The 55,490-nt window shown below is 73.8% G+C and carries 50 protein-coding genes and 1 pseudogene (2 of these 51 cut by a window edge); 29 read left to right on the top strand and 22 right to left on the bottom strand.

Annotated features, from left to right (window positions below; all coding sequences use genetic code 11):
* Positions 1-4 carry the 5' end (the start) of an aspartate-semialdehyde dehydrogenase gene (locus H297_RS0112780; protein ID WP_027737372.1) on the bottom strand. The gene continues 1,025 nt to the left of window position 1, outside the view, so only the first 4 of its 1,029 coding nucleotides appear in the window; its start codon is at positions 2-4; its stop codon lies off the left edge, out of view.
* Between the two features lie 218 nt (positions 5-222).
* Positions 223-876: a TetR/AcrR family transcriptional regulator gene (locus H297_RS0112775; RefSeq protein ID WP_037793800.1), complete on the bottom strand. Its 654-nt coding sequence runs from the start codon at positions 874-876 to the stop codon at positions 223-225.
* Between the two features lie 142 nt (positions 877-1,018).
* Here H297_RS0112775 and H297_RS0112770 point away from each other — a divergent pair, with 142 nt between their 5' ends.
* The 3 genes from H297_RS0112770 (at position 1,019) to H297_RS0112760 (ending at position 6,625) form a co-directional block, all read left to right on the top strand.
* The gene (locus H297_RS0112770; protein WP_027737370.1) at positions 1,019-1,783 is read left to right on the top strand and encodes an SDR family oxidoreductase; all 765 of its coding nucleotides are present in this window, start codon (positions 1,019-1,021) and stop codon (positions 1,781-1,783) included.
* A gap of 301 nt (positions 1,784-2,084) precedes the next feature.
* Complete coding sequence (locus H297_RS0112765; RefSeq protein ID WP_027737369.1) at positions 2,085-5,591, top strand: DNA polymerase III subunit alpha; 3,507 nt, start codon at positions 2,085-2,087, stop codon at positions 5,589-5,591.
* Entirely contained in the window at positions 5,588-6,625 is a 1,038-nt protein-coding gene (locus H297_RS0112760; RefSeq protein WP_037793799.1) for a DinB/UmuC family translesion DNA polymerase, read from the top strand. The genes H297_RS0112765 and H297_RS0112760 overlap by 4 nt, the downstream gene beginning before the upstream one ends.
* Positions 6,626-6,667: 42 nt before the next feature.
* On the opposite strand, the gene H297_RS0112755 is transcribed toward H297_RS0112760, so the two are convergent.
* Complete coding sequence (locus H297_RS0112755; protein WP_027737367.1) at positions 6,668-7,255, bottom strand: TetR family transcriptional regulator; 588 nt, start codon at positions 7,253-7,255, stop codon at positions 6,668-6,670.
* A 95-nt stretch (positions 7,256-7,350) separates the two neighbouring features.
* Between H297_RS0112755 and H297_RS0112750 the strand changes: the two genes are divergently transcribed.
* Positions 7,351-8,448 carry an NAD(P)-dependent alcohol dehydrogenase gene (locus H297_RS0112750; protein ID WP_027737366.1) on the top strand — a complete coding sequence of 366 codons (1,098 nt, stop codon included), beginning with the start codon at positions 7,351-7,353 and terminating at the stop codon, positions 8,446-8,448.
* A gap of 117 nt (positions 8,449-8,565) precedes the next feature.
* Here H297_RS0112750 and H297_RS36065 read toward each other — a convergent pair whose 3' ends face one another.
* Positions 8,566-11,028 carry a heavy metal translocating P-type ATPase gene (locus H297_RS36065; protein ID WP_078513943.1) on the bottom strand — a complete coding sequence of 821 codons (2,463 nt, stop codon included), beginning with the start codon at positions 11,026-11,028 and terminating at the stop codon, positions 8,566-8,568.
* Positions 11,029-11,568: 540 nt separating this feature from the next.
* Between H297_RS36065 and H297_RS0112740 the strand changes: the two genes are divergently transcribed.
* The gene (locus H297_RS0112740) at positions 11,569-12,408 is read left to right on the top strand and encodes an alpha/beta fold hydrolase (RefSeq protein ID WP_078513989.1); all 840 of its coding nucleotides are present in this window, start codon (positions 11,569-11,571) and stop codon (positions 12,406-12,408) included.
* 52 nt (positions 12,409-12,460) lie between these two features.
* Here the strand turns inward: H297_RS0112740 and H297_RS36060 are convergent.
* From H297_RS36060 to H297_RS0112725, 3 genes and pseudogenes are all read right to left on the bottom strand, one after another.
* Positions 12,461-13,080, bottom strand: a pseudogene (locus H297_RS36060) (pyridoxamine 5'-phosphate oxidase family protein).
* Between the two features lie 180 nt (positions 13,081-13,260).
* Positions 13,261-14,265 (bottom strand): lytic polysaccharide monooxygenase, encoded by a 1,005-nt coding sequence (locus H297_RS0112730; RefSeq protein WP_027737364.1) that lies wholly within the window; start codon positions 14,263-14,265, stop codon positions 13,261-13,263.
* 334 nt (positions 14,266-14,599) lie between these two features.
* Positions 14,600-15,184 carry a DoxX family protein gene (locus H297_RS0112725; protein ID WP_027737363.1) on the bottom strand — a complete coding sequence of 195 codons (585 nt, stop codon included), beginning with the start codon at positions 15,182-15,184 and terminating at the stop codon, positions 14,600-14,602.
* A gap of 306 nt (positions 15,185-15,490) precedes the next feature.
* Between H297_RS0112725 and H297_RS0112720 the strand changes: the two genes are divergently transcribed.
* On the top strand, positions 15,491-16,687 hold the full coding sequence (locus H297_RS0112720) for a MarP family serine protease (RefSeq protein WP_027737362.1): 1,197 nt from the start codon (positions 15,491-15,493) through the stop codon (positions 16,685-16,687).
* 4 nt (positions 16,688-16,691) lie between these two features.
* Here the strand turns inward: H297_RS0112720 and H297_RS36055 are convergent, their stop codons facing one another.
* Positions 16,692-17,687: a GNAT family N-acetyltransferase gene (locus tag H297_RS36055; protein WP_064744813.1), complete on the bottom strand. Its 996-nt coding sequence runs from the start codon at positions 17,685-17,687 to the stop codon at positions 16,692-16,694.
* 95 nt (positions 17,688-17,782) lie between these two features.
* On the opposite strand from H297_RS36055, the gene H297_RS0112710 reads away from it, so the two are divergent.
* Positions 17,783-18,175, top strand: a complete 393-nt coding sequence (locus tag H297_RS0112710; protein WP_027737361.1) for a GntR family transcriptional regulator — start codon at positions 17,783-17,785, stop codon at positions 18,173-18,175.
* A gap of 140 nt (positions 18,176-18,315) precedes the next feature.
* Here the strand turns inward: H297_RS0112710 and H297_RS0112705 are convergent, their stop codons facing one another.
* Positions 18,316-18,921 (bottom strand): hypothetical protein, encoded by a 606-nt coding sequence (locus H297_RS0112705; RefSeq protein ID WP_027737360.1) that lies wholly within the window; start codon positions 18,919-18,921, stop codon positions 18,316-18,318.
* A 143-nt stretch (positions 18,922-19,064) separates the two neighbouring features.
* Positions 19,065-20,192: a DUF5925 domain-containing protein gene (locus H297_RS0112700; RefSeq protein WP_051351795.1), complete on the bottom strand. Its 1,128-nt coding sequence runs from the start codon at positions 20,190-20,192 to the stop codon at positions 19,065-19,067.
* Positions 20,193-20,488: 296 nt separating this feature from the next.
* Between H297_RS0112700 and H297_RS0112695 the strand changes: the two genes are divergently transcribed.
* Complete coding sequence (locus H297_RS0112695; RefSeq protein WP_037793797.1) at positions 20,489-20,755, top strand: hypothetical protein; 267 nt, start codon at positions 20,489-20,491, stop codon at positions 20,753-20,755.
* 84 nt (positions 20,756-20,839) lie between these two features.
* On the opposite strand, the gene H297_RS0112690 is transcribed toward H297_RS0112695, so the two are convergent.
* Together H297_RS0112690 and hmgA are read right to left on the bottom strand one after the other, a co-directional pair.
* Positions 20,840-21,601 carry a GntR family transcriptional regulator gene (locus H297_RS0112690; RefSeq protein WP_027737357.1) on the bottom strand — a complete coding sequence of 254 codons (762 nt, stop codon included), beginning with the start codon at positions 21,599-21,601 and terminating at the stop codon, positions 20,840-20,842.
* A gap of 72 nt (positions 21,602-21,673) precedes the next feature.
* Positions 21,674-23,035, bottom strand: a complete 1,362-nt coding sequence (gene hmgA, locus H297_RS0112685; RefSeq protein ID WP_037793796.1) for a homogentisate 1,2-dioxygenase — start codon at positions 23,033-23,035, stop codon at positions 21,674-21,676.
* Positions 23,036-23,200: 165 nt separating this feature from the next.
* Between hmgA and H297_RS0112675 the strand changes: the two genes are divergently transcribed.
* From H297_RS0112675 to H297_RS0112665, 3 genes are all read left to right on the top strand, one after another.
* On the top strand, positions 23,201-24,625 hold the full coding sequence (locus H297_RS0112675; protein ID WP_027737355.1) for an aldehyde dehydrogenase family protein: 1,425 nt from the start codon (positions 23,201-23,203) through the stop codon (positions 24,623-24,625).
* Positions 24,626-24,708: 83 nt separating this feature from the next.
* Positions 24,709-25,800 (top strand): zinc-binding dehydrogenase, encoded by a 1,092-nt coding sequence (locus H297_RS0112670; RefSeq protein ID WP_027737354.1) that lies wholly within the window; start codon positions 24,709-24,711, stop codon positions 25,798-25,800.
* Between the two features lie 327 nt (positions 25,801-26,127).
* Entirely contained in the window at positions 26,128-26,766 is a 639-nt protein-coding gene (locus H297_RS0112665; protein WP_027737353.1) for a TetR-type transcription factor C-terminal domain-containing protein, read from the top strand.
* Here the strand turns inward: H297_RS0112665 and H297_RS0112660 are convergent.
* Positions 26,757-27,221, bottom strand: coding sequence for a MaoC family dehydratase (locus tag H297_RS0112660; RefSeq protein WP_027737352.1), 465 nt, complete (start codon positions 27,219-27,221; stop codon positions 26,757-26,759). The two genes, H297_RS0112665 and H297_RS0112660, sit on opposite strands and share 10 nt — an antisense overlap.
* A gap of 181 nt (positions 27,222-27,402) precedes the next feature.
* Entirely contained in the window at positions 27,403-27,984 is a 582-nt protein-coding gene (locus H297_RS36050; RefSeq protein ID WP_027737351.1) for a hypothetical protein, read from the bottom strand.
* 428 nt (positions 27,985-28,412) lie between these two features.
* Between H297_RS36050 and H297_RS0112650 the strand changes: the two genes are divergently transcribed.
* From H297_RS0112650 to H297_RS0112635, 4 genes are all read left to right on the top strand, one after another.
* Complete coding sequence (locus H297_RS0112650) at positions 28,413-29,213, top strand: SDR family oxidoreductase (RefSeq protein WP_027737350.1); 801 nt, start codon at positions 28,413-28,415, stop codon at positions 29,211-29,213.
* Positions 29,210-30,883, top strand: a complete 1,674-nt coding sequence (locus H297_RS0112645; protein ID WP_027737349.1) for an AMP-binding protein — start codon at positions 29,210-29,212, stop codon at positions 30,881-30,883. Before H297_RS0112650 ends, H297_RS0112645 begins: the two co-directional genes overlap by 4 nt.
* Positions 30,884-31,006: 123 nt before the next feature.
* On the top strand, positions 31,007-31,645 hold the full coding sequence (locus H297_RS0112640) for a TetR/AcrR family transcriptional regulator (protein ID WP_078513987.1): 639 nt from the start codon (positions 31,007-31,009) through the stop codon (positions 31,643-31,645).
* Between the two features lie 46 nt (positions 31,646-31,691).
* Positions 31,692-32,660: an NADPH:quinone oxidoreductase family protein gene (locus H297_RS0112635; protein WP_027737347.1), complete on the top strand. Its 969-nt coding sequence runs from the start codon at positions 31,692-31,694 to the stop codon at positions 32,658-32,660.
* A gap of 109 nt (positions 32,661-32,769) precedes the next feature.
* Here the strand turns inward: H297_RS0112635 and H297_RS0112630 are convergent, their stop codons facing one another.
* The gene (locus tag H297_RS0112630; RefSeq protein ID WP_027737346.1) at positions 32,770-34,425 is read right to left on the bottom strand and encodes an FAD-binding dehydrogenase; all 1,656 of its coding nucleotides are present in this window, start codon (positions 34,423-34,425) and stop codon (positions 32,770-32,772) included.
* 119 nt (positions 34,426-34,544) lie between these two features.
* On the opposite strand from H297_RS0112630, the gene H297_RS0112625 reads away from it, so the two are divergent.
* The 5 genes from H297_RS0112625 to H297_RS43720 all read left to right on the top strand — a co-directional run bounded on the left by H297_RS0112625 (position 34,545) and on the right by H297_RS43720 (position 36,744).
* Entirely contained in the window at positions 34,545-35,084 is a 540-nt protein-coding gene (locus tag H297_RS0112625; protein WP_027737345.1) for an NUDIX domain-containing protein, read from the top strand.
* A 56-nt stretch (positions 35,085-35,140) separates the two neighbouring features.
* Positions 35,141-35,539 carry a DUF202 domain-containing protein gene (locus tag H297_RS0112620; RefSeq protein WP_027737344.1) on the top strand — a complete coding sequence of 133 codons (399 nt, stop codon included), beginning with the start codon at positions 35,141-35,143 and terminating at the stop codon, positions 35,537-35,539.
* Positions 35,536-35,898, top strand: coding sequence for a DUF202 domain-containing protein (locus H297_RS0112615; protein WP_486589491.1), 363 nt, complete (start codon positions 35,536-35,538; stop codon positions 35,896-35,898). The genes H297_RS0112620 and H297_RS0112615 overlap by 4 nt, the downstream gene beginning before the upstream one ends.
* Positions 35,899-35,957: 59 nt before the next feature.
* Positions 35,958-36,443, top strand: a complete 486-nt coding sequence (locus H297_RS0112610; protein WP_037793979.1) for a gluconokinase — start codon at positions 35,958-35,960, stop codon at positions 36,441-36,443.
* 151 nt (positions 36,444-36,594) lie between these two features.
* Positions 36,595-36,744, top strand: coding sequence for a hypothetical protein (locus tag H297_RS43720; protein ID WP_199787185.1), 150 nt, complete (start codon positions 36,595-36,597; stop codon positions 36,742-36,744).
* A gap of 6 nt (positions 36,745-36,750) precedes the next feature.
* Here the strand turns inward: H297_RS43720 and H297_RS43715 are convergent, their stop codons facing one another.
* Positions 36,751-37,707, bottom strand: a complete 957-nt coding sequence (locus H297_RS43715) for a hypothetical protein (RefSeq protein WP_199787184.1) — start codon at positions 37,705-37,707, stop codon at positions 36,751-36,753.
* Between the two features lie 169 nt (positions 37,708-37,876).
* Between H297_RS43715 and H297_RS0112595 the strand changes: the two genes are divergently transcribed.
* From H297_RS0112595 to H297_RS36045, 4 genes are all read left to right on the top strand, one after another.
* A complete protein-coding gene (locus H297_RS0112595; RefSeq protein WP_027737340.1) occupies positions 37,877-38,899 on the top strand; it encodes a phosphotransferase family protein in 1,023 nt (340 codons plus the stop codon).
* An 8-nt stretch (positions 38,900-38,907) separates the two neighbouring features.
* Positions 38,908-40,140 (top strand): acyl-CoA dehydrogenase family protein, encoded by a 1,233-nt coding sequence (locus tag H297_RS0112590; RefSeq protein WP_027737339.1) that lies wholly within the window; start codon positions 38,908-38,910, stop codon positions 40,138-40,140.
* 129 nt (positions 40,141-40,269) lie between these two features.
* Positions 40,270-41,199, top strand: coding sequence for a hypothetical protein (locus H297_RS0112585; RefSeq protein WP_027737338.1), 930 nt, complete (start codon positions 40,270-40,272; stop codon positions 41,197-41,199).
* A 124-nt stretch (positions 41,200-41,323) separates the two neighbouring features.
* Entirely contained in the window at positions 41,324-42,907 is a 1,584-nt protein-coding gene (locus tag H297_RS36045) for an APC family permease (RefSeq protein ID WP_051351774.1), read from the top strand.
* Positions 42,908-42,962: 55 nt separating this feature from the next.
* On the opposite strand, the gene H297_RS0112575 is transcribed toward H297_RS36045, so the two are convergent.
* From H297_RS0112575 to H297_RS36040, 4 genes are all read right to left on the bottom strand, one after another.
* Entirely contained in the window at positions 42,963-45,311 is a 2,349-nt protein-coding gene (locus H297_RS0112575; RefSeq protein WP_027737337.1) for a glycosyl hydrolase family 65 domain-containing protein, read from the bottom strand.
* Positions 45,308-46,078: a beta-phosphoglucomutase family hydrolase gene (locus tag H297_RS0112570; protein ID WP_027737336.1), complete on the bottom strand. Its 771-nt coding sequence runs from the start codon at positions 46,076-46,078 to the stop codon at positions 45,308-45,310. The genes H297_RS0112575 and H297_RS0112570 overlap by 4 nt, the downstream gene beginning before the upstream one ends.
* An 88-nt stretch (positions 46,079-46,166) precedes the next feature.
* Positions 46,167-47,933 (bottom strand): GAF domain-containing sensor histidine kinase, encoded by a 1,767-nt coding sequence (locus H297_RS0112565; RefSeq protein ID WP_027737335.1) that lies wholly within the window; start codon positions 47,931-47,933, stop codon positions 46,167-46,169.
* 63 nt (positions 47,934-47,996) lie between these two features.
* Complete coding sequence (locus H297_RS36040; protein ID WP_078513941.1) at positions 47,997-49,448, bottom strand: MFS transporter; 1,452 nt, start codon at positions 49,446-49,448, stop codon at positions 47,997-47,999.
* A gap of 174 nt (positions 49,449-49,622) precedes the next feature.
* Here H297_RS36040 and H297_RS0112555 point away from each other — a divergent pair, with 174 nt between their 5' ends.
* A complete protein-coding gene (locus H297_RS0112555) occupies positions 49,623-50,372 on the top strand; it encodes a response regulator transcription factor (RefSeq protein ID WP_051351773.1) in 750 nt (249 codons plus the stop codon).
* Between the two features lie 25 nt (positions 50,373-50,397).
* Here the strand turns inward: H297_RS0112555 and H297_RS0112550 are convergent, their stop codons facing one another.
* The gene (locus H297_RS0112550; protein ID WP_027737333.1) at positions 50,398-50,775 is read right to left on the bottom strand and encodes an RNA-binding S4 domain-containing protein; all 378 of its coding nucleotides are present in this window, start codon (positions 50,773-50,775) and stop codon (positions 50,398-50,400) included.
* Positions 50,776-50,877: 102 nt separating this feature from the next.
* Here H297_RS0112550 and H297_RS0112545 point away from each other — a divergent pair, with 102 nt between their 5' ends.
* Complete coding sequence (locus H297_RS0112545; RefSeq protein WP_027737332.1) at positions 50,878-52,749, top strand: PP2C family protein-serine/threonine phosphatase; 1,872 nt, start codon at positions 50,878-50,880, stop codon at positions 52,747-52,749.
* Between the two features lie 79 nt (positions 52,750-52,828).
* Here H297_RS0112545 and H297_RS44210 read toward each other — a convergent pair whose 3' ends face one another.
* Positions 52,829-53,407: a gas vesicle protein GvpO gene (locus tag H297_RS44210; RefSeq protein WP_486589490.1), complete on the bottom strand. Its 579-nt coding sequence runs from the start codon at positions 53,405-53,407 to the stop codon at positions 52,829-52,831.
* A gap of 496 nt (positions 53,408-53,903) precedes the next feature.
* Here H297_RS44210 and H297_RS43710 point away from each other — a divergent pair, with 496 nt between their 5' ends.
* From H297_RS43710 to H297_RS0112525, 3 genes are all read left to right on the top strand, one after another.
* On the top strand, positions 53,904-54,362 hold the full coding sequence (locus H297_RS43710; RefSeq protein ID WP_027737330.1) for a hypothetical protein: 459 nt from the start codon (positions 53,904-53,906) through the stop codon (positions 54,360-54,362).
* 150 nt (positions 54,363-54,512) lie between these two features.
* Positions 54,513-54,926, top strand: coding sequence for a gas vesicle structural protein GvpA (locus H297_RS0112530; protein ID WP_027737329.1), 414 nt, complete (start codon positions 54,513-54,515; stop codon positions 54,924-54,926).
* Positions 54,923-55,490 carry the 5' portion of a GvpL/GvpF family gas vesicle protein gene (locus H297_RS0112525; RefSeq protein WP_027737328.1) on the top strand. Its footprint extends 206 nt past the window's final position, so the window shows 568 of its 774 coding nt (coding positions 1-568); it begins with the start codon at positions 54,923-54,925; its stop codon lies off the right edge, out of view. Before H297_RS0112530 ends, H297_RS0112525 begins: the two co-directional genes overlap by 4 nt.

Below are 55,490 nucleotides of genomic sequence, written 5' to 3'. Positions count from 1 at the left end.
TCATGGGGCTCCTTCTGCTGGGCGTGCGGCCCCGGCGCCCGGGTGGCCCCTCGGCTGCGACCGCACTGGCTTGTGTCCGTATCCGGTTCTGTCCGTATCCGGCGTCTCCCTACCCTGCACCGGGCCGGGTACGGGGGCCAGCGCTTTGATTTCGGTCACACGGCCGCGACCTGGGCCTGCCCTCCCGGGAGTCCGCTCCCGGTGGGCGCGTGCGGGGTGCGGCTACGCGCGGGGCGTCCGCACCCCTGCGGTCAGCCCCCGCAGACAGCGTACGGCGAGCGCGGCCGGACCCCGTTCGGAGTCGTCGGGCTCCGCGTCGCCGGCCGCCCAGGTCTCCATCGCGATCCGCATGGCGGTGTTGGCCGCCGCCGCGGTCAGCCGCAGCTCCAGCGGGTCGGTGTCCGCGCGGGCGAGCTGCGTCAGCACCGGCACCAGTGCCTCCTCGGTCTCGGCGTGCACCCGCAGCCACACCGAGTGCAGCGCGGGGTCGCCGCCCGCGGCACGCAGCAGCCCCCGCGTGCCTTCCAGTGCCGACTCGACCCCGGCGTGCGGTCCGCCCGGCGTGAGGGCGCCGCGTACGGCCTGCTCCAGCGCCTCGGCCACCGACAGCTCGGCGGGCGCGGCCGCCAGGTCGGCGAGCCACTGCCTCACCCCGCCGGTCAGCAGCGGGGTGACCGCTTCCTCCTTGGTGCGGAAGTAGCGGTAGAAGGTGCGCAGCGAGACCCCCGCCGCCTGGGCGATGCCCTCCGCGGTGACGCCTGCCGCGCCGTGTGCGGAGAACAGCTCGGCGGCGTGCCGGGCGATCTCCCGTTCGGTCTCGGCCTTGCGGCGCTCGGTGAGGGAGGGGCGAGTGGCGCCGTCGGGGCGGGTGGTCATGGCTTGCAGCGTACGGCAGCGAGGGAGACGTACTGCACGATGCGCCTTTCTGGCACGCCATGCCATCCAGGCGTACCGTGGCAAGGCGAGCGCCGCGCCGAGGGCGGCGCCACAACAGAAGAGCAGCGAAGAAGGAGCAGCCATGAACCGCTTCGACGGCCGCAAGGTCCTCATCACCGGCGCCGGCTCCGGCATCGGTCAGGCCACCGTGGTCCGCGTACTGCAGGAGGGCGGCCGGGTCGTCGCCGGCGACATCTCCGAGAAAGGGCTGGAGAAGACCCGCGCCCTGGCCGCCGAGGCGGACGCGGACGCCCGCCTGACCCTGGTCACCGCCGACATCTCCGACGAGGAGTCCGTACGGCAGCACATCGGTGGTGCCGTCGCGGGGCTGGGCGGGCTGGACGTCCTGGTCAACGCCGCCGGCATCCTCGACTCCCGGCGCACCGAGACCATGACCCTGGAGTTCTGGAACCGGATCATCGGTGTCAACCTCACCGGTACCTTCCTGGTGACCCGGCAGGCGCTGCCCGCGCTGCTGGCCGGCGGCAAGGGCGTCGTGGTCAACTTCAGCTCCACCTCGGCGGGCTTCGCCCACCCCTACATGGCCGCCTACGCGGCGACCAAGGGCGGCATCCAGTCCTTCACCCACGCCATCGCGTGCGAGTTCAGCAAGCAGGGGCTGCGCGCCGTCTGCGTCGCGCCGGGCTCCATCGCCTCCGGCATGACCCGTGACCCGGGCCTTCCCGAGGACACCGACTACAGCCTGCTGGCGAAGCTGTCCCCGGCCCTCGGTGAGGGTTTCGCCGGACCGGAGACCGTCGCCGGTGCCGTCGCCATGCTGGCCAGCGACGACGGCGCCTTCATCACCGGCACCGAGCTGCGCATCGACGGCGGCACCCACATGTGACTACCCGCGGCCCCCGCCCGGACGCACGCGAACCGCTGAGGGCGTGCCGGTGCGCCGCGACGGCCACCTGGTCCCGCCGTCGCATTCCGGCCAGGCGTACGTCCATGTCGCGGGGGCCGCCCCGCGCCTGCGCCGCTCGGGCCGCATCCGTGGCGGGGCCGTCACCTCGCCGATCGACGTCGGCGCGACCGCCGGGTCGGCGGGGAGACCCGTTCGACCCCACTATTCGAATAAAGATTCGATGGCTGGTTTATGGTGGTGGCTCGGACCGAGGGGGTGCTGAAGGCGGGAGGTGCAGACGATGCCGGGCTTCACGCATCTGCATGTGGCCTCCGGCTTCTCCATGCGGTACGGCGCCTCCCACCCGGAAACCCTCGCCGAGCGCGCCGCCGAGCGCGGGATGGCGGCGGTCGCCCTGACCGACCGGGACACCCTCGCGGGGGCCGTCCGCTTCGCGCGGGCGTGCGCCGGGGCCGGGGTGCGCCCGGTGTACGGCGTCGAACTGGCCGTCGCGGAGGCGGCGGAGGAGGCGGGTGCGGGCGGCTGCCCGGAGGGCTCCCGGCGTCGCCGTACGCCCGTCAAGGGCGGCAGCTTCGTCGATGAACCGGCACACCGGGCCGTCTTCCTCGCCCGGGACGGCGCCCACGGCTGGGCCGAGCTGTGCCGCATGGTGACCGAGGCCCACGCCGCTGGGCACGACAAGCCACTGCTGCCCCGCGAGGCCCTCCGCGGTGAGGCCGTGACCGTCCTGCTGGGCGCCGACTCCGACGTGGGCCATGCCCTCGCCGCCGGGCGCCCCGACCGGGCCGCCGCCCTCCTCGCCCGCTGGCGCGAGATCCACGGCGACGCGCTCCGGCTGGCCGTCACCGCCTCGGGCCCCCGGCGCGAGGCCGCGCGGGCGCTGGGTCTGGCCGCGCAGGAAGGCGTCAAACCCGTTCTGACCAACGCCGTGCGCTACGCCGACCCGGCCCCGGCCGACGAGGTGAACGTCGCCGACGTCCTGGACGCGGCCCGCCGGCTCGTCCCCGTGGACCCGGACAAGGGCCTCGACGGCGGCGAGCGCTGGCTGAAAGGGCCCGCGGAGATGGCCGAGGCGGCCGAGCGGATCGCCGAGGCCGCCGGGTACGGGACCGCCACCGCGCACCGTCTCCTCACCCTCACCGAGGAGACCGCACAGGCCTGTCGCGTCGACCCGGAGGCCGACCTGGGGATCGGCCGGGTGCACTTTCCCGAACCCCGCCTGGCCGGTACCGGCGGCCGCACCGCGGTCCGCGCCCTGCGCTCCCGCTGCGCCGCCGGGATGGTCGCCCGCCGCTACGAGAAGGACCCCGCGCGCTGGCGGCGGCTGGACCACGAGCTGGCCGTGATCGAGTCGCTGGGCTACTCCTCGTACTTCCTGACCGTGGCACGCATCGTCGAGGACGCCCGCGAACTGGGTGTCCGGGTCACCGCGCGCGGCTCCGGCGCCGGCTCGTTCGTCAACCACCTGCTGGGTATCGCGCATGCCGACCCCGTCGAGCACGGGCTGCTGATGGAACGGTTCCTCTCCCCGCGCCGGGCCGAGCTGCCCGACATCGACATCGACGTGGAGTCCGCCCGCCGGCTGGAGGTCTACCGCGCCATCTTCGACCGGTTCGGCGAGGAGCGGGTGGCCACCGTCGCCATGCCCGAGACCTACCGGGTGCGGCACGCCATCCGGGACGTGGGGGCGGCCCTGGCCATGGACCCGGCCGAGGTGGACCGGATCGCCAAGGCGTTCCCGCACATCAGGGCCAGGGACGCCCGCGCCGCCCTGGCCGAGCTGCCGGAGCTCGGCGCGCTGGCACGGGAGGACCACGGCGACCACTTCTGGGACCTGGTCGAGGCGCTGGACGGGCTGCCCCGCGGTGTGGCCATGCACCCGTGCGGGGTGCTGCTCTCGGACGCGTCGCTGCGGGCCCGTACGCCCGTGGTGCCCACCAGCAGCGAGATCCCGCACCGCGACGCGGACGAGGGGAGCTCACCCCTGCCGATGGCGCAGTTCGACAAGGACGACGTGGAGGACCTCGGGCTGCTCAAGCTGGACGTGCTGGGGGTGCGGCTCCAGTCGGCGATGGCGCACGCGGTGGCCGAGGTCGCCCGCGCGGCGGGGGAGTGGATCGACCTGGACGCGCTCCCGGAGGGCGACAGCGCCACCTACGAGCTGATCCGCGCCTCCGACACGCTGGGCTGCTTCCAGATCGAGTCGCCCGGCCAGCGCGACCTGATCGGGCGGCTCCAGCCGGAGACCTTCCACGACCTGGTCGTGGACATCTCCCTCTTCCGCCCGGGCCCCGTCGGTGCCGACATGGTCCACCCCTTCATCGAGGCCCGGCACGGGCGCCGCCGCATCGACCACCCGCACTCCGCACTGGCCGGACCGCTGGCCGAGACGTACGGGGTGGCGATCTTCCACGAGCAGATCATCCGCGTCCTGGCCCGGATGACCGGCTGCGACCGCGGGCGCGCCGACGAGGTGCGCCGCGTCCTCAAGGACGACGAGCAGCGGCCCGCCGCGAAGCTCTGGTTCACCCGCGCCGCCACCCGCCGGGGGATCGCACCCGAGGTGATCGCGCACGCCTGGACGATCGTGGAGTCCTTCGGCTCGTACGGCTTCTGCAAGGCGCACGCGGTGGCGTTCGCCGTACCGACCTACCAGTCGGCCTGGCTGAAGGCGCACCGGCCCGCCGCCTTCTACGCCGGGCTCCTGGAGCACGACCCGGGCATGTACCCCAAGCGGCTGCTGCTGGCGGACGCGCGGCGCCGCGGGGTGCCGGTGCTGCCGCTGGACGTGAACCGCTCCTCGGTCTCCTACCGAATCGAACTGGAGTCTGAATCTGGGCGGTGGGGGCTGCGCCTCGCCCTCGCCGAGGTGCAGGGCATCAGCGAGGCCGACGCCGCCCGCATCGAAGCCGGAGCGCCCTACGACTCCCTCGCCGACTTCTGGCGCCGCGCCCGCCCCTCCCGTCCCGTGGCCGAACGCCTCGCCCAAGTCGGTGCGCTGGATGCCTTCGCGCCCGGCGGCAACCGCCGCGACCTGCTGCTCCACCTCGCCGAACTGCACCGCGCCCAGCGCGCCGTCGGGGCGCGCGAGGGTCAGCTCGCGCTGGGGGAGGCCCCGCACGGAACCGAACGGGGGACGGGCCCGCGCCAGGCCGCCCCCGTCCACCTGCCAGACCTGGACAGCGGCGAGCGCCTCGGCGCCGAACTCGACGTCCTCGGCATGGACACCTCCCGCCACCTGATGGCCGACCACCTCGCCTTCCTGCGCGAACTGGGCGCCCACTCGGCCCGCACCCTGCGCTCGGCGCGGCACGGCGAGACCGTCCTGATCGCCGGCGCCAAGGCCGCCACCCAGACCCCACCGCTCGCCTCCGGCAAACGCGTCATCTTCACCACCCTCGACGACGGCACCGGCCTCTCGGACCTCGCCTTCTTCGAGGACTCGCACGCCGCCTGCGCCCACACCGTCTTCCACTCCTGGCTGCTGCTGGTACGCGGCACGGTCCAGCGGCGCGGCCCGCGCAGCCTCAGCGTCGTCGGCACCGCGGCCTGGGACCTGGCCGAACTGGTCGAGCTGCGCCGCGAAGGCGGCCTGGAGGCGGTCACCGCCCAACTCGCCGAGCCGGCCCGGGACGCCCCGGGGCCCGCCGAACCGGGCCGTACCCTCCAGGTCGCCCCCGGCTACGAGATGCACCCCTGGGCCGACCTCCGCCCGGCCGGCGAGACGGCGGGCTCGCCCAAGGCGCTGCGCAAGATGTGGCACTCCAGCCCGGGGAGCGCGGGATGACGACCGACCGCACAGCCCGCACGGCACCGGGCGCCCCGCGCGAACCGCACGTCCTCTACGTCCACTTCGCCGACGTGGCGGGCGCCGCTGCCTCCCCCGAGCGGTACGAGGCGCTCCTTGCCCTGCTCGCCGACATCACCCCCCTCGTCCAGGCACTCCCGCCCGACGCCGCGCTCGCCGACGTACGGGGCGCCCTGCGCTACTTCGGCCGGAACGCCACCGAACTGGCCCAGCTCGTCAGGCTGCGGGCGCTCGCCCTGCACGGCACCGACTGCACCGTCGGAGTCGCCACCACGACGCTGCTCGCCAGGATGGCCGCGCAGGCAGGGGAGCGGGGACAGATCCGCCAGGTGCGCCCGGAGGAAGCCGCCGGCTTCCTCGACCGCAGGCCGGTCGCCGCCCTGCCCGGGGTCGGCCCCGCCACCGCCCGCACCCTGTGCGCCTACGGGCTCGACAGCGTCGGACGGCTCGCCGCCGCACCACCCGCCACCCTCCAGCGCATCCTCGGTGCCGCACAGGGACGGCAGGTGCACGAGAGGGCGCGGGGCATCGACCCCACGCCCGTCACCCCCACCTCCCCCGCCCGCTCGGCAAGCGCGGAGCACCGCTTCGCGCGCGACGAACTGGACGCCGCACGCCGCCGCGGCGCGCTGCTCACCCTCGCCGACGAGCTGGGCTTCCGGCTGCGCACCGAGGAGCAGGTGGCGCGGGCGCTGACACTCACCGTCCGGTACGCCGACCGCTCGGCCACCACCCGCACCCGCGCCCTGGCCGAACCCACCGCCCACACCCCGGCCCTGGCCGCCGCGGCCTACGCCCTGCACGACGCGCTCGGCCTGCAACGCGCCCGCGTCCGCGGTGTCACCCTGCGCGCCGAGGAGCTGACCGCCGCCGAACTCGCCTCCCGGCAGCTCTCCTTCGACGTACGGGACGACAAGGCGCGCCGCGCCGAGGCGGCTGCCGACCGCGCCCGCCGCCGCTTCGGCCTGTCCGCCGCCCGCCCGGCGGGCTCCTCCCCGCCGCGCGCCGCCTAGGTGAAGCGCAGTCTGCGGCCGAGGCGCGGGGGCACGCTTCCGTCAGTCGGCGGCGACAGCACGCCGGACGCTTTCGCGGAGCAGGGTGCGGCGCTGTTCGTGGACGTCGGAGGCTTCCTGCTCGGTCGCCGCGTAGACGTTGCTGACCGGCGACCAGGCCATGGACATGGCGATGACCATGGCCATCACGTCGAACGGCTTTCCCCGGCGGACTTGGCCGGCGGCTTGAGCTTCGGCGATGGCCCGCAGCTTGTGGTCGTCGTGGCGGTCGTGGTCCTCCACGAGGTGCCCCGCCGACCGGCGCTCCAGACGGGCCCAGGTGGCCAGCCTGATGAGGTCGGGGCGGCGGAGGTACTCGTCGTAGAGGCGTACGGCCCATCCCGCGAGGTCGGCGGCGTCGATCGGGACGACGTTCGTGATCCGTTCCAACGAGCCGGAGAAGATCGCGTCGAAGAGCTTCTCCTTGTTGCCGAAGTAGGCGTAGAGCTGGGCCTTGTTGGTGCGCGCGGTGGCCACGATCCGCTCGATGCGCGCCCCGGCGATGCCGTGCTCGGCGAACTCCCGGGTCGCCGCATCGAGAATGCGCTGGTAGGTCGCGGCTCCGCGCGAGCTCAGGGGCTGTTCCGCCATCCCTCGACCGTAGCAGACAGAACAGTTGGTTTGCCTATTGCGCCGGCAGTGTCTACGCTGCGACAGACCGAACAGTCTGTTTATGGAGGTGCGCTGTGCGGACAACGACCGGATGGCAGGTGAACGGTTCGACGGCGACGCTGCGGCGCACCCGACTGGACCGCCGCGACCTGCGCCCCGACGACATCGCGGTACGGATCGACTACTGCGGCGTCTGCCACACCGACCTGCACGCTGTCTGCGGACACGACGGTGCGGCGGGTCCTCCCCTGGTGCCGGGACACGAGTTCACGGGCGTGGTGACCGCAACAGGGCCCGACGCCACCCGCTTCGCCGTCGGCGACCGCGTCGCAGTGGGCAACATCGTCGACGCGTGCGGCGAGTGCCCCATGTGCCGGGCCGGTCAGGACAACTTCTGTCACGCATTCCCGACCCTGACCTACGGCGGCACCGACCGGCAGGACGGATCGACCACTCTGGGCGGATACTCCCGGGAGTACGTCCTGCGTGACCGGTTCGCCTACCCGCTCCCTCCCGGCCTGGACCCGGCCGCCGCCGCTCCGCTGCTCTGTGCGGGGGTCACCGTCTGGGAACCGCTGCACGCTCTGGGGGTCGGTCCCGGCAGTCGCGTCGGCGTGGCGGGGCTGGGCGGCCTGGGGCATCTCGCGGTCAGGATGGCTGTGGCGCTCGGCGCCACGACGTCGGTCATCAGCCGTTCGCCCGACAAGGCCGACGACGCACGGGAGCTCGGGGCCCACGAGCTCATCGTGTCCACGGACCCGGAACAGATGGCCCGGGCCCGGGACCGGTTCGACGTGGTCATCGACACCGTCTCCGCGCCGCACGACCTCGGCCCGTATCTGCGACTGGTCGCTATGGACGGCACCCTCAGCCACCTCGGCCACCTCGGACCGGTCACCGTCGAGACCATGGACCTGCTCGTGGGGCGCAAGAGACTCAGCTCGGCGGGCAGCGGCGGCCGTCCCGCGACCGCCGCCATGCTGGACTTCTGCGCCGAGAAGGGCATCGCCGCCACGATCGAGCTCCTTCCCTCGGCGCGGGTGAACGAGGCCCTCGACCGTCTCCGGCGCAACGACGTCCGCTACCGCTTCGTGCTCGACATGTCCGACCTCGAACAGACCGTGCCCGGCCTCGGGCAGGCAGAGGCAGAGCCGCGTCCGACGCACCCGTGACCCTGCTCGGCCGTCGAACCGTGGCCGCCCGGCGGCGGGCCCGAACGGCGGGACGGCGTGGACGGTGCGGGCGTCGTCGAGGTCCGGAGGCCCCGGCCGGAGACCGGGGCCGCTCCCTCAGTCCATGGCGCGGAAACCCCGCAGGCGCAGGCTGTTGCCCACCACGAACACCGACGAGAAGGCCATCGCCGCACCGGCGATCATGGGGTTCAGCAGGCCCGCCGCGGCCAGCGGCAGCGCCGCCACGTTGTAGGCGAAGGCCCAGAAGAGGTTGGACCGGATGGTGCCCAGCGTGCGGCGGGAGAGCCGGATGGCGTCGGCCGCGGCACGCAGGTCGCCCCGCACCAGGGTGAGGTCGCCCGCCTCGATGGCCGCGTCGGTGCCGGTACCCATCGCCAGGCCCAGGTCGGCCTGGGCGAGCGCCGCCGCGTCGTTGACGCCGTCGCCCACCATGGCGACCGAACGGCCCTCACCCTGGAGCCGCTCGACGACGCTCACCTTGTCCTCGGGCATGACCTCCGCGACGACGTCCTCGGCGGCGATGCCGACCTCGGCGGCCACCGACTCGGCGACGGCGCGGTTGTCACCGGTCAGCAGCACCGGACGCAGCCCCAGTCCGCGCAGCCGCCGGACGGCCTCCGCGCTGGTGGGCTTGACCGCGTCGGCCACCTCCAGGACGGCGCGGACCGCACCGTCCCAGGCCACCGCGACGGCGGTGCGTCCGGCCCGCTCGGCCTCCTCCTTCGCGGCCGCCAGGGCGGCGGGCAGTTCCGGTGCCTCCTCCCGGGAACCGTCGGCCGGCTCCGGCCGGCCCGAGGGCGCCCCTGTGGCCAGCAACTGCGCCCGTCCCACGAGAACCGCACGGCCCTCGACGACGCCCCGTACACCGAGCCCCGGAACGTTGGTGAAGTCCTCGGGCACCGGGAGGGTGCCGAGCTCCGCCTCCGCGCCCTGGGCGACGGCGCGGGCGAGGGGGTGCTCGGAGGCGTTCTCCAGTGCGCCCGCGAGCCGCAGGACCTCCCTCGCCGTGGTGCCTTCGGCCACGTGCACCGCCAGCAGCGTCATCTCGCCGGTGGTGACGGTGCCGGTCTTGTCGAGGACGACGGTGTCGGCGCGGCGGGTGGTCTCCAGCACCTCGGGCCCCTTGATCAGAATGCCGAGCTGCGCGCCGCGTCCCGTACCGACCATCAGCGCGGTCGGGGTGGCGAGGCCGAGGGCGCACGGGCAGGCGATGATCAGTACGGCGACGGCGGCGGTGAAGGCCGCGGCCGGTCCGGCGCCGCTCACCAGCCAGCCGACGAGCGTGGCCAGGGCGAGCACCAGGACGACGGGGACGAAGACGGCGGAGATGCGGTCGGCGAGCCGCTGGGCCGCGGCCTTCCCGTTCTGCGCGTCCTCCACCAGCCTGGCCATCCGGGCCAGTTGGGTGTCGGCGCCGACGCGGGTGGCCTCGACGACGAGGCGGCCGCCCGCGTTGAGGGTGGCTCCGGTGACGGCGTCGCCGGTGCCGACCTCGACGGGCACGGACTCGCCGGTGAGCATCGAGGCGTCCACCGCGGAGCTGCCCTCGACCACGGTGCCGTCGGTGGCGATCTTCTCGCCGGGCCGGACGACGAACCGGTCGCCGACGGCCAGTTCGCCGGTGCCGACGCGCACCTCGCGCCCGTCCCGCAGGACGGTGACCTCCTTGGCGCCCAGCTCCAGGAGGGTGCGCAGCGCGGCACCGGCCTTCCGCTTGGAGCGGGCCTCGAAGTACCGCCCGGCGAGGATGAAGGCGGTGACCCCGGCGGCGGCCTCCAGATAGATGTTGCCGGAGCCGTCGCCGTGCCCGACCGCCAGCTCGAAGGGGTGCGTCATGCCCGGCTCGCCCGCCGTCCCGAAGAACAGCGCCCACAGCGACCAGAGCGTCGCCGCCGACGTGCCGACCGAGATCAGCGTGTCCATGGTGGCCGCGCCGTGCCGGAGGTTGACCCAGGCGGCGCGGTGGAAGGGCCAGGCGCCCCAGACGACGACGGGTGCGGCGAGGGCGAGGGAGAGCCACTGCCAGTAGGTGAACTGGAGGGCGGGCACCATCGCCATGGCGATCACCGGTACGGCGAGGACCACCGAACCGATCAGCCGGCGGCGCAGCGGCCGTAGTTCGTCGTCGTCGGCGCCTCCGCCTCCGCCGGGCGTGCCGGTGCTGTCGCCTTCGCCGCGCGCGTCGCCCGGGCGGCCGACTGCCGTACGACCGACTGCCGCGCGGTCGGCAGCCGTGCCGGCGGGAGCCGGATGCACGGGGGCCGGGTGGGCGGACTTCGGCTCGGCCGCCGTGTAGCCGGTGGCCTGGACGGTGGCGATCAGATCCGCGACCTCGACGCCCTCGCCGAAGCTGACCTTGGCCTTCTCCGTGGCGTAGTTGACGCTCGCGCTGACGCCGTCCATGCGGTTGAGCTTCTTCTCGACCCGCGCGGCGCAGGAGGCGCAGGTCATCCCGCCGATCGTCAGTTCGACGTCGGTGGGAGGCGCTGCGGGCCCCGTGGGCTCGGCGTGCCCCGCGGCTGCGGCGCCTGCGGCGCCTGCGTGGCGGGTGGTGGTCATCGCTCCTCCTCGGCGTTCCGGCCCTCGCGGTCGCCCCCGGCGGCGCCGGCGGCCGTGCCGTTCCTCCCGGGCGCCTCGTGGAGGGCGGGCGCAGGATGCGTCGCGGAAACCCGGTCGGCCTGCGGCTCGTGGCGGTTTCCCCCTGGCGTGCAGCAGATACGTGGGGCGACATGGGGGGCGATACGGGGGGCGGGGGTGTCCGGCATGCTTCCTCCACGTCGCAGTGTCGCGCGCCCTACTCTGCCATACCCGTTGGGGGTATCGGTAACGCTCCACTCCTGTATACCCCCGCGGGGTATGGATCGCAAGTGAGGCGGAGGGGGGCGGGAGCGGGGGAGGGGTGCGTGGGTGGAGCGGCACACGGAATTCGTCCTGTCCGACTACTGGTCAGTCTCGTTACCCGCGCGTAAGTTACCTGCGGTTCAACAGCTCCGCTCCCCCCATCCCTCACAGCACGAGGAGCCGGACATGAAGCGCACCCAGCGGCACACCAGGCGGCAGCCGTCGCCCTCCCTGGCACGGTTCACCCGCCGCACCCTGATGACCGCCGTGGCCACAGCCGTCGCAGTGGTGGCCCTCCCCCTCACCGCGACAGCGGCCGCACCGCAGACCGCCGGCGACACGGCCCGCGACAGCGGCTGGAACGACTGGTCCTGCAAGCCGTCCGCGGAACACCCCCGCCCCGTCGTCCTCGTCCACGGCACCTTCGGCAACTCCGTGGACAACTGGCTGGGGCTGGCCCCCTACCTGGTCGGGCGCGGCTACTGCGTCTTCTCCCTCGACTACGGGGAACTGCCGGGCAAGCCGGTCCTCCACGGGCTCGGGCCCATCGAGGACTCCGCCGAGCAGCTGTCCGCCTACGTCGACAAGGTCCTCGCCGCCACCGGCACCGGCAAGGTCGACCTCGTCGGCCACTCGCAGGGCGGCATGATGCCCCGCCAGTACCTCAAGTCCGGCGGCGGCGCCGACAAGGTGAACGCCCTGATCGGCATCGCCCCCAGCAATCACGGCACCACGCTGAGCGGGCTGGCGAAGCTGGCCGACCAGTACCCGCCGGTCGGCGACGTGGTCGACGAGATCGGCCCGGCCCTGCTCCAGCAGAAGGAGGGCTCCGACTTCCTCAAGCAGCTCAACGAGGGCGGCGACACGGTGCCCGGCGTCAAGTACACCGTGATCGCCAGCAAGTACGACGAGGTCGTCACGCCCTACCGGACGCAGTTCCTGGACGGCCCCGACGTGCACAACGTGACCGTCCAGGACCTGTGCCCGCTCGACGTCTCCGAACACCTGGCCATCGGGCTCACCGACCGGGTGGCCTGGCACGAGGCGGCGAACGCGCTCGATCCCGCTCACGCCACCCCGACGACGTGCCTGTCATGACGCCCGGCGGGCCGCACCGCAGCGCGCACCCGGGCCCTCCGGGCAGCGGGCCTCAGCCCTCCGTGCGGATCTTCTCGGCGTACGAGGGGCCGTAGTACTCCTCCAGGAAGTCCAGGGAGTCGTCGGGACGGTCGAGGGCCTTGGCCAGCCGGGCGCGGTGGGGCACCGCGTCCGGCTGCCAGGTCTCCGGATCCCAGGTCCGCGAGCGCAGGAACGCCTTGGCGCAGTGGTGGAACACCTCGTCGATCTGCACCACCAGCGCCAGCTTCGGGCGGTTGCCGCGGGCCACCATGCGGTCGAAGAACGCGCCTCGCGCACGATCCGCGCCCGGCCGTTGATGCGCAGGGTGTCACCGCGTCCCGGCAGGAAGAAGAGGAGGCCGAGGTGCGGGTTGGTCAGCAGGTTGCGCAGCCCGTCGATGCGTTTGTTGCCCGGACGGTCGGGGAGCGCGAGCGTACGGTCGTCCAGTACCAGGGCGAAGCCCGGCGGGTCCCCCTTGGGGGAGACGTCGCAGCTCCCGTCCGCCGCCGAGGTGGCGACCAGGCAGAACGGCGAATGAGCGAGCCAGTCGCGGTCGAGCTGGTGCAGCGCGGTGCGGACCTTCTTCCGGGTGTGCGCGGCCGGCTCCCCCACCAGAGCGCGCAGTTCCTCCTCGCTGGTGACCTCGACCATGGGTTCCGATGCCGTCATGGGCGCTCCGCTCCGTCGCTCCGGAACACCGAGGGTACGACCGCGACCGGGCAACACGCGCGCAGTTTCGTCGGGTGACGGACCCGCGCGGCCTCCCCCGGTGACGGAAGGGGAGGCTGCGCGGTCGTGCCGTACGGCGGACAGCCGCGCCGAACCAGCCGGTCAGCCGCGGGCCCTGGCGGCGCGGCGGCGGGCGGTGGCGAACAGGACCCCGGCTCCGGCCGCCACGACGGCGGCGCCTCCGATGGCCAGCGGGGCGGTGTGCTCGTCGCCGCCGGTCTCGGCGAGGTCCGCCTTCCGGGCGCCCCCGTCGGGTGCGGGCGCGTTGCCGTGCGCGGCGCTCCCGTTCCCGGCGGTCTCCTGATGCGCGGCGCCACCGTGGGCGCCGTGGTCCCCGGTGGGGTGCTTCTGCTCACTGCCGTCACCACCGTGACCGCTGTGGTCCACGGTCGACTTGTCCATGCCGGCCCGGATCTGCTGGTCGTCCGGCGTCGCGGGAGCGTCCTTCGACGCGGTGGAAGCCTGGGACGCCTCGCCGCCGAACGTCACGTCCGAGCAGGTGTAGAAGGCCTCGGGGCTGTCGGAGCGCTGCCAGACGCTGTAGATCAGGTGCCGGCCCGACCGCTTGGGCACGGTGGCGTCGAGGACGTAACTGCCGTTCTCCAGCTTCGGGTTCGTGACCTTCGCGAACGGCTCGGACTCCAGGTCGGACCACTTCAGCGGCTCGGCGGGGTCGTAGCCGTCCTTGGTGATGTACAGCGCGAAGGTGCCCTTGTGGGGGGCTGTCGCCTTGTACTCGAAGGTGTGTTTTCCGGCCGTCATCGCCGTGGCCGGCCAGTCGGCGCGTGCCAGGTCCAGGCCCTTGTACTTCGCGCGTCCTGCGCTGCACAGCTTTCCGTCGGGGATGATCTGGCGGTGCTTGCCCGCGGCGTCGGGGATGTTGACCTCGTTCCAGTCGTAGAACGCCTGCGGCCCGCCGGCCGCGACGGCTGCCTTGCACGCTGCCGACTCGGGGCTCTCCGGGCCCTCGGCGAAGCAGGTCGAGACCCGGCTGACGGGATCGGCCATGGACCCGTGCGCGGCGGCGGGGCCCGCCGAGACCATGGTGAGGACCAGCGGGGCGCATCCCACTGCGGCGATTCCTGCTGCCTTGCGGCGAACGGTCATGATGAGTGGCTCCTTGCGGGGCGGGGGTACCGGGGGCGTCCCGGACGCACGGCGACGTCCGGGACAGGTCCCGGACGCACGGGGGACGTACGGGGAGTCGTCCGGGGACGTGGTGGCCGGAGCGGGCCCGCCGCCTGCCGCCTCCCCTGCGGAGGAGCGGACCCGCCCCGGCGACCAGCACGTTAGCCACCGCAGTGGCGCCCGAGCGGGGTTCACCGGCCTTTCCCGCGATCTTTAGTCCTCACTTAAGGAACCGCTAAGCGCCCCGTCAGACAGCGCCCTCGGGTCCCCGTTCCGCGCCGGCCCGGCCGAACCAGGCGTCCATGGCGTCCGGTCAGGAGCGGGTGAGGAGTACGGCACCGGCCGTGACAAGGGCCAGCAGTACAGCCGCGACGCCGTGGCTGAGGCGGTGGTCCCGCAGGACGGGGAGCAGCCGGTCGGCGGCGTAGCGTCCCGGGCCGGCCAGGGCGAGCGTGGCCGCGCCCGCCCCCAGCACCACCGCGTACTCCACGCCCTCGGGGGCGAAGAAACCGTCGCTCCAGGTGACGGCAATGGCGTTGAGCATGGTGCCGAGTACGGCGGCACCCGCGAGCGGGGTGCACAGCCCGAGGGCGAGGCCGAGACCGCCGAAACCTTCGGTGACCCCTGCGACCAGGGCCATCGTGCGGCCCGCCGGATAGCCGACCGAGCTGAAGAACTGTCCTGTGGCGTCGAGCCCGTTGCCGTCGAACCAGCCGAAGAGTTTCTGACTGCCGTGCGCGGCTGTCGCCAGACCGAGCACCAGCCGCAGGACCAGCAGTCCCGCGTCGTACCCGGACCGCGCAGCGGCGGAGGGGTGCTGCGCGGCGGAGGCGCCCGCGGCGGACGGGGCGGGGGAGAAGGGCGGGGGATCGTCGAGCGTGCCGTGGGGGGTGGGCATGGGAGCGACTCCCTACGTCGGTTCCTGTGTCGTTTCGGACCGCGCGGTGAGACAGGTACGGGGTGCAGGCAGGCACGCGTACAGGAGGCGTACGCGCACAGGCGCTGCCGAGGCTCGAGCCGTTCTCGACCGTAGCCATTGGTCTGGACCTGCACAACGGTCCGCGTGCGATCTGTCACACACGGAACCGAAAGCCGGGCTTGTGCGTTTTCCCGTCGAATACCGCCGACGTCAACCGGGGGCTGACGTCGGGCACCGCGAACCAGCAAGACCGCCGGACCGGGAGGGCGGGAAAGGGGGGCAGCCGTGAACCTGCTGGACCTGCTCCTGATCGTCGCCGCGCTCGGTTACGCCGGATCGGGGTTTCGCAGAGGGCTGGTGGCCGGGCTCGTCTCGCTGGCCGGCTTCGTCGGCGGAGCCGTCGTCGGCGTCTGGCTGCTGCCGTATGTCCTCGACCTCACCGAACGGGGGACGACCACCGCGACGCTCCTCGCCCTGCTGACCGTGCTGGCACCCGCGCTGGCCGGGCACGCCCTGCTCGCCCCGCTCGGCTTCCGGCTCCGCGAGGCGCTCAGCCGGACCCCGGCACGCTGGGTGGACGGCGCGGGCGGCGCACTCGTCAACATCGTCGCCGTGCTCGTCGTCGGCTGGATGGCCGGCAGCGCGCTCGCCGCCTCGCCCTCCCCCGCGCTCAACCAGGCGATACGGGGCTCCGCCCTGCTGGAGGGCGTGCACGAGCGGATGCCGGACACCGCGGCCACCTGGTTCAACCGCGCCACCGGAGCGCTCACCACGGCTGGCTTCCCACCGGTCTTCAACCCCTTCGAGCAGGAGCCGGGCGCCTCGGTTCCGCAGCCATCCGGCGACGCGGTCACCCGGGCTGCGACGGACGCGGCCCGGGACAGCACCGTCAAGGTCGAGGGCGTCGCCGACGTGGACGGCGGACAGCAGGGCCAGGAGGGCAGCGGCTTCGTCTACGCCCGCGGCCACGTCATGACCAACGCCCACGTCGTCGCGGGGGTCGACGCCCCCACCGTGCGCGTCGGCGGCACCTCACGCCCCTACCGGGCCGAGGTCGTCCTCTTCGACCCGGACAAGGACATCGCCGTCCTCGACGTGCCCGGACTGACCGCCCCCGCCCTCCGCTTCGCGGGCGAGGCCACCCGCGGCGACCCGGCCGTGGTCGCCGGCTACCCCGAGAACGGCGGCCTCGACCTGCGCGCCGCCGCCGTGGCCGCCCGCACGCCCGCACGCGGCCAGGACATCTACGGCGAGGCGCTGACCACCCGGGACATCTACGCGCTGCGCTCCCAGGTGCGGCCCGGCAACTCCGGCGGGCCGCTGCTGACGCCGGGGGGCCGCGTCTACGGCGTCGTCTTCGCCCGCTCCACCACCGACGCGGGTACGGGCTACGCGCTCACCGCGGAGCAGGTGGCGGCGGCCGCACGCCAGGCCGCGCACGCCACCCGCCCGGTGGACACCGGGGACCGCTCGGCGCTGTGACGGTTCAGCGAGGCGCCGCCGGCCCGGGTGAGGGCGTCGCGGGGGCGGCCGTCTTCGCGGGGGCGGTCCCGAGTGTTGTGACGTACCGCCACTCCGAGGCCACCACCCGGTAGCCGAGGCGCCGGTTGACGGCCAGCATCGGGGCGTTCGTGGCGTCGTTGCCGGTGTGCGCGTGGACGTAGCCGGCATCGCGGGCCCGCCGCAGCGCCGCCAGCTTGGCGAGCCTCGCCAGCCCGCGGCCGCGGAAGGCGCGACGGGTGCCCGTCATCCCCGACCAGTACCGGTCGAGGCCGTCCGTCTGCGCGACGCTGTACGCCGCGACCTGCCCGTGCACCAGCACGACACCGCTCAGCGCCGCGTCCCAGTCCGGCCGCCCCCAGTTGAGCGGCAGCCACTCCTCGTACGGCGCCGGCTCCACCTCGACGTCGCCGGGCTCGTCCGCCGCGCACTCCGTGTCGGCCTCGTGCAGCGGTCGCCAGTCATCGGCGAAGTCGGCCGCCGAACCGATCGTGACCCCCTCCGGCAGTGTCGCGGGCAATGCGGGCAGGGCGGCGCGGCGGAGGTCGAGCCCGAGGAAACGGGCCTGCCGGGAGCGCGTGTACCCGGCACGTTCGGCGAAGTGCTGCGCGCGCTCCTCGTCGGCCACCCAACTGTGCACCCGACGAGCCCCCAGCCCGGCCAGATATGCCTCGCCGGCCGCCACCAGCGCCGTGCCCGCGCCCTCGCCCGCCGCGTGTGCGGGCACCGCCGTGTGCAGGAACCCCTGCACCGGACCGGCACCGCCCGCCAGCAGTCCGGTGTCGGCGCAGCCCGCCACGGAGCCGTCCGCCCGGACGGCGACCAGCCAACGCAGCCGCCGGTCCGGCGGGGCGTGCTCCGCCTCCCAGAGCAGGCCCGCCGCCGTGCAGACGAGGTACGGAACGGTCGCCCGGCGGACCGCGGCGACGGCCTCGGCCTCCGCGAGGTCACCCGGGCGCAGTGGGCGGACGGTCAGGCTCATGCGCGGGAGACTACGGCGACGGCCCGGCGCGGCGCCTCCTGTTCAGGAGCGGTGGGGCAGAATCGCGGGGACGACAGCCCGCTCCCGGAGGTCCCGTGCCGCAGAACCCGCCGAACGCCCTGCACCTGGCCATCGACACCGACGCGCCGGAAGCGCCGTACGAGCAGGTGCGCGCCCGCATCGCCGAGCTGGCGCGCGGCGGTGACCTCCCCACGGGGTACAAACTCCCCACCGTGCGCGGGCTCGCCGAGGAGCTCGGCCTGGCGGCGAACACCGTTGCCAAGGCCTACCGTGCGCTGGAGGCCGACGGTGTCATCGAGACCCGCGGCCGCAACGGCACGTTCGTCGCCGCCGCGGGCGGCGTCGCCGAGCGCGAGATCGCCGACGCGGCGCAGGCGTTCGCGGCCCGCGCCCGGCGTCTCGGCCTCACCCGGGACGCCGCGCTGGCCGCCGCCCACGAGGCCCTGCGGGCCGCCTACCGGTCCTAGGTGATTCCTTGCCAGTACCGCCCCCGGGCCCGGAGAGGCGGGCGAGCCGGACGCCGACCACCGGCACCTGTCGGGCGCAGCACCCGTACGGCGTCCTCCGGCGCGCAGCACCGGCGCCTGGCCGCCGAGGGCGCGGCGGCTCACAGGCGGGCCGCCGCCTTGGTGGCCGTCATCCGGAACGCGTCGAGCGGAGCGTCCCCGAAGGTGCCGATCTGTGCCCAGCGCACCACGGTGACCTTGGCTCCCTTGCGGACCACCGCGAACAGGTTGACGCCGTGCTCCGACTCGGGTGGCGCCGTGTGCACGCCCAGGACGTGGGCGCTGTCGCCCGCGTCGACCGTGCCGTAGTCGTCCCAGGACGCCGAGCTGCCGGGGTTGTCCCGCAGCCAGTCGGCCGCGCAGTTCGCCACGCGGTCCTCCAGCCTGCCGGCGAGCGCTGCCGCCGACCTCGCGGAGCGGGCCGTGACGCTCACCTGCGTGGCGTGGGTGTCGAGCTCGGTGCCGTAGGAGCGGTGGTAGGCCGCTCCGTCGTCCGGCAACGCCCCCTCGACGCAGAACGGTTCGGGGTCGGGCAGCCCCTTGGTGACCTGGCCCGCGTGCCAGGGGGACGAGGCGTGCGGTGGCAGATCGTCCGCCACCAGGAATCCGGGTGCGGCGGCCGCGGCGGCGGGGGCCGTCGCGGTGGCCAGCAGGGCAGCGGCCGCGGCGGTGGCCGCGCCGGCGAGCGTGCGGGTGCGGGTGTGCATGGTGGGTCCTCCCCCGAAGGCGAGCAGGTGTGTCCAGGCAGACCACCGGGGAGGCTGGATGGTTGTCCGGACCCGCCCGACCGCACCCGCACGAGTGGTGCCCTGCACGTCCGCTGGTGCGTCCACCGCGATCGCGAGGTGCCCTACAGGTACAGGCCCGAGCCCTCCCGTTCCTGGCCGGGCACGTGGGCGGGGGACCTGCCCTTCTTCAGGGCGTACAGCTCGGCCAGGGTGGCGCCGTCGCGCCCGATGCCCTGCTCGGTACCGAGCCAGGTGACGGCCTCCTGGCGGGTGAGGGAGCCGACCTCGATGCGGGCCAGACACCGTCCGGGCCGCACCACGGCCGGGTGCAGCCGCTCCAGGTCCTCGTTGGTGGTGACCCCGACCAGGACGTTGCGGCCCTGTCCCAGCAGCCCGTCGGTGAGGTTCAGGAGGCGTGAGAGGGCCTGCCCTGCGGCGTACTTGGCCTCGCCGCGGATCAACTCGTCGCAGTCCTCCAGGAGCAGCAGCCGCCACCGCCCGGACTCGGGGTCGGAGTCGTCGGCGCCGATGGCGATGTCCATCAGGTAGCCGATGTTGTTGAACAGGTGCTCGGGGTCGAGGACGCAGTCGACCTGGCACCAGTCGCTCCAGGAGCGGGCCAGGGTCCGCAGCGCCGAGGTCTTGCCGGTACCCGGCGGCCCGTGCAGCAGCAGGAGGCGGCCGGAGATGTCGTCCGGCTTGACCTTCATCAGGTCGTCCATGGCGGTGGCGACGCGACCGGTGTAGTTCTCCCGCACGTCGCTCCAGGAACCGGCGCTGATGGTGCGGGAGGTGCGGCGCGGGCCGCGCATGGGGGAGTGGTACCAAAAGCCCATCGAGACCTGGTCGTCCTGGGGTTCGGGCTCGTCCTCCGCGTCGGCCACGGCCTCCTTGAGCTGCTGCTCGGCGAGTGCGTCGGTGACCGCGGTGACGGTCACCTCCGCGCCGCGCTGCCAGCGTGCGACACGTACCGTCCAGCCGTCCCCCTCGGCGAGCACCGAACCGGAGGTGTCGTCCTTGGCCTCGCGCAGCACCTGCGCGCCCGGCGGCAGCAGGGTGCACCCCTTTCTCACGCGGTCGACGGTGTGGCTGCGCGAGTAGGGCTGCTCCCCGAGTGTGAAGCGGCCCAGGAAGAGGGCGTCGATGATGTCGCCGGTGGAGTCGCTGTCGTCGATCTGGAGCCGGGAGACCAGCGCCGCCTCCGGCGCGGTCGGCGGCGGGACCGCGGCCTGCTTCCGGTCGGTACTCATGACGACCATGATCCGGCATGGCGGCCCGGCCCGCACGTGGGTTTCGCGGCGCGCCACCCGCGCGCCAGGGCGGTTCCGACAGCCCCCGAGCACAGCCGGAACCACCCGGACTCGGGCGCATGTGTCCGGTTTTCCTCCCTTTCGCGGGGTGTCCCCGGGCGGCTCGAACGGCGTACCGTGTTCGTCAACCGCCTTGTGGGGCAGGTGAATGCTGTGACCGGGATGCACGCATGTCGTAGTCGGGAGATAGGGTTACTCTGCCCGGGCCGGGTGCCCTCGTACGGGTGGGGAGTGACATGGAACAGATAACAATCGGCAGCAGGGCGCGAGTGCCTGCCATCACATGCGGGACGGGTGCGACGAGTTCGCGCCTGGACCGGCACCTCTCCGTGCTCGCAGGACCCGCCGTCCCCCAGGGTGAGGCGGAGGAGGCCACGACGCTGATGCGTGAAATCACGCAGCGCGACGCGGCCCGGAGCCGGACGAGGAACCGCGGCGCGCGGGTCTCGCTCTTCGCCCCGCTGCGCAAGCTGCGCCGGACCATCTTCGGCGGGCGCAACTGACGACGGCCGCCGGGCTGTTCACACGGACAGGACCGGCGGCCGCCTCCTCCGGGCACCCCGCGGGGCCGCCCGGAGCGATCGGCGTCAGTCCGTCACGTTCTCCAGCGTGACGGAGAAGGCGAACCGGTCCCCCCGGTAGTGGATCCGCACGACGTCCACCACCCGGCCCTCCCCGTCGTAGGTCACCCCCGTGTAGTGCAGGATCGGGCTCAGCAGCGGCACCTGGAGCAGCCTGGAGGTCTCCGGGTCGGCCAGCCGGGCCTCCACCGTGTCCGTGATCCGGCTGATACGCACCCCCACGCCGTCCCGCAGCACCTTGGTCATCGGCCAGCCGCGCCGCAGGTCCTCCGGGTCGATCCGCTCCGCCACGTCCGCCCGGATCAGATTGACCGCCCAGTTGGTCGGCCCGCCGCCGTCCCGGTCCCTGCGCAGCCTGCGGTACGCCACCACCTCCCGCTGCCCGGGAAAGTGCTCGCCCAGCTCCACCGGAACCGGCTCGGGGCCGTGGCCGAGGAGGGTGGTGGGCTCCCCCGACTGCTGGGCCACGATGGTGTCCACGGAGCCCAGCAGCCGCACCGGGCGGGCCTGTCGCGCCGCCGGTTCGATGAAGGTGCCGCGCCGCCGGTGCCGGCTGATCAGCCCTTCCGTCTCCAGCTCCTTGAGGGCCTGCCGCATGGTCAGGACGCTGACGCCGTAGTGCCCGGCGAGCTGGTCCTCGGGCGGCAGCCGGTCGGGGGCCTGCGGCGGGCGGCCCAGTATGGAGGCGCGCAGCGACTGCGACACCTGGTACCAGAGCGGCAGCTTCCGGTTCAGCTCGACGGAGTCCGGGGTGAACAGCGGCGTCATGGGCGTGCCTCCGCGGGTGAGGGCGGCTCCCTCCCGGACCCCGCGCGGCCCGGAGGGAGCCGTCAAAAGCCGTCAGGGGGCGGTGAAATGACGCTCAAGACCCTGCCACACCGCGTCGTAACCCAACTGGAGGTGCCCGGCCTCGGCCGCCTGCCGGGTGAGCGTGAGGGGCCAGCGCGTCTCGAACATGAAGGCCAGTCCGTCGTCGACCTTCTGCGGCGTCAGCTCGGCGGCCGCGGCGCGCTCGTAGGTCTCCCGGTCGGGGCCGTGGGCCGACATCATGTTGTGCAGCGAGCCGCCGCCGGGGACGAACCCCTCCGCCTTGGCGTCGTAGGCGCCCTCGACCAGGCCCATGTACTCGCTCATCACGTTCCGGTGGAAGTACGGCGGCCGGAAGGTGTCCTCACCCACCAGCCAGCGAGGCGCGAAGACGACGAAGTCGACGCCCGCGAGCCCGGGGGTGTCGGACGGCGAGGTCAGCACGGTGAAGATCGAGGGGTCCGGGTGGTCGTAGCTGATGCTGCCCAGGACGTTGAACCGGTGCAGGTCGTAGACGTACGGCACATGGGTGCCGTGCCAGGCGACCACGTCCAGCGGCGAGTGGTCGAGGACGGCCCGCCACAGGTTGCCGCAGAACTTCGTGACGGCCTCGACCGGGCCCTCGGTGTCCTCGTAGGCCGCGGTGGGGGCGAGGAAGTCCCGTGGATTGGCCAGGCCGTTGGCGCCGATCGGGCCGAGGTCGGGCAGGGCGAAGGGGCGGCCGTGGTTCTCGCACACGTACCCGCGCGCGCTCCCGTCCGTCAGCTCCACCCGGAAGCGCACCCCGCGGGGGATCAGCGCCACGCAGCCCGGGGTGGCGTGCAGCGCTCCGAACTCGGTCCGCAGCAGCAGTCCGCCGCTCTCCGGGACGATCAGCAGCTCGCCGTCGGCGTCGCTGAAGACCCGGTCGGTCATGGAGGAGTTCGCGGCGTACAGGTGGACGGCCATGCCGCTGCGCTGCCGCGCGTCGCCGTTGCCGCCCAGCGTCCACAGCCCGGCCAGGAAGTCGGTGCCCGCGGGCGGCTGGGGCAGCGGGCCCCAGCGCAGCCTGTTGGGGTCGGGGACGGTCTCCTCGAAGGGGGCGCCGCGCAGTCCGCCCGGGTCGGCGCGCTCGAAGCGCGGGTGGGCTGCCGAGGGGCGGATCCGGTAGAACCACGAGCGGCGGTTGTGTGCGCGCGGCTCGGTGAAGGCGGTGCCGCTCAGCTGCTCCGCGTACAGCCCGAGCGGGGCGCGCTGGGGTGAGTTGCGGCCGGTGGGCAGCGCGCCCGGCACCGCCTCGCTGCTGTGTTCGTTGCCGAACCCCGGCAGGTAGGTGAGGCCCGCAGCCTCCTTCCGCGCCCGCTCCTGTGCCGCTGTGGACGTGGTGCTGGTACTGCTGTCGGTGCCCTGGCCCATCGCCAACTCCCGCCGCAAGAAGGAATCCTGCACAAGACCATAGGAATGGTGCGGGTCCCCGTCAACGCACCGTGCACCGGCGCCGTGCCGCGCCGTCCGGCCGGTGATCCACCGCACGGCACCGCTCTGCTGACACCGGGCTGACTCGACAGTAGGTTTGCCCTCATGAAGGCAGCGGCGCACGACGGCATCTACCTCGACGGTTCCTGGCGGCCCGCGGCCGCCACCGGCACGATCGAGGTCACCAACCCCGCCGACGGCACCGTCCTGGCCACCGTGCCGGCGGGTGGCCCCGAGGACGTGGACGCCGCCGTCCGGGCAGCCCGCGCCGCGCTGCCCGGCTGGGCGGCGACCCCGCCGGCCGAGCGCGCGGCCCTGCTGGAGGCGCTCGGGCAGGTGCTGACCGCCCGGCGCGAGGAGATCGCCGAGACGGTCACCGCCGAACTCGGCTCGCCGCTCGCCCTCTCGCAGAAGGTGCACGCCGCCGTGCCGATCGCGGTGTGCGGCAGCTACGCGAAGCTCGCCGCCGAGTACGCCTTCGAGGAGCGGATCGGCAACTCCCGGGTGCTGCGCGAGCCGGTCGGCGTCGTCGGTGCCATCACCCCGTGGAACTATCCGCTCCACCAGATCGTCGCCAAGGCGGCCCCCGCCCTCGCCGCGGGCTGCACCATGGTGCTCAAGCCCGCCGAGGACACCCCGCTGGTCGCCCAGCTGTTCGCCGAGGCGGTGCACGAGGCGGGCCTTCCCGCGGGGGTCTTCAACCTGGTCACCGGCCTCGGCCCGGTCGCCGGGCAGGCACTGGCCGAGCACGACGGCATCGACCTGCTCTCCTTCACCGGTTCCACCGCCGTCGGCCGTCAGGTGGGCGCCGCCGCGGCGCGCGGCGTCAAGCGGGTGGCCCTGGAACTCGGCGGCAAGTCCGCCAACGTCGTCCTGCCCGGCGCCGACCTGGCCAAGGCCGTCAAGGTGGGCGTCGCCAACGTCATGTCCAACTCCGGGCAGACCTGCAGCGCCTGGACCCGGATGCTGGTGGACGCCGACCGCTACGACGAGGCCGTGCGGCTCGCCGCCGACGCCGTCGCGAAGTACGTCACGGGTGACCCGCTGGACGAGGCCACCCGCGTCGGACCCGTCGTCAACGCCAAGCAGCACGAGCGCGTCACCGGCTACATCCGGCGCGGCGAGCAGGAGGGCGCCCGGGTGGTGGCGGGCGGCGCCGAGCCTCCCGAGGGCCAGGAGCGTGGCCACTACGTGCGGCCCACCGTCTTCGCCGACGTCACTCCCGAGATGACCATCGCACAGGAGGAGATCTTCGGCCCGGTCCTCTCCCTCATCCGCTACGAGGACACCGAGGACGCGCTGCGCATCGCCAACGGCACCGTCTACGGGCTGGCCGGCGCGGTGTGGTCCGAGGACGAGGAGGAGGCCGTCGCCTTCGCCCGCCGTATGGAGACCGGGCAGGTGGACATCAACGGCGGACGGTTCAACCCCCTCGCCCCCTTCGGCGGCTACAAGCAGTCCGGCGTCGGACGGGAGCTGGGGCCGCACGGTCTGGAGGAGTACCTGCAGACCAAGTCCCTCCAGTTCTGACCGTGCGTCCGCCGCCTGGGTCGAGTTCCTCCTGTTCCGGACGGCACCACCCTTCCGCCCTCGCCGACCTGTCTGGAGCCCCCATGGTTCGCGCCGCCGTGCTGTCCGCCGTCTCGGCCCCGCTGGACGTCACCGCGATCGAGCTGCCCGACCCCGGCCCGGGGCAGGTGCGGATACGGTTGGCCGCCGCGGGCGTCTGCCACTCCGACCTCTCCCTCGCCAACGGCACCCTGCGCCAGCCCGTACCGGCCGTCCTCGGACACGAGGGCGCGGGCACGGTCCTGGCCGTCGGTGACGACGTGACGGACCTGGCCCCCGGTGCGCGCGTCGTCCTCAACTGGGCGCCCAGCTGCGGGGCGTGCCACTTCTGCGCCCGGCTGGCCGAGCCGTGGCTGTGCACCCGCGCCAACGAGGCCACCACCAGCCCCTACGCCCGCGCCGCCGACGGCCGGGACCTCTACCCCGGGCTGAGCGTGGCGGCGTTCGCCGAGGAGACCGTCGTACCCCGGCGGGCCGTCCTCCCGCTGCCCGACGGCGTACCGCTGACGGACGCGGCCCTGCTGGGCTGCGCCATGCTCACCGGCTACGGCGCCGTCCACCACAGCGCCCGGGTGCGGGCCGGGGAATCGGTCGTCGTGTACGGCGTCGGGGGCGTCGGGCTGGCCACCTTGCAGGCGGCGCGGCTGGCCGGGGCCGGGCGGATCATCGCGGTGGACGTCTCGGCCGGGAAGGAGGAGCTGGCCCGGGCCGCCGGCGCGACGGACTTCGTGCCCGCCTCCGAGAAGACCGCGAAGGCGGTACGCGGGCTGACCGAGGGCGGGTTCGGCGCGGACGTCGCCGTGGAGTGCGTGGGCCGCGCCGAGACCATCCGCGCGGCCTGGGACTCCACCCGGCGCGGCGGGCGCACCACGGTCGTCGGGATCGGCGGCAAGGACGAGCGCCTCACCCTCTCGGCGCTGGAGATCTTCCATTTCGCGCGCGAGCTGCGGGGCTGTGTCTACGGCGACTCCGACCCGGCGCGGGACGTCCCCGTGCTGGCCGAGCACGTGCGGGAAGGGCGGCTCGACCTGGGTGCGCTGGTGACGGACCGGGTGTCCCTGGACGAGGTGGGGTCCGCCTTCGACGCCATGCGCTCCGGTCGCGGCGGCCGCACCGTGGTCGTGTTCCCGTCCTAGTGCGTCGCCGTGGAAGTTCCGGCGGCGGACCGGCAGCAGCCGCCAGGGGAAGGCGCGTTCGATGACGAGATCGCCGAAGCGGCGCCCGCGTTCCGTGCCGCGGCGGCATCCCGGGGAACGCGGGCCGAAGACGTGGAGGCCTGGAGACGCGCGGTCCGCCCGGCGGCGTATCTGAACGGCGTCGGCGCGCTGCCTCTGGTGCACCGGCTGCCGACCCGAGCAGGGTGCCGTACCGTGCCCCTCGGTCCGACGGTCTCGCCGGCCACCGCGGCGGAGCACCGCGACCGAGCACTAAGCGAGCGCTCACCGCCGGGGTAAGCTGGCCGGATGACGACGGTCGAGACCGATGAATCCTTCGGTGGCGTGACCCCCGACGCCGCCCGCAGACTGCTGCTGGGCGCCGTCCAGGCCTTCGCCGAACGCGGATTCCACGCCACCACGACCCGCGACATCGCCGGCCGTGCGGGGATGAGCCCCGCCGCGCTCTACATCCACTACAAGACCAAGGAAGAACTGCTCTTCCACATCAGCAGGGTGGGTCACGAACGCTCGGTCGCCGTACTGGAGGAGGCGGTCGAGGACGCGGACGGCAGCGCGGAGTGTCTGGCGCGCGCCGTGCGGGCCTTCGTGCGCTGGCACGCCGAGCACCACACCACCGCGCGGGTCGTGCAGTACGAACTCGCGGCGCTCGGCGCGGAGCACTACGAGCAGATCGTGGTGCTCCGTCGGCGCAGCGAGGAGATCCTGCGCGGCGTCCTCGCGGACGGCGTCGCCGCAGGGGAGTTCGACATCGCGGACATCCGCGGCACGGCGCTGGCGGTGATGTCGCTGTGCATCGACGTCGCCCGCTGGTTCAGCCCCGCGGGGCGTCGGACACCGGACGAGATCGGTGCGCTCTACGCCGACCTCGCCCTGCGCATGGCGGGTCACGGGGCAGGAGCTGCCGACGACGCCGGTCACCAGTAGTAGCGGCTGAGGCTCTCCGCGACGCAGACCGGCTTCTCGCCGCCCTCCCGCTCCACGGTGACCTGCGCGGCGACCTGTACGCCACCGTCGGACGCCTCGCTCACGTCCGCCAGCGTCACCCGGGCGCGCACACGCGAGCCCGTCGGTACGGGGGAGGGGAAACGCACCTTGTTGACCCCGTAGTTGACCCCCATCTTCGTGCCCTCGACGCGCAGGACCTGCGGAAGGAGGGCGGGCAGCAGGGAGAGTGTCAGATAGCCGTGCGCGATGGTGGTGCCGAACGGGCCCTCGGCGGCGCGTTCGGGGTCCACGTGGATCCACTGGTGGTCGTCCGTCGCGTCGGCGAACAGGTCGATCCGCTTCTGGTCGACCTCCAGCCAGTCGCTGCCGTCCAGTTCCTCGCCGATCGCGGCCCGCAGTTCATCGGCCGAGGTGAAGATTCGGGGTTCCGCCATGTCCGTTACCTCCCACGCGCGCTGTGTCATCGAGCGGCCATGGCGGGCCGGGGCCACCATGGAGCCGAGTGCCTACTAAGCGGTTGCTCAGCACTCGTGGGTCAGCATGCCAGCACGTGACACGCCTGCGCCAGCCCCACCGGTCCCGTCAGGCCCGCATGCCCTGTCGTCGGCCAGGCCGTCAGCCCTGGGAGGGAAGCGGCGTACTGAAGCCGAGGCGGGGGGCGGCACTCTGCCGGTGCGCCCTGCGCGCCTCACGCCGGCTCGCGCCCTCCGTGCGGAACTGGGCACGCCCACCGCCCGCATCCAGGCGCAGCCCCCGGCGTTGAGGCGGTGTCTCGCGCACGTCCATCACGGAGATCAGCCGGCGCAGCACTTCCGCGAGGCGCGGGGCGGGTGGCTGTGCGGGGTCGCACAGCAACAGGGATCTGCCGCCCCAGGTGCGTCGGTGCCACTCGTCCAGTGCCGTCGGCTGTCTGATGCCCTCGCGCTTCTCACGTCTGCGGCGGGCGGCGACTTCGGACTCGTAGGCCAGCCAGACGGCACGGGCCTCCTCCAACTCCTCCAGCGCCGCGACGAGCAGCGCGGGGTCGGGCTCGCGGTCGTCGGGACGGAACCCGGCGTTCGCGCACAGATGGTGCCAGGTGGCGCGGTGCCCGTACGGAGCGAACCGCTCCAGGCACTTGCGCAGTGCCTGTCGCCGTTGCGACGGGTCTCTGTCAGGGTCACGGACTTGTCGAGCGAGCGCTCTGAAACCGGCCAATCATCCCACCTCCGGCGGAGAGGACCCGTGTCGTCGAGGATGTGACGTACGACCCCGCGTCGCGGATCCGTCTCCGGCGATGCTTTTTCCGCGCGGACAGCGCGCACTTGCTTCGGCGTGGCGGATTACCCCGGACAGCGCCCGCTATTCCTGCAAGGGGCGGTTTCCCGCCTCACCGGACGCAGACCGCTTCCGGGCTCTCCACCCGTCACGCGTACGCGCCGCCGCGCGCCGCGCACACCACCAGAACGAGCCCTGGGCCGCTGCCGTTCCCGAACGGACGGGGGAGTGTCGCCGGGATCTTCGAGCGCCCCTTCCGCAACGACATACCGACTGGTTAGTCTGCCCGGCAGGCCCACGGTGGACACCGCCGCGGGACCGAACGGGGCCGGAGTGGAACGAGCCCGCACAGCTGGGAGGCGCAGCCGATGGAGTCAGTGCGCGACAGTGCCGTCGTCGTCACCGGAGGGGGCGGCGGTATCGGGGCGGCCCTCGCCCGCCGGTTCGCCGCCGAAGGCGCCCGGGTCGCCGTCAACGACCTCGACCCCGCGGCCGCCCGCGCCGTCGCCGACGAGATCGGCGGTGTCGCGGTCCCCGGCGACGCCGCCACCGTCGTGGGCGCCGCCCGCGCGGCGCTCGGCGGCACCGTCGACACCTTCTGCGCCAACGCGGGCGTGGGAACCGAGGGCGGCCCCGAGTCACCCGACGCCCACTGGGACGCCGCCTGGGACCTCAACGTCATGGCGCACGTGCGGGCCGCCCGGGAGCTGCTTCCCGGCTGGCTGGAGCGCGGGCGCGGCCGCTTCGTCTCCACCGTCTCGGCCGCCGGGCTGCTGACGATGGTCGGTTCGGCGTCCTACAGCGTCACCAAGCACGCGGCGCTGGCGTTCGCCGAGTGGCTGTCGGTCACCTACCGGCACCGCGGGGTGGACGTGCACGCCATCTGCCCCGAGGGGGTCCGTACGGACATGCTGGAGTCCACCGGCACCGCGGGGGACCTCGTGCTGCGGCCCGGCGCCCTGCCCCCCGAGGCCGTGGCCGACGCGCTGTTCGCCGCGTTCGCCGACGGGCGTTTCCTCGTCCTGCCGCACGCCACCACGCAGGACCACTACACGGCACGCGCGGGCGACACCGACAACTGGCTCGGTGCCATGAACCACCTCCAGCAGAAGCTCGAACGCGCGCGGGCGGACGCGGCGTCCACCGCCGCGGAAGGAGAGCCGGCATGACCTCCGAGGCCGCGACCGCCTACGAGGACAAGCCCTGGCTGGACCGGCTCACGCCCGCGCAGCGCGCCCCCGTCACGCCCCCGGAGACGCTGCTGCACGCCTTCCGCGCGGCCGCCGCCGAGGTGCCCGACCGCGCCGCGCTCGTCTACTTCGACGGGCGGCTCGGCTACGCCGAGACGGACGCCCTCTCCGACGCGGTCGCCGCCCACCTCGCCGGGAACGGGCTGCGCCACGGCGACCGCGTCGCCGTCATGCTGCAGAACACCCCGCACTACGTCCTCGCCCTCCTCGGCGCCTGGAAGGCGGGCGGCATCGTCGTGCCCGTCAACCCGATGTACAAGGAGCGGGAGGTCGCCCACGTGCTCGCCGACGCGGAGGTCTCCGCGCTGGTGTGCTCCGACCGCGCCTGGGAGGGCCATCTGCGGAGGACCGCCGCGGGCACTGCCCTCAGCACCGTGCTGACGGCGTGCGAGTTGGACCTGCAGACCCGCGACGACCCCCGCGTGCTCGACTTCGCCCGGTGCGCGCCGGCCCACGACGCCACCGACCTGCTCGCCGCCGCGCGCACCGGCGCCCCCGCGCCCGCCGGGCGCGAGCTGACCGGCGAGGACATCGCTCTCATCAGCTACACCTCCGGTACCAGCGGCGCGCCCAAGGGAGCCACGAACACCCACGCGAACCTCGCCTACAACGCGGAGCGGCAGCGGATCGGTGGCGGCATCCCCGAAGGCTCCACCGTCTTCGCGCTGGCACCGCTCTTCCACATCACCGGCATGGTCGCCCAGCTGTCCGGCTGCCTGGCCAACAGGGGCACCCTCGCACTCGCCTACCGCTTCGACGCCGGGGTCGTGCTCGACGCCTTCCTCGAACACCGGCCCGCGTACACCGTCGGCCCCTCCACCGCGTTCATGGCGCTGGCCGCCCACCCGGGCGTGACCCGGGAGCACTTCGCCTCCTTCCGGCACCTCTCCTGTGGGGGCGCGCCGCTGCCGCCCGCCCTGGTGGAGAAGTTCCGCGACGCCTTCGGCCCCTACCTCGGCAACGGCTACGGGCTCACCGAGTGCACCGCGCCGTGCGCCTCGGTGCCGCCAGGGAAGGAGGCCCCGGTGGACCCGGCCTCGGGCACCCTCGCGGTGGGCGTGCCCGGCCCCGACACCGTGGTGCGCATCCTGGACGAGGACGGGACGCCCGTGCCGCTGGGGCAGCACGGCGAGATCGCCGTCCGCGGCCCGCAGGTCGTCCCCGGCTACTGGCGGCGGCCCGAGGCGACGGCCGCCGGCATGCCCGGTGGCGAACTGCGCACCGGCGACATCGGCTTCATGGACGAGGACGGCTGGCTCTACGTCGTCGACCGCAAGAAGGACATGATCAACGCCTCCGGGTTCAAGGTCTGGCCCCGTGAGGTCGAGGACGTCCTGTACGCGCACCCCGCCGTCCGCGAGGCGGCCGTCGTCGGCGTCCCGCACGCCTACCGGGGCGAGACCGTCAAGGCGTACGTGAGTCTCCGGGCCGGGACCGAGGCCGCGCCCGAGGAGCTGAGCGCCTACTGCAGGGAGCGGCTGGCCGCCTACAAGTACCCGCGCCAGGTGGAGATCCTGCCGGAGCTGCCGAAGACCACCAGTGGGAAGATCCTGCGGCGGGCGCTGCGTTCCCGTGAGGGAAGCGCATAGGCGCTCCCGGGGCGCGTGACCGCATGACCGCGCCCCGGCACCGTGACCGCGGCGGTCGCGGGGAGTGCGGCGGCAGGGGTCCGCGCAGCCGCATGGACGACGAGGGAGAGGCAGGTGACGGCCATGGCGACCAGGGCCGGTACGGCGGTGCGGAGCGGCGCGGCGGCGCGCCCGGACGACGGGACCGCGGGCCCCGCGCCTGTGCCGCAGCGCCTGATGGCGGCCGCCACCCGTCTCTTCGCGGAGCAGGGGTACGACCGCACCTCCGTGCAGGAGATCGTGGAGGCGGCGGGCGTCACCAAGGGCGCCCTCTACCACTACTTCGGCTCCAAGGACGACCTGCTGCACGAGATCTACGGCCGCCTGCTGCGGCTCCAGCAGGAACGGCTCGATCTGCTCGCCGAGCGCGAGGCCCCCGTCGAGGTACGGCTGCGGGAGGCCGCGGCGGACGTGGTGGTCACCACCATCGAGAACCTCGACGACGCCATGATCTTCTTCCGCTCCATGCACCAGCTCGCGCCCGAGAAGCACAAGCAGGTACGCGCGGAGCGGCGCCGCTACCACGAGAGGTTCCGCGCCCTGATCGAGGAGGGCCAGCGGGCCGGGGTGTTCGGCGACGCCACCCCCGCCGATCTCGTCGTGGACTACCACTTCGGTTCCGTGCACCATCTCAGCAGCTGGTACCGCCCCGGCGGGCGGCTGACCCCGCAGCAGGTCGCCGACCACCTGGCCGATCTGCTGCTGCGAGCCCTGCGGCCCTGACCGGCGGGCTGCCGACGCCCGCCTTCCGTCGACGAGAGGAAAGCCCGTGCGAGCCTGGCGCGTCCACACCAACGGCGAACCCCGTGAGGTGATGCGGCTGGAGGAGATACCCGACCCGGAACCGGAAGCCGGCCAGCTGCTGGTGCGGGTGCGGGCCGCCGACATCAACTATCCGGACGCCCTGCTGTGCCGCGGCGAGTACCAGGTCCGCCCGCCCCTGCCGTTCACCCCCGGCGTCGAGCTGTGCGGCGAGATCCTCGGCGGGCCGCGCGCGGGCGAGCGGGTTCTCGGCCAGCCCGTGCTGCCCGGCGGCGCCCTGGGCGAGCTCGCCGTCATCGCTGAGGAGAGCGCCAGGACCGCCCCTGCGGGGCTGGACGACGCCGAGGCCGCGGCCTTGCACATCGCCTACCAGACCGGATGGTTCGGGCTGCACCGCCGTGCCCGCCTGCAGCAGGGCGAGACCCTGCTGGTGCACGCCGCGGCCGGCGGCGTCGGCAGCGCCGCCGTGCAGCTGGGCAAGGCCGCCGGGGCGCGGGTGCTGGGTGTCGTCGGCGGCGCGGCGAAGGCCGAGGTCGCCCGCGCTCTGGGCTGCGACCTCGTCGTCGACCGGCGCGCCGACGACGTCGTCACCGCCGTCAAGGAGGCCACCGGCGGCAAGGGCGCCGATGTGGTCTACGACCCGGTGGGCGGCGACGCCTACGCGGCGTCCGCCAAGTGCGTGGCCTTCGAGGGCCGCATCGTGGTCGTCGGCTTCGCCAGCGGCGCCGTCCCCACCCCAGGACTCAACCACGCCCTGGTGAAGAACTACTCCATCCTCGGCCTCCACTGGGGCCTGTACGCCCAGCGCGACCCGGCCTCCGTCGACCACTGCCACACCGAGCTGACACGCCTCGCGGGAGAGGGGCTGATCAAGCCGCTGGTGAGCGAGCGCGTGGGACTGGAGGGCGCGGCCGACGCGGTCCAGCGCGTCTTCGACGGGGTGACCACGGGCCGCGTGGTGGTGCAGCCCGCCTGACGCCCGCCTGGGCGCCCGCCCGGCGGGCCCGCGGCGCCCGCGCCGCCTCCGCCGGGCGGGCGCCCCTGGGCACCGCTTCGAGCCGCCCTCAGCTCACCGCTCGCCGCCCTCAGCTCACCGCCCGGGCCGCGGCCCGCCCGGCCGTACGGCCCGAGAAGAGGCAGCCGCCGAGGAAGGTGCCCTCCAGGGAGCGGTAGCCGTGGACACCGCCGCCACCGAAACCGGCGGCCTCTCCCGCGGCGTAGACACCGGGGAGGGGGTCGCCGCCTGCGGTCAGCACCCGGGAGGACAGGTCGGTCTCCAGGCCGCCCAGGCTCTTGCGCGTGAGGATGTTGAGGCGGACGGCGACCATCGGTCCCGCCGCGGGATCCAGCAGGCGGTGCGGGGCCGCGACGCGGATGAGGCGGTCGCCCAGGTAGCGGCGGGCGCCGTGGATCGCGGTCACCTGGAGGTCCTTGGTGAACGGGTTGCGGATCTCGCGGTCCCGGGCGGTGACCTCGCGGCGGAGCGCCTCGGCGTCGATGAGTCCGTCGCCGGTCACCTCGTTCATGCGGCGCGCCAGGGTGTCCAGGTCGCGTTCGACGACGAAGTCCGCGCCGTGCTCCATGAAGGCGCGCACCGGCCCCGGGGGGCCCGGGCGGACGCGGCCGAGGGTGTCGCGTACGGACCGCCCCGTCAGATCCGGGTTCTGCTCCGACCCGGAGAGGGTGAACTCCTTCTCGATGATCTTCTGGCTGAGGACGAACCAGGTGTAGCCGTACCCGGTGCGCATGATGTGTTCGAGCGTGCCGAGGGTGTCGAAGCCGGGGAAGAGGGGGACGGGCAGCCGCCTGCCGGTGGCGTCCAGCCACAGGGAGGAGGGCCCGGGCAGGATGCGGATGCCGTGCCGGGCCCAGATGGGGTTCCAGTTCTCGATGCCCTCGGTGTAGTGCCACATCCGGTCGCGGTTGACGATCCGCCCGCCTGCCCGTTCGGTGACGCCGAGCATGAGGCCGTCCACGTGGGCCGGCACCCCGCAGAGCATCTTCTCCGGCGGAGTACCCAGTCGCTCCGGCCAGTTGGCGCGGACCAGGTCGTGGTTGCCGCCGATGCCGCCGGAGGTGACGATCACGGCCTGGGCCCGCAGCGAGAAGGTCCCGGCGGTCTCGCGGCTGCTGGCGGTACCGCGCGGCGCGGGGCTGGGCACCAGCACCTCGCCGGTCACGGTGTCGACGGCGCCGCCGGTCCGCTCCAGCCCCGTCACGCGGTGCCGGAAGCGCAGCTCGACCAGGCCGCGCGCGACCCCGGCCCGCACCCGCCGCTCGAACGGTTCGACGAGGCCGGGCCCGGTGCCCCAGGTGATGTGGAAGCGCGGCACCGAGTTGCCGTGGCCGCCCGCGTCGTAGCCGCCGCGTTCGGCCCACCCGACGACGGGGAAGATCTTCAATCCCTGGGAGCGCAGCCAGGCCCGCTTCTCGCCGGACGCGAAGTCGACGTACGCCTCGGCCCACCGCCGCGGCCAGTGGTCCTCGGGCCGGTCGAAGCCGGCGGTGCCCTGCCAGTCCTGCCAGGCCAGCTCGCGGCTGTCCTTGATGCGCATGCGGCGCTGCTCGGGGGAGTCCACGAAGAACAGGCCGCCGAAGGACCAGTGCGCCTGCCCGCCCAGCGCCTGTTCGGGCTCCTGGTCGAGGAGGATGACGCGCCGCCCGGCGTCGGCGAGTTCGGCCGTCGCGGCGAGACCCGCGAGCCCGGCTCCGACCACGATGACATCGGCGTCGTACGCCATGCTCCCACCCTTTCCGTGCCGCCCGTCCAGCTCTGGTGACCGGAGAGTAACCTTTGGCCCTCGCCACGGACACCCCCTCCCGTCGCCGGCGGGCGGCGCCGCGGTGTTTGGATGGCCGCATGACTCAGGGCGGTACGGCGGAGCAGGGGCGCTCGGCGGACGAGCTGCTGGACATCGTGGACGAGCAGGACCGGGTGGTCGGCCAGCGGCTGCGCGGGGACGTCTATGCCGAGCGGCTGCGGCACCGCAGCACCGCCGTCCGGGTGCGCGACGCCCGGGGGCGCGTCTTCGTGCACCGCCGTACCCCCACCAAGCTGATCTTTCCCGGCATGTACGACGTGGTCGTCGGGGGCGTCGTCGGGGCGGGTGAGGACTACGACGCCGCGGCGCTCCGCGAGGCCGAGGAGGAACTGGGCGTCAGCGGACTGCCGAGGCCCGAGCGGCGGCTGAAGTTCCTCTTCGAGACGCAGGAGCACCTCTGGTTCCTGACGGTGTACGACGTGGTGTGCACGCTGCCCGTGCGGCCCCAGCCCGAGGAGGTGGAGTGGTGGGACTTCCTCGCGGAGGACGAGCTGGCCCGCCGGCTCGCCCGGTGGGAGGCGGACGGCCTGGTGGTGCCCGACGGGCTGGAGTGCTACCGGCGGCTCGCGGCCCGGTGACGGACGGCGGGTGTCCCCGCGGCAGAGAGCCGCAGGTCACCGCGTACGGTTGAGCCATGCGCGACCGGATCTCGGCGACTGCCCGGCTGTGGTTCGCCCCCCAGCGGCTCAGGGACGAGGGCACCACGCCCGACTACCGCTTCTCGCTCGCCAACGAGCGCACCTTCCTCGCCTGGATCCGCACCGCCCTCGCCCTGGTCGCGGGCGGCATCGCCGTCGACCAGTTCCTCACCGAACTGCGCTGGGGCGTGCGCACGACGGTGGCGATCGTGCTGCTGGCGGGCGCCGCGCTGTGTGCCTTCCGCGCCGTGAACCACTGGGTGCGCTGCGAGCGTGCGATGCGCCGCGGTGAGGACCTGCCCGCCTCCCGCTTCCCGGTGCTGCTGGCCATGGGGACGGCGGCCGCGGCGGTGCTGGTGATCGCCGTCGTGGTTCTCGGCATGGCGGGCACGTGACGTCGCAGCGGGCCGACGGGGGCGGTGCGGCCGACGGGGCCGCCGCGGCCGGCGAGGGGCGGGTGACCCGCGATCCGGGCGTCCAGCCCGAGCGCACCCGGCTGGCCTGGCGCCGTACGACGCTCAGCTTCGTCGTCTCCGTCGGACTGGCGGTCCGGGTCGCCGCGGAGCAGCAGTCGGGCACGGCGGTGGCGGCTGCCGGAATCGGGGCACTCGCCTGGCTCGGGATGCTGCTGCTCGCGCACCACCGGATCGTCCTGCTCTCCCGTACCGGACCCCGGCCCATGGATGCCGTCCAGGTCATGGGGGCGCTGGTGTGTGTGCTGGTGCTGATCGTGGTGGGAGGGATGCTCCTGTGAACGCGCGCAAGAGCCCGCAGGCGCCGGGCGGGGGCCCGCCCGAGCCGCTGGTCGTCGTGATGGGGGTGTCCGGGTCCGGCAAGACCACCGTGGGGGAGTGGCTGGCGGAGCAGCTCGGGGTGCCGTTCGCCGACGCCGACGCCTTCCACCCGGAGCGCAACATCGCCAAGATGTCGGCCGGCATCCCGCTGGACGACGAGGACCGGGCGCCGTGGCTGGAGGCGATGGCCGACTGGCTCGCCCGGCACCGGGAGGGCGGCGCCGTCCTGGTGTGCTCCGCGCTCAAGCACCGCTACCGTGACCGCCTCCGGCAGGCCTCCGAGGACCTTTTCTTCCTCCACCTGGAGGGCTCCTACGAGCTGATCGACGCGCGGATGGCCCGGCGCACGGGCCACTTCATGCCGCCGAGCCTGCTGCGGTCCCAGTTCGAGGCGCTGGAGGGGCTGGGGCCGGACGAGCGGGGCAGGGCGCTGTCGGTGGCGGGCACGCCGCAGGAGACCCGGGCCGAGGCGCGGGCGGTGCTGGAGCGTGCCGGGGTGTGCTGAGGTGTGACGGGGGCCCCGTACGCCTCGATCGTGACACCATGCGTCCCATCCGTCACCCCTGACCCGTTGGTGTCCCGCTCGGTGTGCGTTACGCCGCTTTCCGCCCGAAGTCCGGTGACAGGTGCGCCGATCGCGCCCTAGCCTTCGTGCCATGCCCATGGGTGACAACGAGCCGCTGTTCGTACGCGACGAGCGCTCCAGGAACGGCTACGTCCTCAACCACCGCAACCCCTCCGGACTCGCCCTGATCGTCGTTCTCGCGGTCGGCGTCCTGATCCTCGCCGCGGTCGCGCTCTACTGACCTGCCCTACCGGCGCCCCGCGCCGTGGCCGCGCAGCTCGGACGCGAGGGCGCGGACCTCGCGCCGGGCGAAGGCCGGGTCCGCCGCCATGGCGCGGACCACCTCGTCCCGTACGTCACGGTCCCTGCCCCGGGCCACCAGGGCCCTGGCCTCCGCGAGGGCCGCCGGCAGATCGCCGTGCCGGGGGGCCTCGGCGGCGTCCTGGTCGAACCAGCGGCGCGGCGGGAAGGAGGGGCCCAGCTTCGGCTGCTGGTTGCCGAACCAGCTCCACGCCTCCCAGTCCAGCGAGACGTTCACCACGTGCCCGGCAGGCAGGGTGCGGACCCATTCCCGCGAGCCGGGTGACTGCTGCCAGCGCCAGTGGTGAGGGCTCGTCCGGCCCCGGTTCGTCACCCCGGTGAAGCGCAGCACCCGGCGGACGACCGGCCACGGTTCGCGGCTCTCGGCGATCCACAGGTCCAGTTCCGAGAAGAGAGTGTCGAATGTCGCCCCGCTGTGCACGACGTCGACCAGCGCCACCGGGCGCGAACGGCGGGCCAGCGCGGCCGGGGAGAGCCCGGCGGCGGCCAGGTGCCCGCGCAGCCGGCGCCGTGCGGCGGCGTCGGCGCAGTAGGGCGCCGAGAGCGGCAGCCGCCGCAGCGCGGGCGTCGCCGGGCGGTGCGCGGCGTGCTCGAAGGCGCCGGTCAGCAGGTCGTGCATGCTGTCCAGGGAGCGCCCGACGAAGACCAGGTCGGCAGCGGCGGAGCGGGCCAGTATCTTGCCCGTGCAGCTGATCAGTTGCGGCAGGTACCACAGGTCGGCCGGTTCGGCGCCGTCGGCCAGCGTGCCCACCTGGTCCGGGCCCCCGTCGGGCCGGGCAGCGAGAGCCCACCGGTACGGTGCGGGCGGTGCGCCGCCCGGACTCCCGGCGTGCCGCGCGGGGGCGGGCAACGGAGTGGCGGCCGCGGTGCGTTGACGGCTCATACGGTCCAGTCCAGCACCGCCCCGGTTCCCCGTCACCCGGTTTTCCGCCGCCGCGGCCGGCGAAGGGCCCGGGAGGCGCGATCTTCGTCACCACCTCCGGACCGCCTCTGGACTCCATACCGACTAGTCGGCATGATCGGATGCGACCGCAGCCGAAGGAGCGCGCACGATGAGCGAACAGAATCCGCCCGGTCTCGATCTGGCGCGGCTGGCCGCGCACCTGGAGCGCGAGTGCCCCGGGCTGGTGCGGGGCCCGTTGAGTGCCGAGGTCGTCCAGGGGGGCCGCTCGAACCTCACCTACCGGGTCACCGACGGGGTCGACCGCTGGGTGGTGCGCCGCCCGCCGCTCGGGCACGTGCTGGCCACGGCGCACGACATGACGCGTGAGCACCGCGTCATCAGCGCACTGCGCCACACCCCCGTGCCGGTACCGGGCACCGTGCTGCTGTGCGAGGACCCGGACGTGCTCGGGGCGCCCTTCTACGTCATGGAGTACGTCGAGGGCACCCCGTACCGCACCGCCGAACAGCTCGCCCCGCTCGGCCCGGAACGCACCCGCGAGGTCGTCCTGGCGCTGCCCGAGACGCTGGTGGCGCTGCACGCGGTGGACCCCCAGGAGGTGGGCCTGGGCGACTTCGGGCGGCCCGAGGGGTTCCTGGAGCGGCAACTGCGCCGCTGGGGCAAGCAGTTGGAGGCGTCCCGCAGCCGCGAGCTGGCGGGGATCGACGAGTTGCACGGCGCGCTGGGCGGGACGCTGCCGGCCTCGCCCGCGCCGACGGTCGTGCACGGCGACTTCCGCCTCGACAACGTCCTGGTCGGCGCGGACGACCGGGTGGCGGCGGTGCTCGACTGGGAGATGTCCACCCTGGGCGACCCGCTGACCGACCTGGGTCTGCTGGCGATGTACAGCGAACGCCAGGACGTGCCCGACTCGCCGGTCAGCACCACCAGCGGCGCCCCCGGGCATCCCGCGGCCGACGAGCTGATCGAGCGCTACGCCGCGCTGTCGGGCCGCGACGTGAGCCGCGTCAACTGGTACACGGCGTTCGCCTACTTCAAGCTCGCCGTGATCCTGGAGGGCATCCACTACCGCTTCACGCTCGGCCGGACCGTCGGTGCCGGGTTCGACCGGATCGGGGAGCTCGTACCGGTCTTCATCGACAACGGACTCACCACACTGCGGAAGGGCTGAGGCAGCACATGGACTTCGCATACGACGCGCGTACGCAGGAGCTGCGCGAGCGGCTGAACGCGTTCATGGACGAGCACGTGTTCCCCGCCGAGCGGGTGGCCGGCGGGCAGCGGGCGGCGCTGGACTCGCCCTGGCAGACCCCGCCGGTGGTCGAGGAGCTCAAGGCCACGGCGCGGCGGCTGGGCCTGTGGAACCTGTTCTTCGTGGACGAGCACAGCTCACCGGACGAGCAGTACGGTGCGGGCCTCACCAACCTGCAGTACGCGCCGCTGGCCGAGATCACCGGGCGCAGCCCGCAGCTCGCACCGACCGCGCTGAACTGCGCCGCGCCCGACACCGGCAACATGGAACTGCTGGCGCAGTTCGCCTCGGCCGGGCAGCGCAAGCGGTGGCTGGAGCCGCTGCTGGCGGGCGAGATCCGCTCCGCGTTCGCCATGACCGAGCCCGAGGTGGCCTCCTCCGACGCCACCAACATCGCCACCCGCATCCGGCGGGAGGGCGACGATTACGTCGTCACCGGCCGCAAGTGGTACATCTCCGGCGCCATGAATCCGGACTGCAAGGTCTTCATCGTGATGGGCAAGACCGACCCGGACGGCGAGGACGTGCGCCGCCAGCAGTCCATGGTGCTGGTCCCGCGTGACACCCCGGGGGTCGAGGTGCGCCGCGCCATGACGGTGTACGGCTACGAGGACCACTACCACGGCGGCCACGCGGAGGTCCTCTTCCACGACGTCCGCGTCCCGGCCGGCCATCTGATCGGCGAGGAGGGCGGCGGCTTCGCCATCGCGCAGGCCCGCCTGGGCCCGGGCCGTATCCACCACTGCATGCGGCTGATCGGCATGGCCGAGCGCGCCGTCGAGCTGATGTGCCGGCGGGCGGTGGACCGTACCGCCTTCGGCAAGCCGCTGGCACGGCAGGGTGTGGTCCACGAGTGGATCGCCGACGCGCGGGTGCAGATCGAGCAGTTGCGGCTGCTGGTGCTCAAGACGGCCTGGCTGATGGACACCGTCGGCAACCGCGGCGCCCACACCGAGATCCAGGCCATCAAGATCGCCACCCCGCGCGCGGTGGTGCGGATCATCGACGACGCGGTGCAACTGCACGGAGCCGGCGGCGTCTCGCAGGACTTCCCGCTGGCCGAACTGTGGGCCGCGGCCCGTACCCTGCGGCTGGCCGACGGCCCCGACGAGGTGCACCAGCGGTCGCTGGCGCGGCGGGAGCTGAAGCGCTACGCCTGACGGCCCCGCCCGCCTGGGGAGCCAGCGAGCCTCCGCCCGCTCGTGATCGATCGGATGCCGATTCGGAACATGCGTGTGCGGAGGCTGACTTGACGTGATCGCCCGGCTCCGGTTGGGTGATCGGCGACCATGACTCCTCCACCACCCCCACTTGCTTTTCGCCGCTCACCCGACGGCAGACGGCCCGACCCCGCGCTGGACGACACCTCGTTGCGCGCCGCCCGCGACGCCTTCACCCAAGGCCACTGGAGCGAGGTGCGCGGCCTCCTGCTGGAGACCGGCCGCGACTGGGACCTGCGCGGTCACCGCATCGTCTGCCTCGCCACGACGCCCGCCGCCGAGGCGTGGGCCCGCGAATGGCAGCTGACCGAACCCGGCAGCCAGGACGCCGCCACCCTGCTCGCCTGCTCCATGGCGATGCGGGCGGCCGGCGGCAAGGGGGACGCCAACGCGGCCCGCGCGGCTCTGGACGCCGTCGCCCGCGCGGATCCCGCGGACCCCACGCCGTGGCTGGCCCTGTTGCTGCTGTTCCGCAGGACGGCCACTCCGCAGGACTGCCACCTCCCGTTCGGCGAGGTTTACGCGCGTCACCCCGAACACCACCACGCGCACCACCTGATGGTCGCGGCGCTGGCCGAACTGGGTACGGAAGTCTACGACTTCGCCTCACAGGTGGCGGAGCGTGCCCCCGCGGACTCGCCGCTCGCCCTGCTGCCCGTCGTCGCGCACGCCGAGCGGTTCCGTGTGCTGGCGGCGCAGGGAGCCGTGCCGCCCGACCCCACGGCCGCCGGGCACTGGGACGGCCGTCACCCGCAGCGCATCGTCAAGGCCGGCTTCAACTGGTGGCTGGAGTGGGGCGCGGAGGACCGCAGCCCGCGCCGGCTCATCGACCTCAACCACCTGGCGTACGCGAAGTTCCACGAGGGCCGCATGGCCGAGGCCGCCGCGCTCTTCCAGCGCATCGGCCCCCACCCGACGCGCGAACCGTGGTCCTTCTCCGGCCGGGACGCCCACAAGGCGTTCCGCGCCGCTCACCGCGCCGCCCTGGGAGCCGCCTGAGCCCCACCGCGGCCTGCCCCGCCCCGCAGCCTCGCGCCCCCAAGCCCGCACCCCCTGAACCGCCTGAACCGCCCACCCTCGGCATCCGAGCGCACCACCGGCCACCTGGGAAGGAACCTTCGCCATGCTCACGGACAGCCAGCACAGCGGCAGCAGTCCACAGATCAGTACCTACCGGGGCCAGGACCAGGCGTCCTTGCGCGCGGGACGGCTGGGCACGACGGGGCTGCTGCTGTCCGTCCTGGCCGCGACGGCACCGCTGATGACCGTCGCCGGCGTGATGGCCACCACCTACGCCGTGATGGGCGTCGTCGGCCTGCCGCTCCTCTTCGTCATCCTCGGCGTGATCATGGCACTGTTCGGCATCGGGTACGCCGAGATGAGCCGCCACGTGCACAACGCGGGCGCCTTCTACGCCTACATCGCCCGCGGCCTGGGCGGGCTCGCCGGGGCGGGCGCCTCCTATGTGGCGCTCATCGCCTACAGCGCCCTCCAGGTCGGCGTCTACGGCATCTTCGGCTTCGAGGTCGCCGGACTGCTGGACAAGTTCTTCGACATGAGCGTCGCCTGGTGGATCCCGGCGCTGGTGGCCCTCCTGGTGACCGGGGTGCTCGGCGCCCTGAAGGTCGACCTGAACGCCAAGGTCGTGGGCGTCGTACTGATCTGCGAGGTGCTGCTGGTCCTGGTCATCGACGTCGCCTACGCGGCCGACCCCGGACCGCAGGGCCTCTCGCTGCACGCCTTCGACCCGGGCACGCTGACCGGCGCCGGGCTGGGCACCGCGCTCTGCTTCACCGTCGCCGCCTTCCTCGGTTTCGAGCAGGCCCCCGTCTACGCGGAGGAGACCGACCGGCCGCAGACCGTGGTGCGCCGCGTGATGTTCCTGGCCGTCGGCATCATCGCCGTCTTCTACGCGCTGACCGCCTGGCTCATCAGCGTCGCCACCGGCCCCGACGGCGTGGTGGCCGCAGCCCGCGAGCAGAGCTCGGGGCTCATCTTCACGCTCGCCGAGCCCCGCCTGGGGGCCGTCTTCACCGACGTGCTGCACGTCTTCTTCGTCACCGGCGCCTTCGGCTGCATGCTCGCCTTCCACAACGTCGTCGCCCGCTACGCCTTCGCCATGGGCCGGGAAGGGCTGCTGCCGCGCGCCGTGGGCCGCGCCTCCGCCGGCACCGGGGCGCCCGCCCTCGGCTCGCTGCTCCAGACGCTGGTGTCCGTCGTGGTCGTGGCCGCGTTCGTCGCCGCGGACGACAAGCCGCACGGCGACCCGACCGCTCCGGTCCTCCACCTGTTCACCTGGATGGGCAACGTCGGCGCGCTGGGCGTCATCCTGCTGATGACCGTCACCTCGCTCTCCGTCATCGTCTTCTTCGCACGGCGCGGCAGCGCCGGGGCGCAGGCGGGACGGCTGGTGTGCTCGGCACTGGCCGCCGTCGGGCTGGGCTTCGTCTTCGTCTACGCCGTCAAGGACTTCGACGTCCTGGTCGGCGCCGCATCCGGCTCCGCGCTCGGCTGGGTGCTGCCCGCCGTCATCGGTGCCGCCGCCCTCGTCGGCCTGACCGTGGGCCTGGTCCTGCGCGCCCGCGAACCCCGCGCCTTCGCCCGCATCGGGCAGGGCAACGAGGCCTTCCGGCTGGACCAGGCCGCCGACGCGGCGACCGGGCCGCTCCCGGGCGCCGACACCGCGTCGGCGCCCCGCAGTTCGTAGGGTCGCGGGGCGCCGGCCGGCAACAGCTCCTTCCGCAGCCGCCCCGGCCCGGTGCTCAGTGGCGCCGGGCCGGGCGGCGGCCCTTCGGCTGCTCGGGCTCCGGGTGGGGCCGGTGGCGGTGCAGCGGGCGGGTCTGCGGGGCGTCGCCGCCAAGAGTGAACGGTTCACCGCAGTGCAGCAGTTGCAGCGGCTCCCCGTCCAGCAGCGTGTACGTCACCCCGGAGCTCTCGATCGCCACCCGCAGCCGGCGCCCCAGCATCTGCACCGTGAAGGAGATCCGGCGCAACTGCTCGGGCAGGGTGGGGGAGAAGTCGAGCGTGCCGTCCCGGTGGCGCATGCCGCCGAACCCGGCCACCAGAGCGATCCAGGTTCCGGCGAGCGAGGCGATGTGCAGCCCGTCACGGGTGTTGTTCTCCAGGTCCTCCAGGTCCATCAGCGCGGCCTCGCCCGTGTAGTCGTAGGCCAGCTGGAGGTGGCCGACCTCGGCGGCCATCACGGCCTGGCAGCAGGCGGACAGCGAGGAGTCCCGGACCGTCATCTGCTCGTAGTAGGCGAAGTTGCGTTCCTTCTGCTCCTCGGAGAAGGCGTCGCCCCGCTTGTACATGGCCAGCACCAGGTCGGCCTGCTTGATGACCTGCTTGCGGTAGAGGTCGAAGTAGGGGAAGTGCAGCATCAGCGGGTACTGGTCGGGGCGGGTCGCGCCGAAGTCCCACATCTGGTGCCCGGTGAATCCGGCCGACTGCTCGTGGACGCCCAGCGCCTCGTCGAACGGTATGGCCACCGCGTCCGCCGCGTCCCGCCAGGCGGCGGCCTCCTCGTCGTCCACCCCGAGGGCCGCCGCCCGGTCGCCGTACCGCTCCACGACGTCGGCGGCGGCACGCAGGTTCGACTGGGCCATCAGGTTGGTGTACAGGTTGTCGTCCGCCACGGCGCTGTACTCGTCCGGGCCGGTCACCCCGTCGAAGTGGAAGGTGCCGTGGTGGTCGTGGTGGCCCAGCGAGTGCCACAGCCGGGCTGTCTCGACGAGGATCTCCACGCCGGTCTCCCGCTCGAACTCGGTGTCACCGGTCGCGGCCACGTACCGTTCCACGGCCTCCGCGATGTCCGCGTTGACGTGGAAGGCCGCCGTCCCCGCCGGCCAGTACGCCGAGCACTCGGAGCCGTCGATGGTGCGCCAGGGGAACGCCGCCCCGCGCAGCCCGAGCTGCCGCGCCCGGTCCCGGGCCGCGGGCAGCGTCTCATGGCGCCACCTCAGTGCCTCGGCGACCGCGGAGGGGGAGGTGTAGGTGAGGACCGGCAGCACGAACGTCTCGCCGTCCCAGAAGGTGTGCCCGTCGTAGCCGGAACCGGTCAGCCCCTTGGAGGGGATGGCGCGCTTCTCGGCGCGGGCCCCGGCCTGCAGGACGTGGAAGAGCGCGAAGCGCACCGCCTGTTGGATCTCCGCGTCCCCGTCGACCTCCACGTCGGCACGCGCCCAGAAGTCGTCGAGGTAGGCGCGCTGCTGCTCCACCAGCCCGTGCCAGCCCTTGGCGCGGGCGCCGGCCAGCGCCGCGTCGACCTGGTCGCGTACGGCGGGCAGCGACCGCGCCCCCGACCAGCCGTAGGAGACCAGCTTCTCCACCCGCAGCGGTGTGCCCGGCGTCAGCTCCGCGGTGACCGTGAGCCGGGCGACGTTGTCCCCGCTCTCGCATGCGGTACTGGTGCCGTCGGCGCCGTGCACCACGTGGTCCGCGGCCGCCCCGACCCGCAGCCCGCTGCTGCCGGTCCGGTGCACCAGGCGCAGCCGCATGTCCTCGGCGAAGTGCTCCTCGGGGGTGAGCACGTCCTTGAGGGCCGCGGCCACCCGCGGGTCGCCGCCGCTCTTGGAAGGGAGCTGCTCGTTGGCCACGAGCTCCGACTGGACGACGACGCGGACGTCGGAGTCCAGCGGCTCCACCTCGTAGGCGACCGCGGCGATGGCCCGCTGGGTGAAGGAGACCAGCCGGGTCGAGGTGACCCGTACGGTGCAGCCGGCCGGGGAGGTCCACTCGCAGACCCGGCGCAGCAGGCCCGTCCGCAGGTCGAGGGTCCGCTCGTGGGAGCGCAGCTTGCCGTAGCGCACGTCGAAGGGTTCGTCGTTGACGAGCAGCCGCATCACCTTGCCGTTGGTGACGTCGATGACCGTCTGGCCGGACTCGGGGTAGCCGTAGCCGGCCTCCGCGTAGGGCAGCGGGTGCAGCTCGTGGACCCCGTTGAGGTAGGAGCCGGGCAGGCCGTGCGGCTCGCCCTCGTCGAGGTTGCCGCGCCAGCCGATGTGGCCGTTGGAGAGGGCGAAGACCGACTCGCTCTGCGGCAGGATGTCCAGGCGGAGCTCGTTCTCGTGCAGCGTCCAGGGCTGCACGGCGAAACAGGTGTGGCTGATCACCTGGCGTCCCCCGTTCCGGCCGCGCCCTGGCGGGTTTCCAACAGCTCCGCCAGGTCGTCCACGACGGTGTCGGCCCCGTGCGCGCGCAGCTCGGCCGCCTGGCCCGTGCGGTCGACACCGACGACGTGTCCGAAGTGCGCCGCGCGGCCCGCGTCCATCCCGGCCAGGGCGTCCTCGAAGACCGCCGCGGCGCCCGGTTCGACCGCCAGGTCGTGGGCGGCGGCCAGGAAGGTGTCCGGGTGGGGCTTGCCGGGCAGGCGGCGCTCGCGGGCGACGATCCCGTCGATCCGTACGTCGAACCGGTCCTCGATGCCGACGGCGGCGAGGACGTCCCGGCAGTTGGCGCTGGAGGAGACCACCGCGGTGCGCAGCCCCGCCGCGCGCACCGCCTGCAGGTAGCGCAGCGAGCCGTCGTAGGCCTCCACGCCGTCCGTGCGGATCTTCTCCAGCAGCAGGTCGTTCTTGCGGGTGCCCAGCCCGTTCACGGTCTCGCTCTCGGGCGGGTCGTCCGGCGTCCCCTCCGGCAGCTCGATCTCACGTGCGGCGAGGAAGGTGCGCACGCCGTCGGCGCGGGGGCGCCCGTCCACGTAGGCGTCGTAGTCCGCCACCGGGTCGAACGGCCGGAAGCCGGGCCCGTCGCGGCCGCGCAGATAGGCGTCGAACATCTCCTTCCACGCGGCGGCGTGCACGACGGCGGTCCGGGTGAGAACCCCGTCGAGATCGAACAGGCATGCGCGGATGCCGTCGGGCAGACCGAGCTTCGTCATGCGTGCCGGGTCCCCTGACCAGCGGGCGGGCATGCCTGCCGGTGTCCTTTGCCGCCCGGCTGGGCGCCCCGCGCCGCGCCCGGCCGGTCTACTCCGGCTCGCGCGGCAGGGGCACCTCCCACACCAGGCGGGTGCCGGACCCGGAGGCGGGCCCGTCCGTCACCGTCAGCGTGCCGCCCAGCAGTTCGGCCCGCGAGCGCATGTTGGCCAGCCCCCCGGTGCGGGGCCGCGCCCCGATGCCGGCCCCGTCGTCGGTGACGGTCAGCGACAGGGCCGTCCCCACGGACAGCGCCACGTCGACATGGCGGGCCCGCGCGTGCCGCACGATGTTGCTGAGGGCCTCGGCCAGCACCGCCCGCACATGGTCGGCCGCCTCCACCGGCACGCTGGTGTCGACGGGGCCCTCCATCCGCAGCGCCGGCAGGAAACCGAGTTGGTCGGCGGCGTCGCTGACGGCCCTGGCCAGGGTTCTGCGCAGGTTGGTGCGGGTCTCCTCCGGCGGCCCCTCCCCGGAGGTGCGCAGCGCGAAGATGGTGGAGCGGATGATCTTGATGGTCTCGTCCAGGTCGTCCACGGCGCGGTTCACCCGCTCGGCCGCCTCGGGGCGGTCGATGAGCCGGCCCGCGCTCTGCAACGTCATCCCCGTCGCGAACAGCCGCTGGATGGCCAGGTCGTGCAGGTCCCGCGCGATCCGGTCCCTCTCGTGCAACAGGGCGAGCTGCTCGGACTCGGCGCGGTGCTGCGCCAGTTCCAGCGCGAGCGCCGCCTGCGCCGCGAAGTCCTTGAGCAGCTCCACCTCCGTCTCGTCGAACGGCGCGCGCCCCGTCAGCCGGCTGAGCCGCAGTGCGCCGGGCGCGTGCTTCTGGGCCAGCAGCGGTACGGCCACCACCGGGCCGTGCGCCTCCGCCTCGTCGGCCGGGGAGAAGCGGGTGCGCGGGTCCTCGGCGATGTCCGCCGTGACCGCCGACTCCCCGGTGCGGGCGGCCAGCCCGGACAGCGTCTCGTCGTAGGGCACCACCACCCCGCTCTCCTTCTCGGCGAGCGCGCCGACCGCCACCACGACCCGCAGCCCGCCGGTTCCGTCGCCGTGCCCGGGGTCGGGCAGCAGGACGCACGCCGAGTCGGACTGGGAGACGTCCAGGGCGTGCCAGGCGATCAACCGCAGGACCTCGCTGGAGGACGCGCCGCTCAGCAGCAGCCTGGTGATCTCGCCCAGCGCCTCCTGCCACTGCCCGCGCCGGCGGCTCTCGGCGTACAGCCGCGCGTTGTCGACGGCCACCCCGGCGGCCACGGCCAGTGTGGTGACGACCGCCTCGTCGTCCGCGTCGAAGTCCGCGCTGCCCCGCTTCTCGGTCAGGTAGAGGTTTCCGAAGACCTCGTCCCGCACCCGCACCGGCACGCCCAGGAACGTGCGCATCGGCGGGTGGTGCGCGGGGAAGCCGTGGCGGGCCGGGTGCGCGGTCAGGTCCGACAGCCGCAGCGGCTCCGGCGTGCGGATCAGCTCGCCCAGCACCCCGTGCCCGGACGGCAGCGGTCCGATCCGCGCCGCCTCCTCCTCGTCGATCCCCACCGGCAGGAACGACGTCAGCCGCTGTCCCGCGCCGATGACCCCCAGCGCGCCGTACCGCGCGTTGGTCAGCGCCACGGCCGCCTCGACGATGCGGCGCAGCACCTGCGCCAGGTCCAGCTCCCGGCCCACGCTCAGCACGGCCTCCAGCAGGCTGTGCATCCGGTCCTGGGTGGTCCGGGCGGCGTCCAGCCGCGCCTGGAGCTCGTCCAGCAGTTCGTCCAGCCGGAAGTGGGGTAACCGGCCTCGGCCCGGGTGGTGCTCTTCCGCTCCGGCAGTCTCCGCCATGCGCACCTCCGTACGACATCCGACAGCCGGGCCCCCTGCGGCCCTCCCTGCGAAGACGGCAGTCTACGATCCGGCCGGCCGCGGGTCGCCGGTCGTTCCGCCCCCGGTGCCCGCGCCCTCCCCACGGCTCGCACCGGTACCGTTCGTCGCCGCGCCGGGCACGCCCCCAGGCACCGCTCCGTCCGCTCCGTCGGCTCCGTCAGCGGTACAGCGCTGCCGCCCGACACGGGAGTCCGAGGCCGCCCGCACCCGGTCCATCCGGCGCCACTCGGGCCGCAGCCCCGCCAGGTTGGTCGTCAGGAAGTACGCCGCTCCGCCCGCGGCCAGCACCGGGACGAGCCCGAAGGACGCCACGGCGGCACCGGCGAGCAGGCCGCCCAGCGGGATGCCCGCCCAGGCCAGCGAGTCGCCCAGGGCGTTGACCCGGCCCCGCAGAGGGGCGGGCACCCGTTCGAAGTTGACGGCCCCCAGTATCGGGTTGAGGAAGCCCGCGCCGAACCCGCTGAGGGCGAACGTGGCCGTGACCGCCCACAGCGGGACGTCGACGGTCAGGATCAGGAACCGCGGGGCGCCTGCGAGCAGGAAGCCGGCGAAGAACACCGGGCGGCGCCTCATCCGGTGCCCGACGGCCGCCGCGACGAGACTCCCGGCGACCGCCGCGATCCCCAGCGAACTGTCGGCCAGCCCCATCGCCCCGGGGCCGCCTTCGGACTCCCGCGCCCAGACCGGCAGCAGCAGCGAGTTGAGCGCCGCGTCCAGCAGGTTGGTCGCGCCCACCGTCACGATGACGGTCAGCAGCAGCGGGTCGCCGCGCAGGAAGCGGAAGCCCTCGCCCATCCGGCGCCAGTAGCCGTCCCCCGCCGGTGCCGGTGCCCGTGCCGGTGGGGCGTCCGGCTCCCCGCGTCCGGAGGCGGCGTGCGCGGGGCGGCGCGGCAGGACCAGCACGACGATCAGCGAACCGGACGTGAAGCAGGCCGCGATGGCGAGCAGCGCCGTGGGCGCGCCGAGCAGCGCCACCACCGCGCCGCCGGCCGCGGGGCCGGCCGTGGAGGCGAGCCGCTCCGTCACCCCGGACAGATCCGCGGCGCGCTCCAGCGGGATCCGGCCGCGGGCCGCCGCCTCCGGGACCATGACCTCCTTGGACAGATCGCCCGGTCCGCGGGCCGCGCCGACCACCGCGACCAGGAGCAGCAGCAGCGGGAAGGACAGCACGTCCATCAGGTGCAGCACCGGGACGGCCGCCACCGCCACCGCGCTGGTCACATCGGTGACCCAGGAGACCGTGCGCGGCCCCATCCGGTCGACCAGCGGCCCCATGAAGGCCTTGACCAGCACGTACGGCGCCATCTCGCAGAGCGAGACCAGCCCCGTCCGTGCGGTGCTGCCCGTGGTGACCAGCACGAACCAGGGGAGCGCGACGGCCGAGATGCGGGTCCCGGTCAAGGAGGCCGCCATCGCCGCGAGTACGCCCGCCAGCGGACGGACGCTCCTGCTCCGCCGGGGGTGCTGCGCCATGGGCCACCACCCTGCGGGGCGTGGCGCCGTGCGCCCGCGCCCAGGAACGGCCCCGCGCGCGGCCCGCGGGGCCGGAGCCACCCGCGCCGGGGCCGGCCGCGGCGGGTGCCGAACGGCCCCTACTCACCCGGCCGGTCATGCCCCAGGCTGGGGGCGTTCCGACGAGGAGGTCCAGTGCCGGGTTCCGACAACCTGGGCGAGGCGCCCGCCCGCCCCGCCGCCCCCGTCCGCGTGTTCCTGCTCGACGACCACGAGGTGGTCAGGCGCGGACTGCGGGACCTGCTGGAGGCGGAAGCCGACCTGACCGTCGTCGGTGAGGCCGGCGACGCCGAGGAGGCCCTGGCCCGGGTCCCCGCGCTGCGCCCCGACGTCGCCGTACTGGACGTCCGGCTCGGCAGCGGGAAGGAGGGCGCCACCGACGGGACGGCAGCCGTGACGCGGGACAGCGACCACGGAGGCGTGGAGGTCTGCCGCGAACTGCGGACCCGCATGCCGGAGCTGGCCTGTGTGATGCTCACCTCGTTCGACGACGACGAGGCCCTGTTCGACGCCGTCATGGCGGGCGCCGCAGGGTACGTGCTCAAGCAGATCAAGGGCGCCGACCTGGTCGACGCGATCCGCACGGTGGCCGCCGGGGTCTCGCTGATCACGCCCCGGACGCGGTCCCGGATCACCGAGCGTGCCCAGGAGCGGGCCGGGGAGGGCCCGGCCCTCCCCGCCGAGCTGGCCCGGCTCACCCCGCGGGAGCGGGAGGTGCTGGCCCTGGTGGGGGAGGGGCTGACCAACCGGCAGATCGGTGAACGGCTCTTCCTCGCCGAGAAGACCGTCAAGAACCGCATCTCGGCGATCCTCGGCAAGCTCGGTGTGGGGCGGCGCGTGCAGGCCGCCGTGCTCGCCGAGCGGCTGCGGGACGGCACCGGCTGACGGCTGCCGGAGGGCGCCGGCCGCCTCAGCGGTCTCCGCGCAGCCGGTCCAGTTCGCGGCGGTCCCGCTTGGTGGGGCGGCCGGCGCCCCGGTCGCGGCGGGGAACCAGGGGAGCCTCCACCGCGGGAGGCGGCGGCGGGCTGTTGTCGACGTAGGCCTCCGCGGCGACAGGGGCGCCGACCCGCTTCTTGAGCAGCTGCTTGACGACCACGATGCGCTCCCGGCCCGCGTGGCGCACCCGTACCTCGTCGCCCACCTTCACGGGGTGCGCGGCCTTCACCCGCTCGCCGTTGACCTTGACGTGACCGCCGCGCGCCGCCGTCGCCGCCTGGGACCGCGTCTTGGTCAGCCGTACCGACCAGATCCAGCTGTCGATCCGCACCGGGCCCTCGTTCGCCGTCATGGGCCCGACTCTAGGGCAGCGGGGCCCGCGAGCGCCCCGGTCGGCGGTACCGTCCCGCTCCCACCCGGCGGAGCCGTCCGGCGCAGCGGACAATGCGGTCATATGGACGCCTCCGCTGACGGTCCCGGCCGGTCTCCCGGACCCGACCCGACCACCGGTGCGGACCGGCCCGCCCGAGCCGGCCCGTGGGATGCCGAGGAGGCGCTGCGTGCGCTGAACCACGCGGCGCTGCGCGCCACCGCGCACGCGCGGCACCGGGCCCGCGTCCGGGTCGCCGAAAGCGGCCCGCGCGACGACACGGCGGCCCCGGGCGGACACGGTCCCGCCGACGGCCCGCTGGCCTACGAAGGGGCGGAGACGGCGCCGCCCAGCGACGTTGCGGTACTCCCCGGGCTGCCCTCCTGGGTGCCCGCCGTGCTCGGCGTCCTGCGGGGCAGCTCGACCGTGCTGCGTCCGGACCGCGGCCCCGACGGCACGGTGCGGGACTTCGTCGTCGTCGGCGCCAACCACTTCGAGCTGAGCGGTCTGGAGCGCGGCTCCTACGACTTCCTCGGGCAACCGCTGTCCAGGACGCGGCCGGGCATCCGCAGCAGCGGCATCTACGACATCTACCGCGCCGCACTGGAACACGGCGGCCCTGTCTCGACCGACGCCGTCGACTATCTCGACGTCATCGACGGGGTCCTGCACCGGGCCCGGCTGCGCGGCACGGTCACCGTCCTGCCGGACGAGGGGCTGCTGCTGACCAACTGGGAGCCGGTCGGTGAGGCCCGGCTCAGCCGCCGGATCCAGCAGCGCGGCCACATGGGGTGGGCCGAGTGGGACCTGGTGACCGGCCGGATCCGCTGGTCGCAGGGGCTACGGCAGCTCCTGGGCCTGTCCGCGCCGCTGCCGGAGGGCGCCGGCGCGGCCGAGGACGTCCTCGGCTCGCGGAACCCGGCCGGGGTGATGACCACGGCCAAGGACCTGGTGTCCGACCTCTTCACGGTCGGTCGTCTGGTCGATGCCGCGGACCTGCCCGCGTTCGTCGCCGACATGCGGACCCTGCTCGGCGGCGGCGAGGTCACCGACCGCGAGATCACCGTCCATGCACGGGGGGAGGACCGCCGCGTGCGGTGGGTCGGTCACGCCTACCCCGAAGGCACCGCGGAGCCCGAATCGGTCGTCTTCGCCGCCCGGAACATCACCGACGAGGAGGACCGGGTCCGCAGCGCCGAGAGAGACGCCGACCGGCTCCGCAGGGAAGCCGCCGCCGAGCGGCGGGTCTCCGAGACGTTCCGCAGGGCGCTCGTCCCGCCGCTGGAGGCGCTCAAACCCGACTGGATCGCGGTCAGCGCCGCCTACATGCCCTCGGACTCGGGCGTGGGCGGGGACTGGTACAAGTGCCGTGAGCTCCTCGACGGCCGGGTGCTGCTGGCCATCGGTGACGCTTCCGGGCACGGGGTGCAGGCCGCCAGCCGGGCCGTGCAGCAGCGCTCCGCGCTGGCGGGTCTGGCCTACACGGGCGGCGACGCCGCGCAACTCGTGTGGGCGCTGGGCGAGGTCGTCTACAACGACTACTACGGAAATCTGGACACCACCGCGACCTGCGTGGCCGGTCACCTGTTCCCCCACGCCCGCACCTTCCGCTGGGCCAGCGCGGGGCATCCCGCGCCGATCCTGGTCAGGAACGGCGAACCGCGGCTGCTGGAGGGCGAGCAGGGCATGATGCTGGGCGTGCTGCCCGACGCGCAGTACCGGACCAACACGGCGCGGCTGCGCCCCGGGGATCTGCTGGTCCTCTACACGGACGGCGTCATCGAGCGCCGCGGCAGCGACCTGGACACCGGCGCCGAGGCCCTGCTGGACGCGGTCCGCGAGGGGATGGCGCGGGGCGGCGACCTGTCCGAGACGGCGGCGGACCGGCTGGCCGCCGCGCTGCTGGGCGAGGGCACGGAGGACGACGCGACGATCCTCGCCGTGCAGGTGTGGTGACCGGCGGAGCCGACGGCACACCCCGGGCGCCCGGGGTGGTCTGCGCAGGGCCGGTGTGCGGCCGGTGCCCACCGCCGTCTCACCGCGGGTCGGCCTTGCCCCGCTCGTAGCGGCGCAGCCGGCGGTAGCCGGTCAGCTCGCCGTCGGCGTCCAGCGTCATCTCGTACGAGCCGAGCATGCTGACGCTGTCGGGGATCCTGCGCAGCTCGACGACCTCCAGGTGGAGAGTCCAGCCGCCGTCGTCCCCGCGGGAGACCGAGGAGACCGTTTCGGCCTCCAGCCCGGTCAGCTCCTCGATGGCCTCCCGTGCCGAGCGCAGCACCTGAGCGGTGCTGGGCGCCTTGGCCTCCACGGTGTGCTTCCTCTCCGCCGTATCCTGCCGGGTCTGCTCGGGCACGTCCTGCTCCGGCGCTGCCGGCTGTGCCCCGGCCGTCTCACGCCCGCCGCCCGGCTGCTGCCCGGACTCCTCGTGCGCGGGTGCCGCCTGCTGTCCCGGACCCGCTCTCCTGCTCGGGGCCGCCTGCCCGCCGCCGGAGGCCGCTTTCCTGCCACTGGCCGTCCGCTTCGGGGCCGACCTGCCCTCCGTGGTCTTCCTCGTGCTCTTGGCCGTCCTCTTCGCGGGCTTCCCCGCGGCGGTCCCGTCCGTCTCGTCACTCATGCCTGGCTCTCCTCCCTCCCCGGCCGTGCGGGGCATGTCGGCGAGCCGTGCGGGTGCCCACTGTGCGCGGAGTGAACCGGAGCGGACCGGGTACGGGTGAGGGACCGGACGCACCGGTACGGCGGAGCCGGGCGGCCCCGTCCGGTCCTGGCCGCGGGTCAGTCCTCCCCGCGGAAGATGTGGGACTCCGGATCGCGGTCGCCGGACGGAGCCCGCGGTCCGTAACCCATCGGACCGTCCGGACGGTGCGTCGCACGGGGGAGAACGGCGGGCGCGTGACGCTGCTCTCTCACGTCCCTCTCGTGCCTGTTGCCCTGCTTTCGCTGCACCTGTGATCACCTCCATAGTCGACGCACTGACGGGTCCCCACACCGTGTCGGGCAAAACGGCGCCTACGACAACTACGGCGACCATGCCGACTACGGCAGCTACAGCAACAACGGCGACAACGGCGACAACGGCGACAACGGGGACGCCATCGGACCAAGGAGACGGCATGGCGCACCGCCCGGATGTACTCGAACTGCTCACAGACGCCCACGCGGAGACAGAACGCCTGGTCACCGCCTACGAAGCGACCCGTGACCCGGAGCGCCGCTCCGCCCTCGCGCAGGAGCTGGCCGCGGATCTGGAGCGGCGCGCGCTGGCGGAGGAGAAGGAGCTGGACCCGGTGGTGCGGCGAACGCTGCCCGCGGGGGAGGCGGTGGCCGCCGCCGCCGTGGAGCGCCGGGCCGCCACCGCGGCGGCGCTCGCGCGGCTGGCCGCGCTGGACCCGGACTCGCCCGCCGCCGACCGCGCGGCCGGCGCGGTGCTGGAACAGGTCCGCGAGGCGGCCCGGGACGAGGAGGAGCAGGTCCACCTGCCGCTGCGGGAGCGGCTCGGCTCCCGCGAGCGCCGCCGGGTGGGGACCGCGCTGGCCCGCCGGCTGGCCCGCGGCGGACACCGTTTGGTTTGACCTTTGGCCCAAGGGCTACCCGGTGCGGCACCGCGGTCCCGCCGCGGCTCCCAAGAACCTTCCGGGTCCGTGAACACACCGACCCGACGCGGCAGTTGGCCGCGAATCAAGCCAGCATGCGACGCCAAGAAACGAAGGAGGCTCCGCCTCATGACTGTCGCTCCGGCACAAGCGCAAGGCGGCGGCACCGGCAACCTCTACGACGTACTGGAACTTGTCCTCGACCGAGGGCTGGTGATCGACGCGTTCGTGCGGGTTTCGCTCGTCGGAATCGAGATCCTCAAGATCGACGTCCGCGTGGTCGTCGCGAGTGTCGACACCTATCTGAAGTTCGCCGAGGCCTGCAACCGGCTCGACCTGGAGGCCGGCCCGCGCAAGGACCCGGGGCTTCCGGACCTGGTCGGCGAGATGACCGAGTCCGGCGCCAAGGGCAAGACGAAAGGAGCGCTGAGCGGCGCGGCACAGACCGTCTCCGACGCGTTCCAGCAGGCGCGGGACGAGTCCCAGCAGGAGAGCAGCGGTAACCGGCGGCGCACGCCGGCGCGCAGGAAGGAGGAACAGTGAGCACCTACGTCTACGGCATCGCGCGGACGCCGGCCCCGAGCCTCCCCGACGACCTGACCGGCGTGGGCGACCCGCCGCACCCCGTCCGCGTGATCGAGCGGGACGGCCTGGTGGCACTGGTCAGTGACGCGCCCGACGATCTGCGGCCCAAGCGCCGGGAACTGCTCGCCCACCAGCAGGTGCTGGCGCAGGCCAGCGCGGAGCGGTCGGTGCTGCCGATGCGGTTCGGCAGCCTCTCCGAGGACGACGGCACCGTCGGTGACGTCCTGGTGGAGCGCGCCGAGCACTTCTCGGAGCGGCTCGACGCGCTGGAGGGCAAGGCCGAGTACAACGTGAAGGCCAGCCACGACGAGGAGGCCGTGCTCCACATCGTCATGGCGGAACAGCCCGAACTCCGTGCGGAGAGCGAGGCCAACCGGGCGGCGGGCGGCGGGAGCTACGACCAGAAGCTCCAGCTCGGCGAGAAGGTCGCACACGCCGTGCAGGCCCGCGAGGGAGACGACGCCGCACTGGTGCGGCGCGCCCTCGAACCGCTGGCCGCCGAGCTCAGCACCGGCCCCGAGA

The organism is Streptomyces sp. CNT360 (assembly GCF_000424785.1).
This window is presented reverse-complemented; position numbering and strand designations above follow the sequence as displayed.

What these genes read in the sequence shown, in the direction of transcription:
- H297_RS36040 (WP_078513941.1), bottom strand. Translation starts at nt 49,448, where the DNA reads ATGGCGCAGCACCCCCGGCGGAGCAGGAGCGTCCGTCCGCTGGCGGGC.
- H297_RS44210 (WP_486589490.1), bottom strand. Translation starts at nt 53,407, where the DNA reads ATGAGTGACGAGACGGACGGGACCGCCGCGGGGAAGCCCGCGAAGAGG.
- H297_RS0112670 (WP_027737354.1), top strand. Translation starts at nt 24,709, where the DNA reads ATGGTTCGCGCCGCCGTGCTGTCCGCCGTCTCGGCCCCGCTGGACGTC.
- H297_RS0112650 (WP_027737350.1), top strand. Translation starts at nt 28,413, where the DNA reads ATGGAGTCAGTGCGCGACAGTGCCGTCGTCGTCACCGGAGGGGGCGGC.
- H297_RS0112665 (WP_027737353.1), top strand. Translation starts at nt 26,128, where the DNA reads ATGACGACGGTCGAGACCGATGAATCCTTCGGTGGCGTGACCCCCGAC.
- H297_RS43720 (WP_199787185.1), top strand. Translation starts at nt 36,595, where the DNA reads ATGCCCATGGGTGACAACGAGCCGCTGTTCGTACGCGACGAGCGCTCC.
- H297_RS0112640 (WP_078513987.1), top strand. Translation starts at nt 31,007, where the DNA reads ATGGCGACCAGGGCCGGTACGGCGGTGCGGAGCGGCGCGGCGGCGCGC.
- H297_RS0112760 (WP_037793799.1), top strand. Translation starts at nt 5,588, where the DNA reads ATGACGACCGACCGCACAGCCCGCACGGCACCGGGCGCCCCGCGCGAA.
- H297_RS43710 (WP_027737330.1), top strand. Translation starts at nt 53,904, where the DNA reads ATGGCGCACCGCCCGGATGTACTCGAACTGCTCACAGACGCCCACGCG.
- H297_RS36055 (WP_064744813.1), bottom strand. Translation starts at nt 17,687, where the DNA reads ATGAGCCTGACCGTCCGCCCACTGCGCCCGGGTGACCTCGCGGAGGCC.
- H297_RS0112645 (WP_027737349.1), top strand. Translation starts at nt 29,210, where the DNA reads ATGACCTCCGAGGCCGCGACCGCCTACGAGGACAAGCCCTGGCTGGAC.
- H297_RS0112755 (WP_027737367.1), bottom strand. Translation starts at nt 7,255, where the DNA reads ATGGCGGAACAGCCCCTGAGCTCGCGCGGAGCCGCGACCTACCAGCGC.
- H297_RS0112700 (WP_051351795.1), bottom strand. Translation starts at nt 20,192, where the DNA reads ATGAGTACCGACCGGAAGCAGGCCGCGGTCCCGCCGCCGACCGCGCCG.
- H297_RS0112565 (WP_027737335.1), bottom strand. Translation starts at nt 47,933, where the DNA reads ATGGCGGAGACTGCCGGAGCGGAAGAGCACCACCCGGGCCGAGGCCGG.
- H297_RS43715 (WP_199787184.1), bottom strand. Translation starts at nt 37,707, where the DNA reads ATGAGCCGTCAACGCACCGCGGCCGCCACTCCGTTGCCCGCCCCCGCG.
- H297_RS0112610 (WP_037793979.1), top strand. Translation starts at nt 35,958, where the DNA reads ATGGGGGTGTCCGGGTCCGGCAAGACCACCGTGGGGGAGTGGCTGGCG.
- H297_RS0112765 (WP_027737369.1), top strand. Translation starts at nt 2,085, where the DNA reads ATGCCGGGCTTCACGCATCTGCATGTGGCCTCCGGCTTCTCCATGCGG.
- H297_RS0112630 (WP_027737346.1), bottom strand. Translation starts at nt 34,425, where the DNA reads ATGGCGTACGACGCCGATGTCATCGTGGTCGGAGCCGGGCTCGCGGGT.
- H297_RS0112620 (WP_027737344.1), top strand. Translation starts at nt 35,141, where the DNA reads ATGCGCGACCGGATCTCGGCGACTGCCCGGCTGTGGTTCGCCCCCCAG.
- H297_RS0112690 (WP_027737357.1), bottom strand. Translation starts at nt 21,601, where the DNA reads ATGACGCCGCTGTTCACCCCGGACTCCGTCGAGCTGAACCGGAAGCTG.
- H297_RS0112570 (WP_027737336.1), bottom strand. Translation starts at nt 46,078, where the DNA reads ATGACGAAGCTCGGTCTGCCCGACGGCATCCGCGCATGCCTGTTCGAT.
- H297_RS0112725 (WP_027737363.1), bottom strand. Translation starts at nt 15,184, where the DNA reads ATGCCCACCCCCCACGGCACGCTCGACGATCCCCCGCCCTTCTCCCCC.
- H297_RS0112770 (WP_027737370.1), top strand. Translation starts at nt 1,019, where the DNA reads ATGAACCGCTTCGACGGCCGCAAGGTCCTCATCACCGGCGCCGGCTCC.
- H297_RS0112545 (WP_027737332.1), top strand. Translation starts at nt 50,878, where the DNA reads ATGGACGCCTCCGCTGACGGTCCCGGCCGGTCTCCCGGACCCGACCCG.
- H297_RS0112775 (WP_037793800.1), bottom strand. Translation starts at nt 876, where the DNA reads ATGACCACCCGCCCCGACGGCGCCACTCGCCCCTCCCTCACCGAGCGC.
- H297_RS0112730 (WP_027737364.1), bottom strand. Translation starts at nt 14,265, where the DNA reads ATGACCGTTCGCCGCAAGGCAGCAGGAATCGCCGCAGTGGGATGCGCC.
- H297_RS36045 (WP_051351774.1), top strand. Translation starts at nt 41,324, where the DNA reads ATGCTCACGGACAGCCAGCACAGCGGCAGCAGTCCACAGATCAGTACC.
- H297_RS0112550 (WP_027737333.1), bottom strand. Translation starts at nt 50,775, where the DNA reads ATGACGGCGAACGAGGGCCCGGTGCGGATCGACAGCTGGATCTGGTCG.
- H297_RS0112740 (WP_078513989.1), top strand. Translation starts at nt 11,569, where the DNA reads ATGACCGCCGTGGCCACAGCCGTCGCAGTGGTGGCCCTCCCCCTCACC.
- H297_RS36065 (WP_078513943.1), bottom strand. Translation starts at nt 11,028, where the DNA reads ATGACCACCACCCGCCACGCAGGCGCCGCAGGCGCCGCAGCCGCGGGG.
- H297_RS0112590 (WP_027737339.1), top strand. Translation starts at nt 38,908, where the DNA reads ATGGACTTCGCATACGACGCGCGTACGCAGGAGCTGCGCGAGCGGCTG.
- H297_RS0112660 (WP_027737352.1), bottom strand. Translation starts at nt 27,221, where the DNA reads ATGGCGGAACCCCGAATCTTCACCTCGGCCGATGAACTGCGGGCCGCG.
- H297_RS0112705 (WP_027737360.1), bottom strand. Translation starts at nt 18,921, where the DNA reads ATGCACACCCGCACCCGCACGCTCGCCGGCGCGGCCACCGCCGCGGCC.
- hmgA (WP_037793796.1), bottom strand. Translation starts at nt 23,035, where the DNA reads ATGGGCCAGGGCACCGACAGCAGTACCAGCACCACGTCCACAGCGGCA.
- H297_RS0112585 (WP_027737338.1), top strand. Translation starts at nt 40,270, where the DNA reads ATGACTCCTCCACCACCCCCACTTGCTTTTCGCCGCTCACCCGACGGC.
- H297_RS0112625 (WP_027737345.1), top strand. Translation starts at nt 34,545, where the DNA reads ATGACTCAGGGCGGTACGGCGGAGCAGGGGCGCTCGGCGGACGAGCTG.
- H297_RS0112595 (WP_027737340.1), top strand. Translation starts at nt 37,877, where the DNA reads ATGAGCGAACAGAATCCGCCCGGTCTCGATCTGGCGCGGCTGGCCGCG.
- H297_RS0112530 (WP_027737329.1), top strand. Translation starts at nt 54,513, where the DNA reads ATGACTGTCGCTCCGGCACAAGCGCAAGGCGGCGGCACCGGCAACCTC.
- H297_RS0112695 (WP_037793797.1), top strand. Translation starts at nt 20,489, where the DNA reads ATGGAACAGATAACAATCGGCAGCAGGGCGCGAGTGCCTGCCATCACA.
- H297_RS0112675 (WP_027737355.1), top strand. Translation starts at nt 23,201, where the DNA reads ATGAAGGCAGCGGCGCACGACGGCATCTACCTCGACGGTTCCTGGCGG.